The organism is uncultured Polaribacter sp. (assembly GCF_947500975.1).
In the GTDB taxonomy this organism is placed as follows: domain Bacteria; phylum Bacteroidota; class Bacteroidia; order Flavobacteriales; family Flavobacteriaceae; genus Polaribacter.
The window spans coordinates 57672-115342 of the sequence record NZ_CANMUE010000011.1 but is presented as its reverse complement, the minus strand read 5'-3'; the positions used below and the strand labels follow the sequence as shown (position 1 = coordinate 115342).

Here is a 57671-nt window from a genome sequence, read left to right as displayed (position 1 = left end):
TCTCAATTTTACTTAACAAAAATTCAGAGTTTACGCCTGTAATTGGTAACTCTCTTGCTGGGTAAATATCTAGCAATAAAACTTCATCAAATTTTGATAATGCATTTGCAAAATCATCTAAAAAATCTCTAGTTCTAGAAAATAAATGTGGCTGAAAAACAACCATCACTTTTTCATCTGGATACATTTCTCTAATAGAATTTTCTACAGCATTTATTTCTGTTGGGTGATGTGCATAATCATCAATCAAAACAAAATTTTCTGTTTTAATTTTATATGAAAATCTACGTTTAACACCTTTAAAAGTTGATAAACTTTTCTTTACATTCTCAAGAGAAACCCCATAAACATGAGCAATTGTCAATGCAGCTAAAGCATTCATTACATTGTGTTTTCCTGGTAGATGAAACTCAATATTTTTAATAATTTCTGATGGAGTTTGTACATCAAAAATATATTTTCCGCTTTCGATTTTTAAATTAAAAGCCTTATAATCTGCTTCTTCATCAACCGCATAGGTTAAACCATTTAAAGGCAAACCTTTTGCAACAATTAGGGTATTAGAAACTTTTTGCGAGAATGCTACAAACGATTCTTGTAAAGCTTCAGCCTCACCATAAATATCTAAATGATCTGCATCCATAGAAGTGATACAAGCAATATCTGGAGATAATTGCAAGAAAGATCTATCAAACTCATCTGCTTCAACAACGCTAATTTTATCTTCACCTAAAATTAAATTTGAATTGTAATTTTCTGCAATTCCACCCAAAAAAGCGGTTGCCAAACTTGGTTGCATAATATGCCCTAGTATTGATGAAGTGGTCGTTTTTCCGTGTGTGCCAGCAACAGCTAAACACAGTGTAGTTTCTGTGATTTTTCCTAAAATTTCTGCTCTTTTAAAAACTTTAAAATTATTATTTACAAAGTAATTTAATTCAACGTGATTTTTTGGAACAGCAGGCGTGTAAACAACCAAGGTTTTATCTTTATTTAAAAACGAAATAGGAATATTTTTTATTGCATCTTCAAAATGAATTTTAACACCTAAAGTTTCTAAATCATCAGTAATCTGAGAAGGTGTTTTATCATAACCAGCAACTTGTTTTCCGTTGAAAGCAAAATATCGTGCAATTGCACTCATACCTATACCACCAATTCCAACAAAATAAATGTTATGTATGTTGTTTAAATTCACTTTTTTAATAGCTTTTCAATTTCGTTTACAATATCTGATGTTGCACTTGGCAACGCTAATCCTTTAATATTTTCCGATAAACTTTCTTGCTTGCCTTTATCTTTTAACAACGTTTCAAAAACAATAGGAAAAGTAGCCAGTTCATTTTCTTTTAGCAAAATTGCAGCATGCTTTTCTACAATTGAATTTGCATTTTTTGTTTGATGATCTTCAGCTACATTTGGAGACGGTATAAAAATTACTGGCTTACCAACAATACATAATTCAGATACAGAACTTGCGCCTGCTCTAGAAATTATAACATCAGACGCAGCATACGCTAAATCCATTCTATTGATAAATTGATGCACTTGAATGTTATCAATTTCATTGTATTTCTTATATTCATCAAAATATAATTTACCGCATTGCCAAATAACTTGCACTTCTTGATTTTTAAAAAAATCAATATTACTTTCTATTAACTGATTTATTTTTCTAGCTCCTAAACTTCCACCTAAAACTAAAACTGTTTTCTTAGTTTTATCTAACGTAAAAAACTCTTTACCTTCATCTACTTTACTATGGATGCTTAATAAATCTTGACGAACAGGGTTTCCTGTTTTTATTATTTTATCCGCCGGAAAAAAACGCTCTAAATTATCATAAGCAACACAAACTTTATTTGCTTTCTTGCTTAATAATTTATTTGTAATTCCTGGAAAAGAATTCTGTTCTTGAATTAAAGTCGGAATCCCTTTTCTATTAGCCATTATCAACGTTGGCCCACTTGCAAAACCTCCTGTACCTATTGCAACATCGGGCTTAAATTGTCTAATAATCTTTCCCGCTTTATTTAAACTACTAATTAATTTAAACGGAAATGATAAATTATCAACAGTTAATCTTCTCTGAATTCCAGAAATCCACAAACCTTTTATTTCATATCCAGCTTGCGGAACTTTCTCCATTTCCATTTTATCTTTTGCGCCAACAAACAAAAAATTTGCATCTGGAAAACGCAACTTAATTTCGTTTGCGATTGCAATTGCAGGATAAATATGACCTCCTGTTCCACCTCCTGATATTAGAATATTATATGGTTTCATGCAGTATATCTAAAGGGTTATCATCTAAAATATCTTCTTCAGTTTCTTCTTTTGATGCGCTTACACTTAATATCATTCCAAGCGCAAAACAAGTCATCCAAATAGATGTACCACCACTACTAATTAATGGTAATGTTTGCCCCGTTACTGGAAATAAATTTGTGGCAACTGCCATATTTATTGATGCTTGAAATATAATTGGAAGTCCAACACCTAATACCAATAAGGTTCCGAAAATAGTGGTTGTTTTCCTTATCACAACAAAAATTCTAAACATTAACAAAAAGTAAATAGACACAATAACAAAACCACCAATTAATCCATATTCTTCTACAATTATTGCAAAAATAAAATCTGATGATGATTGCGGTAAAAAATTTTTCTGGACACTTTTACCTGGGCCAACTCCAACAGGACCACCTGTAGCAATAGCAATTTTTGCTTTTTCTACTTGATAATCTTCTTTACTATCAGGATTAGAATAGTTTTCGATTCTATTTTGCCAAGTCTGAACTCTATTTGGCATTGCTTCTGGAAAAGCTTTTGCTATTAAAACAAAAATTGATAACATTACAATTCCTGCTCCCAAAATAAACCCTATATACTTTATTGGATACCCCCCAATAAAAGCCAACATTAAAATCATTGCAAAAATAATTGCTGTTGTTGAAAAATTTGCTGGTAAAATCAACACTAAAACTGCTGCAACTGGCAACCAAAGCTGCCATAAACTTTCTTTAAAATTTATTTCCTTTTCTTTATTTCTAGCTAAATACCTTGCTACATAAACCATTAGAACCAAACCAGCTAAGGTTGATGTTTGAAAACCAATTCCTCCAATTCGAATCCATCTACTTGCATTTGCTCCTCCAATTGTTGTTCCTTGTGCTAATGTAAAAATCAACAAAACAATTACAACAGGCAACATTAAAACTGATCCGCCCGAAAAATATCTATAAGGCACTTTATGTACTCCATAAATAATAGCAAAACCCATAATTAGTAAAACAACATGTTTTACTAAATGACCTAAAGTAGAACCATTACCAACTACATACACCAAATTTGTACTTGCGCTATAAACTGGCATAAATGAGAATATTGCCAAAACAGCAACAATAGCCCAAATGGTTTTATCTCCTTTTATGTATTGTAATATATTCATTTACTTTTCTAATCCCTCTCTAACAAAAAGAAACCTCTTATTTTTGTCTTTTTTTTTACTTTTTTCTTAACAACTTTTAATCTTACAACCATTCTTTTTAGAGATTGGCATTAACCATTCTTATAAATTTCTTACAGCTCTTTTAAATTTACGTCCTCTATCTTCATAGTTTTCAAACAAATCAAAACTTGCACAAGCTGGAGATAATAAAACAGCATCTCCTTTTTCTGCCAATTTATGCGATACTTTTACAGCTTCTTCTGCGCCAGAAGTTTCAACAATAATATCTACCACATTATCAAAAGTTGCTTTTATCTTATTGTTATCTACACCTAAACAAACTATTGCTTTTACTTTTTCTCTTACCAATGGTAATAAATCATTATAATCATTTCCTTTATCAACACCACCAACTATCCAAACTGTAGTTTTATCCATGCATTCTAAAGCGTAAAAAGTTGCGTTAACATTTGTAGCTTTAGAGTCGTTTATATATTCAACCTCTCTAACTTTCGCAACATTTTCTAAGCGATGTTCTGCGCCTTCAAAATCTTCTAAACTTTCTTTAATTGTTTGCTTTCTTACTTTTAATAATTGGGCCGCCATAACTGCTGCCATGGCATTTTTTGTATTGTGTTTTCCTTTTAAAGATAAAGTTGATATTGACATCTTAATTGTATCGTTATTAATGTTGATTATTATAGTTTTTTCATCTAAAAAAGCACCATATTCTAATTTTTTATCAATTGAAAAAGGCACTAATTTTGCTTTAGTTTTATTATTTTTTAACCAATTATTGATTGCTTCATCATCAGCATCATAAATTAAATAATCGGTTTCTGTTTGATTTTTTGTAATTCTAAATTTTGAAGCTATATATTTATTAAAATCATACTCATATCTATCTAAATGATCTGGTGTAATATTTGTTAAAATAGCTATATGACTATTAAAACTCTCAATTCCGTCTAATTGAAAACTACTTAATTCTAACACATAGTTTTCATAAGATTGCTCTGCAACTTGTTGAGCAAAACTATCTCCAATATTACCCGCCATTCCAACATTTAAACCTGCTTTTTTTAAAATATGACTTGCTAATAATGTTGTTGTTGTTTTTCCGTTTGAACCTGTAATTCCTACAATTGTTGCATTTGTATACTTGGCAGCAAACTCAATTTCTGACATTACAGGAATTGCTTTTTCTTTCAACTTTTTTATCAACGCTACCTTATCAGGAATCCCAGGGCTTTTCATAACTACGTCAGCATCAAAAATTTTGCTTTCAGTATGGTTTTTCTCTTCAAAATCTATTTCGTTAAGTAAAAGAACTTCTTTATATTTTTTTGATATCTCGTTTTTATCAGATACAAAAACTTCATAACCTTTTTGTTTTCCTAAAATGGCTGTGCCTACTCCACTTTCTCCTCCACCAAGAATCACCAACCTTTTCATTTATCTTAATTTTAAGGTAACTATTGTAAAAACCGCTAATAGAATTCCAACAATCCAAAAACGAACAACAATTTTACTTTCATGATAACTTAATTTTTGATAATGGTGATGCAAAGGAGACATTCTAAATATTCTTCTTCCCTCACCAAACTTCTTTTTTGTGTATTTAAACCAAGAAACTTGCATGATTACTGATAAATTTTCAATCACAAAAATTCCTGCTAAGATTGGCAGCAATAATTCTTTACGAATCGAAATTGCTATGACTGCTATAATACCTCCAATGGTTAAACTTCCTGTATCGCCCATAAAAACTTGAGCAGGATAGGTATTATACCATAAAAACCCAATTAATGCTCCTGCAAAAGCCAGTATAAAAACGGTCATTTCCCCAGAATTTGGTATGTACATTACATCTAGATAATCCGCAAAAATAATATTACCAGAAACCCAAGCAAAAAGCGCAAGTGTTATTACAATTATAGCTGATGAACCTGCTGCTAAACCATCTATACCATCAGTTAAATTTGCTCCGTTAGAAATTCCTGTAACAATAAAAACCGTAATAAAAATAAAAACAACCCATCCATATTTTTCATAACCATCTCCTAAAAAGCTCAATGCTTTTGAATAATCCAATTCGTTATCTTTAAAGAAAGGAACTGTTGTTTTTGTTGACTTATGCGCTTCACCAAAAACCTTTTTTCTACCATTTTCTTGAATCACTTGCTGATCAACCGGCAATTGTTCTTTAATAGTAACACCATCATTAAAATAAAGCATTGAACCAACAATCAATCCTAAACCAACTTGACCTAAAACCTTAAACTTTCCGCTTAAACCAGCTTTGTCTTTTTTAAATACTTTTATATAATCATCTAAAAAACCAATAAACCCCATCCAAAGTGTGGTAATTATTAGAATTACGATATAAATATTATCTAGTTTCGCTAATAAAACTGCAGGAATTAAAGTTGCCAAAATGATGATAATTCCACCCATTGTTGGAGTACCCGATTTTTGTTTTTGGCCATCTAAACCTAAATCTCTAACAGTTTCTCCTACTTGTTGATTTCTTAAAAAATTAATAATTCTTTTACCATAAATTGCAGATATCAACAAAGACAAAATAAACGCTGCTGCCGCCCTAAATGTGATAAATTGAAACACACTTGCGCCAGGAAAACTAAATTGACTCTCTAAATATTCAAATAAATAATACAGCATTCTTAATTCTTTTTTAATTGATTAAAACAATTAGCAACCTCTTCTAAATCATCAAAATAAAAACGTTCGCCGTTTATTTCTTGATAATTTTCATGTCCTTTACCAGCAATTAAAATAATATCTCCAGTTTCTGAGAATCTACAAGCTGTCTTAATCGCTTGTCTTCTATCTAAAACCGATAAAGTTTTTTTGAAATTTTCAGGAGAAACACCCACTTCCATTTCATCAATAATGGCTTGTGCATTTTCTGTTCTAGGATTATCAGACGTAAAAATTGCTTGGTTACTTAATTGCGAAGCAATATGCGCCATTTTTGGTCTTTTTGTTGCATCTCTATCACCTCCACAACCTACAATTGAAATTACTTTTTCATTGCCAGTTCTAATATCATTAATAGTTTCTAACACATTTTTTAAAGCATCTGGCGTGTGTGCGTAGTCTACAATTGCTGTTATTCCATCATCAGAAATAATGTATTGAAAACGCCCACTTACACTTTTTAACTCACTTAAAATTGTTAAAATTTGTAATTTTTCTAAACCTAACAATTCTGCTGTTGCAGTAATTGCTAATAAATTATATGCGTTAAATTCTCCAATTAACTTCGTCCAAACTTCAGTTCCATTAATGTTTAATAAAGTACCAGAAAATTGTTTTTCTAAAATTTTTGCTTTGTAATTTGCAATCGTTTTTAAAGCGTATGTTTTCTTTGTTGCTTTTGTATTTTGCAACATAAAGCCTCCATTTTTATCATCGATATTTGTCAATGCAAAAGCCGATTTTGGTAAACCATCAAAAAACACTTTTTTAACATCTCTGTATTCTGCAAAAGTTTCATGATAATCTAAATGATCGTGAGAAAGGTTTGTGAAAATTCCGCCAGCAAAAATTAAACCTTCTGTTCTTTTTTGATGAATTCCATGAGAACTCACTTCCATAAAACAAAAATCAACTCCTTCCTCGAGCATTTTGTCCAAATAACCATTAATTGTTACTGAATCTGGCGTTGTATGTGTTGCTTTAAATTCTGTTTCATCAACTAAAATTTTAACAGTTGATAATAAACCTACTTTATAGCCCGCTTTTTTAAATAATTGATATAAAAGCGATGCTACAGTTGTTTTTCCATTAGTACCAGTAACTCCAACTAATTGTAATTTTGAAGAAGGATTATCATAAAAATTAGACGCCATAATTGCCAAAGCAACATTAGCATCTGCAACTTCTACATAGGTAATACCTTCTTTTTTATCTGTAGGAAAAACCTCACAAATAATTGTATTTGCACCTAATAAAATTGCTTTTTCTATATATAAATGACCATCAACAGTAAAACCTTTTTGAGCTACAAAAACATCATCCTTTTCAACTTTTCTAGAGTCGAAAACAAGGTTATTTACATCAATATTTGTGTTACCAAAAACTTGATTAATTGAAACCTGATATAATATGTCTTTTAATTTTTTCAGTTTATGAAAGTTTTAAAATAATTGTTGACCCTTTTACTAATTTTTCTCCTCTTTTTATAGATTGATAATTGACATTACCAATTCCAAAGAATTTTACTTTAAACCCTATATTTTCGAGTAAAGAAACTGCATCCATTCCTGGCATTCCTTTAACATTAGGCACTTTACTGTACTCTTTACTTATGAATTTATTGTGATTTGCATATTGCTTTTCTAAAGAAGTAAATTCAATTTCATCATCTACAGATTGAATATCTACAGGCGTTGTTGTATAAATTTTTTGAGCAATTGTTTTAAATACTGGCGCCGCAACAGTTGCACCATAATACCCTTTCTCTTTCTTCGGATCATGAATAACCACAATACAAGAATATTTAGGCTTATCCGCCGGAAAAAAACCTGCGAATGAAGCCACATAATGTTTATTTGAATAATGTCCTTTTACGATTTCCCCTTTATTATTTTTATGTCTTGAGATATATTTTTTTGCTGTTCCTGTTTTACCTGCCATAGAAAAATTGGAAGAATAAATATTGTCCGCAGTTCCTTTTATCACTACATTTTCCATCACCTTTCTAACCTTTTTTAAAGTTTCTTTAGATGCTATTTTCGGGTTTACAACTTCAATTTCAAAAACCTTTTCTGTTTTATCTTCTCTTCTTAATTCTTTAACAAAACGAGGTTTTACCATTACTCCATCATTTGCAACAGCATTGTAAAACATTAATGTTTGCATTGGAGTAACAGAAACTCCATAACCCCAAGCCATCCATTCTAAAGATATTTTATTCCAACTTTTATCAGAAGGTTTTGGTACTCTTGGTATTCCTTCGCCTTTAATTTGAAAACCAATCGGTTTTGTAAAACCATATTTTTCTATTTTATCGATAAACTTTTGAGGTTTATTATCATAATGTTCTTTAATTATTTTTACAATCCCTACATTTGATGAAACCTCAAAAACTCTTGATGCAGAAATTTTTCCATAACCACCTCTTCTAGAGTCTTCAACTTTAGATCCATGAATAAAAATCTTTCCTCTTTCTGTATCTACAACTGTAGATGTATCAATAACTTTATCTTCTAAAGCCGCCATTAAACTTGCTAGTTTAAAAGTAGAACCAGGCTCATGGCTTTCCCAAACTGCATAATTTCTTTTTTCGAAATACTTTCCTTCTGATGTTCTTCCTAAATTAGAAATTGCCTTAATCTCTCCTGTTGCTGTTTCCATAACCACAGCACAACCATGATCTGCTTCAAAATACTCTAACTGACGTAATAAAGCATGATGTGTAATATCTTGTACATTTACATCTATTGTTGTAATAACATCATGACCATCAATTGGCTCTTTCTCATTTACATCAGAAATTGGTTTCCACTGCCCTTTGGCAATTTTTCTTTTCCAACGTAAACCATTTTCACCAGCCATAAAATCTGCAAAAGCACCCTCAATACCAGCTTCTCCTCTAAAATCATCATAACCAATTGTACGTTCGGCAATTTTTCCAATTGGGTGCGCACGTACCGTTTTATGCTCAGCTATAAAACCACCTTTATAAACACCTAATCTAAAAATTGGAAATTGCTTTATTTTGATGTAATCATTATAACCCACATCTTTAGCAATAAATAAATATCGGTTATTTAACTTTTTAGCAGTTAATAATTTATTTCGATAATACCCTTTAGACTTACCAAACATCTTTGACAACTCTTTACAAAGAGCATCCAAATTACTGTCAAATATCTTTTTATCAACAGCAACCACATCCATTCTTATGGTAAATTTGGACATTGAAGTTGCCAACAAATTTCCATCTGCAGCATACACATTTCCTTTGTTTGCATGAATGGTAAATTCTTTTACATTTAATTCTGTAGAAAGTTTTCTGTATTTTTCTCCTTGAGCGTATTGAATATTTACAACTCTAACAATAATAGCCAACAAAAAAAGAGTCATAAAACCAGCTACAATGTAGAATTTGGTTAGTATGTTTTTTTTATGAGTTGCCAATTTTATTAATCTTTAATAGTTACTTTTATTTTTTGCGGAGGATTCTCTACTGGTTTTATCCCTCTTATTTTTACCTTTTTTTTAATACTAGATTCCATCTCCATCCTTTCTAAAATTGTTCCAGTATCATGATATTCTGCTCTCAATTCCCTTTTTCGTTTATTAAGGTCAGATATTTTTATTACTTTTTTTTCTGCACTATGACCGCTAGAAATCATTATTAACAAAAGCACAACTATAAAAATTATGATTCTCCAATTTTTAAAAGCTGAAGCATCCGTTAAAAAACTTCCTCTTAAGAAATCGTAAATCCCTTTTTTAACTTTAGACATTTTACTTTTTTAAGGTTGCGATTCTTAATTTTGCACTACGCGCTCTATTATTAATTTTTATCTCTTCTGCATCTGGCACAATTAACTTTCCAACTTTTTTAAGCGGTTCAAAAGATCTACCAAAAGCATCTTTTTCTGCTTCCCCCTTAAACAAACCTGTCTGTATAAATCTTTTTACCAATCGATCCTCTAAAGAATGATACGAAATTACACTCAACCTACCTTCCTCATTTAATAAATTTGGCATTTGCTGTAAAAACTCTTTTAAAACATCTAATTCTTCATTTACCTCAATCCTGATAGCTTGAAAAATCTGCGCTAAAATTTTATGTGCTTTTGCATTTGGCAAATGCTTTTGCAAAACTTGTTTTAATTCTAAACTTGTTTCAATCTCTTCATTTTCTCTAGCTTCAACAATTGTTTTTGCAAGATTTCTAGAATTTCTTAACTCACCATACAAAAACAAAATCTCTGCTAATTTCTCTTCTGAATAGTTATTAACAATTTCTCTAGCAGACACTTTAGATCTTTGATTCATTCTCATATCTAAAACACCTTCAAAACGTGTTGAAAACCCTCTTTCAGCCTCATCAAATTGATGTGAAGAAACACCTAGATCAGCTAAAACACCATCTACTTTTTTTACTCTATGAAATCTTAAAAACCTTGATATATATCTAAAATTTTCAGGAATTAACACAAAACGCTCATCATCAATAACATTTGCCAAAGCATCTGGATCTTGGTCAAAAGCAAATAACCTTCCATCTTTACCTAGCCTTTTTAAAATCTCTCTAGAATGACCACCACCTCCAAAAGTGACATCAACATAAACACCATTATCTTTGATTGCCAAACCATCTACACTTTCGTGCAATAAAACTGGATTATGATAATTCATCTGCATCTGTATTTCCCATTACTTCTTCAGCTAATTCTGCAAAATCTACAGCTGCATCATCAATGGCTTTTTCATAATTATCTTTATCCCAAATTTCAACGATATTAACCGCTGACGACAATACTACTTGCTTTTTAATATTAGCAAAATCACATAAATCTTTAGGTATTAAAATCCTACCAGTTGCATCAAATTCTACAATTTTTACACCTGCTGTAAATCTTCTAATAAAATCATTATTCTTTTTTTTAAACTTATTAAGTTTATTGATTTTTTCCATCATCAAATTCCATTCCTGCATCGGATACAACTCCAAACAAGGCTGAAAAACAGCTCTTTTAATAACAAATCCTTCTTGAGCAATAGAATGCATTTGCTTTTTTAATGCAACAGAAAAAGGCACTCTTCCCTTAGCATCAGCTTTACATTCATATGTTCCTATTAAGTTTGTCACTATTCGATTTTATTAATTATCAAAAATATACAAATTTTACCACTTTTTACCACTTTTTACCACATTGTTAATAAATAATATAATTTCATTTTATTTAGAAGCATATTAAGAACTGTTAAATGATCAAAATTTCAGTTTTTTTAACATCATTAATATATCATAAAAAAGAAGTACATTTGCGGTTAGTGAAATCAAATAAAAATCAATGACTGATAAGTTAATAACAGAAGGAAAATTCTCATATGTAGAAGCTGGAGAAGGCCCTGTAATAATTGTTTTACATGGCTTAATGGGTACTTTAAGTAATTTTGAAGACACTTTTAATCACTTTTCTAAAAACGGTTATAAGGTTTTAATACCAGAACTACCCTTATACTCTTTACCTCTAATTAAAACTAATGTTAAAAATTTAGCACTTTTTTTAAAGGACTTTATGGAACATAAAGGAATTGAAAAAGCAATTTTACTTGGAAATTCTCTAGGAGGCCATATTTCTTTATATTTCACAAAACATTATCCAGAAAAAGTGAGTACACTTGTATTAACAGGAAGTTCTGGATTATACGAAAAAGCAATGGGAGATAGTTTTCCTAAAAGAGGAAGCTATGAATATATAGAAGCTAAAACTAAAGGAGTTTTTTACGATCCAGCTATTGGTACTAAAGAAATGGTAGATGATATCTTTAAAATAGTTAATGATAGAAGTTCTGTTATAAGAACTTTATCAATTGCAAAAAGCGCTATAAGGCACAATATGGCTGCAGATTTACCAGAAATGAAACAACCAGCGTGTATTATTTGGGGTAAACAAGATACTGTTACTCCTCCAGAGGTTGCTGAAGATTTTCATAGATTACTTCCAGACTCTGATTTATTTTGGATTGACAAATGTGGGCATGCAGCAATGATGGAGAGACCCGAAGAATTTAATACAATTCTTTTAGATTGGTTTAGATCTAGAAACATCTAAAATTACTTTTGTGAAAATAAAATCCGCAGAATTTATTATGAGCAATAGTAATGTTACTAAAGCTCCTAAAGACAGAATTCCTGAATACGCTTTTATTGGCCGATCTAATGTGGGTAAATCTTCATTAATAAACATGTTAATGGAGCGAAAAGATCTTGCTAAAACATCAGGAAAACCTGGTAAAACACAGCTAATCAATCACTTTAAAATAAATGATCAATGGTTTTTGGTAGATTTACCTGGATATGGTTACGCACAAATATCTAAAAAGAAAAGAACCATATTTCAATATTTTATAGAAAATTATTTTAAAGAAAGAGAACAACTAGTTTGCACCTTCGTTTTGATAGATTCTAGACACGATCCTCAAAAAATTGATTTAGAATTTATGCAATTTCTAGGCACAAATCAAATACCTTTTTGCTTAGTTTTTACTAAAGCGGACAAATTAGGAAGCTCTAAAATAAACAAACAAATTACCTCTTACAAAAAGAAACTACTAGAACATTGGGAATCTTTACCAATGACTTTTTTAACCTCATCTTCAACAGGTTTAGGGCGTAAAGAGTTTTTAGATTTTATTGATGGCGTAAATGAAGATGTGTCAAAAGATTTTAAATAATCATTGATGCATTCTACAAAAGACAATTTACAAGTTCTATTTGAAGACAACCATATTATTATTGTTAACAAACGCTCTGGCGATATAACCCAAGGCGATAAAACTGGCGACAAACCTTTAAGTGATGTTATTAAAGAATATATTAAAATTAAATATAATAAAGAAGGTAATGTTTTTTTAGGTGTTGTTCATAGATTAGACAGACCCACCTCTGGAGTTATTATTTTTGCAAGAACTTCAAAAGCATTAGAACGTTTAAATAAAATGTTGCGCGATAAAAAAATAGACAAAACCTATTGGGCAGTTGTAAAAGACACTCCAAAAAAAGAAAAAGACACCTTAATTAATTACCTAAAAAAGAATCCGAAGAACAATAAATCTTCTGTTTTTAAGAAAGAAATTGAGGGTTCTAAAAAAGCAATACTACACTATCAAATTTTAAAAAAATTAGACAACTACTCCTTACTAGAAGTTGATTTAGAAACTGGTAGGCATCATCAAATCAGAGCACAATTATCTTCTATTGGCTTTCCCATTAAAGGCGATTTAAAATACGGCTTTAACAGAAGTAATAAAGGCGGCAGTATTCATTTACATGCCAGAAAAATTGCATTTATACACCCTGTTTCTAAAGAACATATTTCCGTTTTTGCACCTACTCCTAATGAGGTTATTTGGAATGCTTGTAAGTAATTACTATATTTAAAGAATAAACCCCCTAAATATTCTCAACCCATTTATGAGTCAAGAAAAAACAGTTTCAGAAGCAATAAATTTTAGACGTTCGGTAAGAGTTTATGACGCAGAAAAGGAAATCGATAAAACCATTGTAAAAAAATGTATTAATCAAGCTTCATTTGCACCCAACAGTAGCAATATGCAATTGTGGGAGTTTTACCATATCACATCCAAAGATATTATTGATAAAATTGCACCTCTTTGTTTTAATCAAAATGCAGCAAAAACAGCAAAACAATTGGTTGTTTTTGTAGTTAGAAAAGATTTATGGAGAAAAAGAGCGCAAGCTAATTTAAACTTTCTTGATAAAAACTTTGGCGCAAACAATTCAAAATCAGAACAAAGTAATCGAGAAAAAGTTGCCAGAAATTATTATGGGAAAATAATTCCTTTTGCATATGCAGATTTTCTTGGAATTTTAGGTTTCTTTAAATATTTAATGATTTTAGTTATCGGGCTTTTTAAACCCATATACAGAGAAGTAAGAAAAAGTGATATGAGAATTGTAGCTCATAAAACCTGTGGTTTAGCTGCACAAAATTTTATGATTTCTATGGCCGCAGAAGGTTATGACACTTGTCCTATGGAAGGCTCTGATAGTTGGCGAATTAAAAACTTACTAGGTTTACCTTTTGGAGCAGAAATAAACATGATTATCTCTTGCGGTATTAGAACAGAAAAAGGCGTTTATGGTGAGCGTTTTAGAATTCCTTTTGAAGAGGTTTATAAGGAGGTTTGATATATGTTTATAGTAGGAATATAGTTTTGTTCATTAATCCTTGATTTTGTCAAATTACACACAACAAATATTAATGCATTTTTTTAAAGTAAAAAATGACACCTCTTTTTTTAGAATGAGAAAACCTCTAAAAGGAAAAATACATTATCCTTATAGAATCTATAATTAAATATACTAAAAAAACGAATTATTTCTCAGGTATCAAAACCAATACATTCTCACTCTTTTCAATTTGAGATTGATTTAGTTGCATTTTTACAAATTCGCCATCTAAATATTTTTGAGCCTGATCTTTATAATGTTCGCTAAAAACCCTCCCAGATTGACCTGTAGGTAAAATAGCAATACTATTTTCTACATCAGAAAAATCTACAATTCTTCTTGTTGATGGACCTGCTAAAACTTTGTAAACACCACTAGAATCTATATTATAAATCTGATTATTAATCACCTGATCCCCTCCTTTTGTTACAAAAGGCCCTACGTTAAAATACTTTCTTAAAACAGCAACTTCTCCAACTGCATGTTTGTACTCAACAGAAATCACTCTATCCCAAGTCCAATTTTCTACATTTTCTCCTAATTGATTTTCTAAAAAAATAAACGCATTTGTAAATGATTTTGTTAAAATCTCTTGTTTTGTTTCTACTTTATCTAATGTAGAAATATCATCCCACCAAACAGAATTTTCTCTTTTTGCTTGAACTGGAACAACTTTTTCTATAAAAGGTGTATTTTCAAATTGTTTAAAAGCTTTGCCCATTTCATCAGCAAAAGTGTTTTTCTGAAATTCATACAACATTCTATTATAAATTACCGGGCCAACTTCATTTTTATCATAATTTCCTTTCCAACTATCTAATAAAGAAATGGCTATTTTCTGGCTTGGAGTTAAACTACTCTTATCAATCGATTTTACAAAGTCATCAATAATTAAAGGAGCGTTTGGAGAAGTTACATCATAAATCATTTTTGCAACATCTTCTTTTGTCCAATCATTTTTAGGTTCTAAAAGTTTTACAATTCTCTCTGCTCTATCTTCATTTAAATAATATCCAGGATACAACATTCCGGCAATAGAATCTGGTTGATTATTGGCAGAATACACATAATTCCAACTTGGATTTATAGATTGAGGGTTTTCTTCAAAATCTAAATACTCAACAATTTCATCTTTACCTGAAGCCCCATTTAAATAGGTTTTTGTATATAAAGAATCTCTATATTTATACAATTTCCCAGAAGCAAACCAAGCAATATTATTTTTAGCATCGCCATACATAATATTCAACCCTGGCGCATGTAATTTACGAATTCCAGCTTTAAATTCTGACAGGTTTTTTGCATGAGACATATCATAACCAACTTCCATAATTTGATTATTTAATTTTGTATAAATCCATTGCATTGCTATTGGTCTTTCATCATCTAAATGATCAATAATACCGTTCATTAAAGGACCATGTTTGCTTATTTTTATAGTATAAACTGAATCTTTTTGCCCTTTTATTTTAATCCTTTTTTCTAGTAATTTATAATCTTCAAAACCATTAGCAGTTTTATATTGCATTTTATTATCAGGATTATTTTCTTCTATATAAAAATCAATATCATCATTTTCAAACATAGTTAATCCATAAGCATAATCTTTATTATGACCCAACAAAGGAAAAGGTGATAACGCTAAATGAAAACCATACATTTCATAATTTGGTGTTTTAATATGTGCTTGATACCAAACTGAAGGTTGAGAAAATCCAATATGAGGATCGTTTGCAAAAATTACTTTTCCGTTTTTAGTTTTATCAGCCCCAATTACCCAAGAATTACTTCCTATAAAAGGAGAAATCGGTAATACTTCTAATAAATCATTCATTGCTTTAGAAAAACCAGCAGTCAACTCAGGGTTTGTTTCATTCTTAATAAAAGTTAAATTCTCAAATTCTGAATCTACCAATTCTTTAAAGTAATTTTCGCCTAATTTTTCTTTTATTTCTGTTAAAAGCGGATCAGTTTTATGAGCAACAGCAAAGCTAAAAGACATGTAACCATATACATTAAAGATATCTTTTATGGTAAATTGCTCTTTTTCAAAACCTATTAAAGTGTATTCAATTGGAGTTTTTCCTTCTCTAATATATTGATTAACACCATCTAAATACGCAATAGCTAATTTATATTGAGGAGAATTTTTATCTAAATTAATAATCGTTTTTTCTGCCGCTTCTTCAATTCCTAAACCAGAAAAAAGTTTATCTGTTCTTATCAGTTTTTCACCAAAAATTTCTGATAACCTTCCTGCCGCAATCCTCCTTATCAATTCCATTTGCCATAACCTATCTTGCGCATGCACATAACCTAAAGCCAAATAAGCATCTTCTTGATTTTTTGCATTAATATGAGGCACGCCAATATCATCAAAATGTACTGTTACTGTATTTGATAGGTTTTTTATTTCTAATTCGCCACTATAATTTGGTTTATACGTTTTTGAGTATAACCAAAGACAAACAATAATTAAGACAAGTAAGACTGCAATTATTTTTAGAAACTTTTTTACTATTTTCATTTGGAAAGTGTTTGATATCTTCAAAGATAATAGATTTAAGTTGTATTTTTGATTTATAAAACTTCTTACATTTATGAAAAAAATTCAAATGGTTGACCTACAAAGTCAATATGCTAAAATCAAAGAAACTGTAAACACTTCTATTCAAGAAGTTTTAAATACATCAGCCTATATCAATGGTCCTTTAGTTAAAGAATTTCAATCAGATTTAGAAAAATATTTAGATGTAAAGCATGTAATACCCTGTGCAAATGGAACCGATGCTCTACAAATTGCAATGATGGGTTTAGGCTTAGAACAAGGTGATGAAGTAATTACAGCTGATTTTACATTTGCTGCTACAGTAGAAGTTATTGCATTATTAAAATTAACTCCAGTTTTGGTTGATGTTGAACCAGATACTTTTAATATTGATATTAACGCTTTAAAAAAAGCAATTACACCTAAAACTAAAGCCATTGTACCTGTTCATTTGTTTGGTCAAGTTGCAAATATGGAAGCTGTTTTAGAAATTGCAGAAGAACATAATTTGTTTGTAATTGAAGATAATGCTCAAGCTATTGGAGCAGATTATACTTTTAAAAACGGAACTAAACAAAAAGCGGGTACTATTGGAAATGTAGGTACAACTTCTTTTTTCCCTTCTAAAAACTTAGGTTGTTATGGTGATGGAGGAGCAATTTTCACAAATGATGATGAACTTGCTCATACATTAAGAGGGATTGTAAATCATGGAATGTACACACGTTATTATCATGATGTTGTTGGTGTAAACTCAAGGTTAGATTCTATACAAGCAGGTGTTTTAAAAGCAAAACTTCCACTTTTAGATTCTTATTGCGAAGCTAGAAGAAATGCAGCGCGTTTTTACAATAATGCTTTTGCAAACAACCCAAATATTATTACACCTACTACAAGTTCTTGTAATGGAATTTGTGAAACTTGTAACTGTCATGTTTTTCATCAATATACATTACAAATTACAAATGGAAAACGTGATGAATTACACAAACATTTATTAGAAAACGATATTCCAAATGCAATTTATTACCCTATTGCTTTGCATTCACAAAAAGCATATAAAGATTCTAGATACAATGAAGACGACTTCCCGGTAACAAATAAATTGATAAAAACCGTAATTTCTTTACCTATGCACACTGAGCTCGATAATGAACAATTGTCTTTTATTACTAATATCATTAACAATTTTTTATAATGAAAAGAATATTAGTAACAGGTGGTTTAGGTTTTATAGGTTCACATACAGTTGTTGAATTACAAAACGAAGGTTTTGAAGTAGTTATAATTGATAATTTATCTAACACAACAATAAGTGTACTTGATAAAATTACTGAAATCACGGGTACAAAACCCGATTTTTATCAAATTGATTTAAAAGTAAAAAATGACGTAAAAGCTTTTTTTGATAAAAATAAAGTTGATGGAATAATACACTTTGCAGCATCTAAAGCGGTTGGAGAAAGTATGAGTAAACCATTAGAATATTATGAAAATAACTTAGGAACACTTGTGTATTTACTACAAGAAATGAAAAATCGTGATTTAGATAACTTTATATTTTCTTCTTCTTGTACCGTTTATGGTCAAGCAGATGAATTACCAATAACAGAAAATGCCCCAATAAAAGCGGCAGAATCTGTTTATGGAAATACAAAGCAAATTGGCGAAGAAATTATTAGAGACGCAAGTACAGCATTTAATCTTAATACAATTGCACTGAGATATTTTAACCCAATCGGAGCACATCCTTCAATAAAAATTGGGGAATTACCTATAGGAGTTCCTGCAAATTTAATTCCTTTTGTTACTCAAACTGCTGCAGGAATTAGAAAAGAACTATCTGTTTTTGGTAATGATTACCCTACCGAAGATGGCACAGCGGTAAGAGATTATATTCATGTTGTTGATTTAGCTAAAGCTCATATTGCAGCATTAAAAAGGTTAATCAACAAGAACAACAAAAAAGCTTTTGAATATTTTAATGTTGGAACTGGTAAAGGAACTTCTGTTTTAGAAATTATTAAAGCTTTTGAAAAAGTAAATAATTTAAAACTTAATTATAAAATTGTGGAAAGACGTGAAGGTGATATAACTGCTGCTTATGCAGATACTACAATTGCTAATAAAGAACTAAAATGGAAAACAGAGATAGGCATAGAAGAAGCCTTAGAATCTGCTTGGAAATGGCAACAAAGCCAATCTGTTTAATATTTTTTTAACACATAAAAAACCTCATAAGTAATTCAACTTCTGAGGTTTTATTTTGTTTATATCAAAAAATCTAATTCTATCCTTTTATATCAACAGAAACAATAGTATTTGCCCAACCAAAATACATAATTGCGTTATTACCTTCGCCTTCAAAAACGATTGAAAAAGCTTCAATAGGTTTATCAGAATTAGAAACTTCACCTTTAACTCTTACTACATCTTGGTCAACTTTATAAGTATAGTGACCCCAAACATTTTTAGCTGAGTTTAAAATAATAGTCCATTTATTTTTTCCAGGAATTGTAAATAAAGAATAAGTACCAGCTTTCACTTTTTCACCTCCAAAAACAACATCTTTATAAAAAATTATTTCTGCAGCTTCGTTAGCTCCTGTTCTCCAAACTTCATTTTGCGGTGCTAATTTATCTAAAGATCTTCCTTTTAATTGAGGTCTTCCATAAACTACTTTCACTAATTTATCTGACACTTTCCAATGACTTGGATAAGAGGAAGCATCTAACGGGCTAACATCTAATTTAGGGAATTTCTGAGCAAATGCTTCAGAAGAAGATAACATTGTAATTGCAATAACTGCAATCGTTAAAAAAGCTTTTTTCATTATTTAAATTTTAAAATTATATTCTTAATATGTCATAAAAATTAGAAAAGATTACATTTAAAATCTTAATATTTTGTTAAGACTTTAATGACAATTACAATCAGTATGACAGTTTTTATTCTTCTTTGGTGAAAAAAAATATTTTCTCACTAAAAAAACAACAGCTAATGCAACTAAAAAATAAACAATAACCTCTTGCATTAACTTAAAATTTGATAGGTTAAAAATGCTGAAACATAAGCCAATAAAGCCATTCCGAATAACTGAATTAATGGCCATTTCCAAGTTTTAGTTTCACGTTTTACAATTGCCAAAGTTGCCATACACTGCATGGCAAATGCGTAAAAAACCATTAAAGACATGCCTACGGGAAAGTTGAAACGTTTTTTTCCTGTATCAACATTTATTTCAGAAGCCATTTTTTCTTTAATTGTAGAAGTATCATCATCATCTGCTTCTACACTGTAAATGGTTGCTAAAGTTCCCACAAAAACTTCTCTTGCGGCAAAAGATGTAATTAAGGCAATACCTATTTTCCAGTCATAACCTAAAGGTTTTATAATGGGTTCTATTGATTTACCCATAATTCCTATATAAGAATTTTCTAATTTAACTGATGCTATTTTTTGTTGTAATTCATCATCATTTAAATTATAATTTTCTACATTTTCAACAACTAACTTTTCTGCATTATCAAAACTAGACCCACCATTTGAAGCAAGAAACCACAATACAATTGATAATGCTAAAATGATTTTTCCGGCACCAAAAATAAATGCTTTTGTTTTTTCAATCACTTCAAAAAACACATTTTTGAATGATGGTAATTTATAGTTTGGCATTTCTACAACAAAAAAAGATTTTGACTTTACTTTTAATGTTTTATGTAAAATATATGCTGCTAAAATAGCGGTTGCAAAACCTAAAGCATAAAGAGATAGCAAGACCAACCCTTGTAGGTTTAAAAAGCCAAATATTTTTTTATCAGGAATAATCAAAGCAATTAAAATAGCATACACAGGTAATCTTGCAGAACAAGTTGTAAAAGGCGTTACTAAAATTGTTATCAAACGCTCTTTCCAACTAGAAATGGTTCTTGTAGCCATAATTGCAGGAATTGCACAAGCTGTACCAGAAATTAACGGAATTACACTTTTTCCATTCATTCCAAAACGCCTCATAATTTTATCCATCAAAAAAACAACTCTACTCATATAGCCCGTTTCTTCTAAAATGGCAATAAATAAAAATAAGATGGCAATTTGTGGTATAAAAATTATGACACCTCCAATACCGGGTATTATTCCTTCGGCTAGCAAATCTGTTAGTACTCCAGTAGGCAAATTACTTTTTACAATGCTTGACAACTCAGCAAAAGCTACATCAATTAAATCCATTGGAAATGAAGCCCAATCAAAAACCGATTGAAAAATTACCAGTAAAATCAAGAAAAACAAAAAATAACCAAATATTTTATGGGTAAAAATTCTGTCTAATTTACCTCGTAAATCTGTTGCCTTGCTTTTATCAACAATATAAGTTTTGTTTAAAATTTTGTTGATTTCTTGATAGCGATAAATTGTTTCTTTATGCTGATATTTTTTTAGCTTAGAAATGTCTTGCTTAAATGCTAAAAGTTTTTCTTTTTCTTCTTTAGTAACAGAATCTGGAAAGTTATTTTGGGTTACCATCAACCATAATTCATATAAAGAATAATTTGGACTAATTTCTTTTAATTTGGCAAAATAATCTGGATCAATTTTATGATCAATTCCGCATAAAGGAGATGCCTTTGCTGCTACATGACATCTAATTATGGTTGCTTTTACGTCATTTATGCCTTCATTTTTTCTGGCGCTTATTAAAACCACCTCTGTATTTAGTTCTTTTTTTAATAATGATAAATCAATAGAAATACCTTTTCTATGCATTTGATCTACCATGTTTATAACTAAAACTGTAGGAATTTCTAAATCTTTTATTTGTGAAAAAAGAAGTAAATTTCTTTTTAAATTTTCCACATCTGCAACTACTAAAATAACATCTGGAGATTCCTTAATATCTTTTTTAAGTAAGCTTTTTAAAACAATTGTTTCGTCAATTGAGGTAGGATTTATACTATAAGTACCTGGTAAATCTGTAATAATTGCATTTTGCGTTGAAGACAATTTACTAACTCCTTGCTTTTTATCAACAGTAACTCCAGGATAATTTCCAACTTTTTGATTTAACCCTGTTAATTGATTAAATAGTGATGTTTTACCAGTATTTGGGTTTCCTATTAAAGCTACTTTTATATCTTTTTTAGACATTAAATTTCGCTTTTTAATATTTGTATTTGAGATGCAGTATCTTTTCTAATTGCTAAATGACTACCATTTACACAAATATAAAGCGGATCTGTTAATGGTGCAATTTGCACCAACTCTACTTCTGCGCCAGGTAAACAGCCCATTTCTAATAATTTTAGAGGGATAAAATCTAAAGATTCTTCAGATATATAACCCATTTCTCCAATTTTTAATGATGCAATTGTGCTCAAATATTATGTTTTTTGGTAGGCAAAGATAAAATTTAGAATGATTCTAAACAAGTTAATTTGTAGTATATTCTTCCTTTAACAAAGCAATGTCATTTTTTAATTTTTCCATTTCTTCTTTTTCTGTGCCGTCATAATAACCACGAATACGTCTTTCTTTATCAATTAAAACAAATTGCTCTGTATGAATAAAATCGTTTTCTCCACCGTCACCATCCTCAATAACAGCAAAATAACTTTTTCTTGCTAGCTCGTAAATAAGCTTTTTATGACCTGTTGTTACATTCCATTTACCATCTATAACACCTTTATTTATTGCATATTCTTTTAATACAGATACACTATCAATAGTTGGTGTTACTGAATGTGAAAGAAACATAATATCGTCATCATTTTTATAAAATTCTTGTAATTCGTGCATATTAAATGCCATCATAATGCAAATATTTTGGCAGCGTGTAAAAAAGAAATCTGCAACATAAATTTTATTTTTATAATTGTTATTGGTAATGAATTCTCCATTCTGATTAATCAATTCAAAATCTGCAACTGTATGATCTTTAGTTATGTGTTTTAAAGATTTATCAACCAATCTAGGATTTACATCTGCAGGGTTATAAATTTTCAATTTTTTATCAACCTTTAATAAATTATAAAAAACAGGAATAGAAATTGCAGAAAAAATTGCTAAAAAAATTAAGGTGGGTATTGATTTTTTAAAAAACTTTAACTCCATTTAAATAAGTTTATAATGCAAAATTACGACTTAAAATCACTCTAAAAAAGGAAGCAATAACATAAGTAAACAAAAATGTTTGTTAAAAAGAAAAATCAAGCAAGCTTTATACTTTTAGAACTCTATTGAAAAACGTACATTTGCTGCCATTTTAATTATGATTTTTACTGAATGGAAATATTAATAAAAGCATCACAATTTATTTTAAGTTTATCTTTATTAATTGTTTTGCACGAATTAGGGCACTTTATCCCTGCAAAGTTATTTAAAACAAGAGTAGAAAAATTCTATTTATTTTTCGATTATAAATTTTCACTTTTTAAGAAAAAAATAGGAGAAACTGTTTATGGTATCGGCTGGATTCCTTTAGGAGGTTATGTAAAAATATCTGGTATGATAGACGAAAGTATGGATACTGAACAAATGGCCTTACCTTCTAAACCATGGGAATTCCGTTCAAAACCAGCATGGCAACGTTTAATAATTATGTTAGGCGGAGTTTTTGTAAACTTTGTTTTAGGTATTTTCATATACATAATGTTAATGTGGGCTTATGGTGAACAATATCTACCAAATGAAAGTGTAAATGCTAAAGATGGAGTTTGGGTACAAGATTCTTTAGCTATGAATTTAGGTTTAAAAACTGGAGATAAAATTTTAACTGTTGATGGTGAAAAAGTGAAAAAATTCTCTAGTTTATCTTTAGAATTTATCAACGGAAATAATTATCAGGTAGATAGAAATGGCACAATTTTAGATAAGAAAATCCCGGAAGACTTTATCTCTCAGTTAATGGATAGAGGAAAAGATGCTGGTCCTATTTTACATACTAGATACCCTTTTACTATTGGTAAAATATCAGCTGATTCTCCAAACTTGAATTCAAATTTAAAAACAAAAGATATTATTATTGGAATCAATGGTGAAACATTAAAATATTTTGATGAAGCAGAACAAATTTTATTAAAATATAAAAATCAAGAAGTAAATGTGACTATAAAAAGAGGAAATGAAATAAAAAACATCAAACTTAATGTTACCGATAAAGGTAAATTTGGTGTTGCTTTTTCTCCGTTACCTTATAAAGATTTAGAAAAATTAGGCTATTATAATTTAGCAGATGTAGAGTATTCTTTTGCGGAAGCTATACCAGCAGGATTAAATAAATCTTGGAAAACACTAACAGATTACGTTAAACAATTAAAGAAAATTTTTAATCCTAGTACTGGTGCTTATAAAGGTTTAGGCGGCTTTATTTCAATTGGTAGTATCTTTCCTGATGAATGGAGTGCAGAATCTTTTTGGAACATTACAGCATTCTTATCAATTATGTTAGGGTTTATGAACCTGTTACCAATACCTGCTTTAGATGGAGGACATGTAGTTTTTACTCTATGGGAAATGATTACAGGGAAAAAACCAGGTGATAAATTTTTAGAATATGCGCAGGTAACTGGTTTTATACTTTTAATTGCTTTATTACTATTTGCAAACGGTAATGATATTTTTAGATTGTTTAAATAACATTAAAAAATAAGAGTTTAAAAAAAGCCTTACTTTTAGAAGTAAGGCTTTTTTTAAACTCTTAATGATAAATTAAATATGGGGATCCAAGTATATTGTAAATTGCATTTATCACATGCATATGCTTTAGTACCTGGTATTAATCTAACTAAGTTTTTCCTTTTCATTCTGTGTCTTGACACAGACTTACACTTGGGGCAGGCTTTCATCTGTTAGTTAATGGTTTAATTAGAATGCTAAAATACCCTCAAAACAATTGTTTTACAACAGGAAAAACACCCTATCTCCTTTCTTGTATATAACCATAGCAACTACAATTTACAATTAGGTGTTTTGAATTTTTAACAATTTAAAACAAAAAAGTTTCACTTTTTAAAGTGAAACTTTTTCAAACTCTTAATGATAAATTAAATATGGGGACCCAGGTATATTGAGAATTGCATTTATCGCATGCATAAGCTTTAGTACCTGGTATTAATCTAACTAAGTTTTTCCTTTTCATTCTGTGCCTTGACACAGACTTACATTTGGGACAAGCTTTCATCAGTTAGTTAACATTTGATTATGATGCTAAAATACTATATATCAATATTTAAAATGAAAATTAAAGGGCTATTTTTCTAACCCTTTCCTAATATCTACAGAATAAAGCAAAAAAAATCAAGACAAGTCTTGATTTTTTTTGCTTTATAAAATTTAATTTAAATCTTTGTTTTTACTTCAAAAGACATTTCTATTAAGTCATCAATAAATTTATCTTTTAACTCGTCTACAGAAAAGAAACTTTTAGATTTATATTTTATATTAAAATCTGCTCTGTTTACATTAAAAATTTCACTTTTAAAAGCAGTCACTCCAGCCTCAGTAGAAATAGTTGCAGGAATTGTAATACTTTTTGTGATTTCTTTAATTTGTAAATTACCTGTAACTGCTAATTTTCCTTCTACTTCTTCAACTTTAGTAATTACAAATTTTGAGGTTGGATACACCTCTACATTAAAGAAATCTTCATTTTTTAAGTGCTTTTCTATATTTTTAGCTCCATCAGAACCAGCCAAATCTAAATTTGTAATGGTTGTCATATCAATTATAAACTGACCTTGGGTTAACTTACCGTCTTCAATTAATAAACCTCCACTTTTTATAGCAACTGTACCATCATGAGCACCTGTAGGCTTAGTTCCTTTCCAAGTTAAAACCGATGTTACAGTATCAACATTATTTAATTCTGCTACATTCGTTTCGATTTTAACAGCATCTTTTACTTCAACTTTTTCTTTTTTCTCACTTTTACAAGCAGTTAAAACTGATGCTAATACTACTAATGATAAAATTATTTTTTTCATTTATTTTTATTTTTTAAAGTTATTTATCTCTAACAAATATACATTCAATTTATTTTCCCTGGAAAATATTTAATAGATTTTTCTTATTCCTTATTTTTAGAATCTATAATAATTGTTACAGGCCCATCATTTAATAACGCTACTTTCATATCCGCTCCAAAAATACCAGTTTGCACTTTTTTACCCATTTCTTTTTCTAAGGATCCAACAAAACTTTTATACAAAGGAATTGCTACTTCTGGTTTAGCTGCTTTAATATAACTAGGTCTGTTTCCTTTTTTGGTTGACGCTTGTAACGTAAACTGACTAACTACAATTACATCTCCATCAATATCTAAAAGAGATGTATTCATTACTCCTTTTTCGTCATTAAAAATTCTAAGATTTACAATTTTTCTTACCAAGAAATCTATATCTTGCTGAGTATCGTCAGCAACAATTCCTAAAAGAATTAACAACCCTTTATTGATATCTGCTACTTTTTTCTGATCAACAGTAACACTTGCTAAACTTACTCTTTGAATAACAATTTTCATAAACTATTCATTATCATCTTCATGCCAAATATCGGTTCTAAAATGCTCTGTTTCTTCTTCTCCCTCTAAAATTTGCAAATAACTTTTATAACGAGACCAAGAAATTTCTTCTGCCTCTAAAGCTTCTTTTACAGCACAATGTGGTTCTTTTGTATGAATACAATTATTAAATTTACAATCTTGTTTTAGTGCAAAAAACTCTGGGAAATAATCACCTAATTCGTATTTATCAATATCAACAACACCAAAACCTTTAATTCCTGGTGTATCAATAATTTTAGCATCAAAACTTAAATCAAACATTTCAGCAAACGTTGTTGTATGCTGACCTTGTTTATGTTGATCAGAAATTTTTTTCGTTTTTAAATCTAAATTAGGCTCAATTGCATTGACTAAAGTTGTTTTTCCAACCCCAGAATGACCAACAAACATTGATGTTTTACCCAACATCATTTCTTTTACTTTGTTAATATTAATGTTTTGGGTTGATGAGGCTTGTATACATCTATAACCAATAGCTTCATAAATATCTTTTAAATATAGAATCTCTGCTCTCTCTTCAATTTCATAAGAATCTATTTTATTAAAAACTAAAATAACATCAATTCTATATGCTCTTGCAGAAACTAAAAAACGATCTATAAATGTGGTAAATGTAGGTGGATTATTAATGGTAATTAATAAAAAAACTTGATCGATATTTGCAGCAATAATGTGCGTTTGTTTTGAAAGGTTTACAGATTTACGAACAATAAAATTATCTCTATCTAAAATAGTTTTTATCACTCCAATTTCTTCATCGCCTTTTTTTTCTAAGTCGAAAACTACTTTATCGCCAACAGCAATTGGATTGGTACTTTTAATACCTTTTATTCTAAATTTTCCTTTGATTCTACATTGATGTATATCACCATTTTCGGATTTTACCCAGTACCAACTTCCTGTAGATTTATAAACGATTCCTGTCATTACTACAAAGATGCAGAATTTTATATAAAAATGACAATGTCAGTTAAAGTGATTTTAAATTTTAAGTGAAATTATATTCAGAAGTAATTAAGATAGAAATAAAAAAACCCTTTAAGTTTTAAAACTTAAAGGGTCTGGAAATATTAATTTTGTTACTAAAACTCTATCCTTTTATAATTTTTTCTTGATGATTGATAGATTCTTGATGAATTGCTTTAAACATTTTTAAAACAAACTCTTCACTTAAACCTCTTCTTTCACCTTCTAAAATCATGTTGCCTAAAATTTCATTCCAACGTTTAGACTGTAAAACAGCTACGTTTTTCTCTTTCTTTAAGGCACCTATTTGATCAGAAACTTTCATTCTTTTTCCTAATAACTCAATTAACTGATCATCAGCTACATTAATTTGAGCACGTAAATTATCTAAAGAATTAGTATATTCTGCTTCAGTATTTGTTTCTTTTCTGATTTTTAAATCATCCATTATTTGCTTCAATTTTGTTGGTGTAACTTGCTGTGCAGCATCACTCCAAGCATTATCAGGGTCAAAATGAGTCTCTATCATTAATCCATCAAAGTTTAAATCTAGTGCAGTTTGTGAAACATCAAAAATCATTTCTCTGTTACCTGTAATATGAGATGGATCACAAATTAATGGTAAGTCTGGAAACTTGTTTTGAAACTCAATTGCCAATTGCCATTCTGGCGTATTTCTATATTTTGTTTTTTCGTATGTTGAAAAACCTCTATGAATTGCTCCAAGATTTTTAATTCCTGCAGTGTATAATCTTTCAATACCCCCTAACCATAAAGCTAAATCAGGATTTACTGGATTTTTTACCAATACAATTTTATCTGTTCCTTCTAAAGCATCTGCAATTTCTTGCATAATAAAAGGAGAAACTGTAGAACGTGCACCAATCCATAATAAATCTACATCATTTTCAATCGCCAATTTACAATGTGCAGCGTTTGCTACTTCTGTACAGGTTTTCATACCTGTTTCTTCTTTTACCTTCTTTAACCAACCTAAACCTAGTGCTCCAACACCTTCAAAATTTCCTGGTCTTGTTCTTGGTTTCCAAATTCCTGCTCTATAATAGTTTACATCAGAATCTTTTAATTCGTGTGCAATTTTTAAAACCTGTTCTTCGGTTTCTGCACTACAAGGCCCTGCTATTACTAGTGGATGCTCTAATTTCATGTCATCCAACCATGTTCTTAATTCTTTTGTATTCTTCATCTTTCTACTTGTTTTGGCTTTTATTTTATGCCGTTTAAAATTTGCTTTATATGATTTGTACTTTCCATTTCGTTAAAAATTTCTTCAAAATCATCTTGTACCATCAACTCTTTAAATTGCTGTAAATTACTGATGTATTCTTCTAACGTTTCAATTACGTTTTCTTTATTTTGTTTAAAAATTGGTGTCCACATTGCTGGGCTACTTTTTGCCAAACGCACTGTAGATGCAAATCCTGAACCAGCCATATCAAAAATATCGCGTTCATTTTTTTCTTTATTGATAACCGTTTTACCCAACATAAAAGCACTTATGTGAGATAAATGCGAAACATACGCAATATGCTTGTCATGAGAAACTGGATCCATGTAACGAATACGCATTCCAATCGCTCTAAAAAGCTCTAAAGCTTTTTCTTGAAGCTTAAAAGTTGTTTTTTCTACTTCGCAAATAATATTCGTTTTTCCAACGTATAAGCCAGAAATGGCTGCTGTTGGTCCAGAATTTTCTGTTCCTGCAATTGGATGACATGCTAAAAAATTTCTTCTTTTTGGATGATGTTCAACTGCTTTACAAATTGCTTCTTTTGTTGAACCTGCATCAATTACCAAACCTGTATCTGATATTTTATCTAAAATAGTTGGCAATAATTTTACTGTTGCATCAACAGGAATTGACACAATTACCAAATCTGCATTTACAATATCATCTAAGGTAGCTTTTTTATCAATTAAATTTAACTCTAAAGCCTTATTTAAGGTTTCATCTTTTCTACTAATTCCATGAATAATAACTTCTGGATAATGCTGCTTAATATCGATAGCAAAGCTACCACCAATTAAACCAATACCAATCATATATATATTCTTCATAACTTATAATCTTGCTATTGCTTCTTTAATAATTTCAGAGGTTACACATAATGAAAAACGAATATAACCTTCTCCTTGAGATCCAAAAACTGTTCCTGGTGTTATAAAAATATCATTATCATACAAAATTGCATCGGTAACTTCTTCAGATTTCTTTCCTTTTGGTATTTTTGCCCAAACAAATAAACCTGTTGCATTTTTGCTATAAGTAGCATCTAATTTATCAGCTAACTGCCAAATTAAATTTCTGCGCTCTTGGTATATTTTATTTTGATTGATAAACCAATCATCCGACAATTGTAAAGCTTCTATTGCTCCTTTTTGAATTCCGTAAAACATACCAGAATCCATATTAGATTTTACTTTTAAGACTTCATTAATGTAGGTTGCATTACCTAATAACATTCCCACTCTCCAGCCTGCCATATTAAAGGTTTTACTTAAAGAATTTAACTCTAAGGCAATGTCTTTTGCACCTTTAACTTGTAAAATACTAATAGGTTTATCATTTAAAATAAAACTATATGGATTATCATTTATAATTAAAATATTATGCTTTTTTCCAAAAGCAACCAACTTTTCAAATGTTTCTAATGTTGCATTGGTTCCTGTAGGCATGTGCGGATAATTAACCCACATTATTTTTACATCACTTAAATCTAATTTATCTAACTCCTCAAAATTAGGTTGCCAATTATTTGCATCACTCAAATTATAAAAAAGTGGCTCTGCACCTACTAATTTTGTTACTGATGTATATGTTGGATAACCAGGATTTGGAATCAGAACTTTATCGCCTTCATTTAAAAAAGCCATAGAAACATGCATAATTCCTTCCTTACTTCCCATTAGTGGTAAAACCTCACTTTCTGGATTTGTATCTACAGAAAATTTGTTTTTATAAAAACCAGATATTGCTTCTCTTAACTCAGGTAAACCTTGGTATGATTGATATTTATGGGCAGTTGCATCACCTAAACTATTAGAAATCGCTTCTAGAACTTGTGATGGTGGTTGCAAATCTGGAGAGCCAATTCCCATATTAATAATTGGCTTTCCTGCTGCAGTTAACTGTCTTACCTCTCTTAACTTTATAGAGAAATAATATTCTTTAACGGATTTTAATCTTTTTGCTGGCTTTATCATATTCTTCCGTTTTTATATATTCCTAATACTTTAAATTCTTCTGCCATAATTTCAATTAAAGAAATTGCTTTTTTATAAGTATTATAATCATCAAAAGTAACATCTACAAAAAAAGAATATTTCCAAGGAGTTTGAATTACTGGTAAAGATTGAATCTTTGTTAAATTCATTTTACAATCGCTCATGGCATTTAAAATGGCAGCTAAACTTCCTCTTTTATGACTTAATTGAAACTTAATTGTTGCTTTATTTACAGTTGTATCTTCTTTTGGTTGATGGGTTTGTACAATTACAAATCTTGTTGAGTTGTCTTTTATAGTCTGAATTTCATCTTCAACAACTTCCAAATTAAAAATTTCTGCAGCAATTTTTGGTGCTATTGCTGCAATACCAACTAAATTTTCTTTTGATATTCTTTTAGCTACTTCTGCCGTATCTACATCTTCCACTAGCTTGATATGAGGGTGTTTTTTAAAAAACTCCTTACATTGTAACAACGCCATCGGGTGCGACCAAACTTCTTTAATATCTTCAATTTTTTGACCTTTTAACGCCATTAGATGATGATGAATATTCAAGTAATGTTCGCTAACAATATGCAAATTATTATTATCAATTAATGCATAATTAGGTATAATTGAACCTGCAATTGTGTTCTCTAAAGCCATAACCCCGTAAGTTGCAGAACTTTCTAATAGGTTATCTACCAAAACATCAAAAGACATGCATTCTTTTAACTGAATTGACGTTCCATATAAGTCTTGTGCAACTTTATGATGGTTTGAGCCTTCTGCTCCTTGTATGGCAATAATTTTATTCATTTATATCAAAAAAAAAGCCTCGAAGTAAATTCGAGACTTTATATATTTTAAATGTTTCTTAACAACATAATACAAAGTCTCTTCTTTTACTAAAAAAGTAAAAGTAAAAATAGAAACGTGTAAAATTGTTATTTAACATTATAATTGTTTTGTCTTTAGTAGGCAAATCTAAAGATTAAATTGGATTTTACAAATATAATTGATGAAGTTTGTAAAAATTTACGAATTATATAAAATGTGTTATTTATATTGAATATTTCTTAATAAAAACCATAAATCAACCTGTAATTTATAATTAAAAAAAGATAAAACTATTATTTTTTTACAATAAAAGAGGTGTAAATCTAAAACCAAGTCTCTTAAGCGCTATCCTAACTAATAGCTTTTCTTTTCGCATATTTTATTTTAGAAAAGGATTTTGCTTTTACATGATTTAATACATAATATACATTTTTTAATTTTTTATTAAAAATCAATTCTTCTGAATAATAGATTAATTTCTTCTCTGTGAAACCTTCTTTTGTTATATATAAAGTAAGGTCTGCAATATCTGAAATTAAAAGAGTATCCGTAATTAAAGATGTTGAAGGGGTATCGGTAATTATATAATCATAATCTTTCTTTAATAGCTCTAAGAGAACTTCTAACTTTCCGTTTGACAATAATTCCGCAGGAGCATTTGGTATTGTTCCAGCACTTAAAACATCAATAAATGTTTCTTTAATATTAAAAGATTTAATTAAAGCACTATAATTTTCCTCTTCACCTTTAAGGTAATTAGACAAACCTTTATCTAAATTAATGTTTGTTTTTAATTGTTTTTTAATTGTTGGATTTCTAAAATTTGTTTCAATTAACAATACTTTTTTATTTAATGCTGCAAAAGAAATTGCCAAATTTATTGCGCAAAATGTTTTTCCTTCATTGCTTTTTGATGAAGTAACCATAATAATTTTTGCATGATCAATAGGGTTTTGTTTTTTAAACTCAAACCGAACATTTGTTCTTAAAACTCTAAAACCTTCAGACAAGAGAGAGTCGTCATTTAAACCGTTAAATATTTTTTTTCCGAATGAATATGGAATACTTCCAATAACTTGAGTATTTCTAGATCTTTTTAAAATATCTTCTTTGGAATAAAGTGCTGAATCAATAAAAAAGATTAAATAAAACACTATAAATGGAAAAACTAACCCTGCTATAATAGCTTTTAAATACAATAATTTCGGACTTTCAGATACTGGTATTAAATTAGTAATTGCATAATCAACTACTTTTAATGTGGGTGCAGTTATTACTAAGTTTATTGCAGCTTCTTCTCTTCTTTGCAACAAAAAAATAAATAGATTTTCTTTAATACTTTGATCCCTTTCTATTTCTCTTAATACTTTTTCCTTACTTGGCAATGCGTGAAAAAAACCTTTATTTTTATTATCAACAACTCTAATATTTCTTAGAGAGGATTCACATTTTTTTTGATAAGATACTACTGAAGAAAGAATACTGTTTTTTAAATTACTAATATCTCTATTAAAATTAATTACAATAGGGTTATTTGCTCCAGCACTAATTTTTAATTTTTTTAATTCTAATACATTACTATTGTATAAATTAATTTGATCATTTATACCTGAAATTCCGAGACCAATGTTAGCTGGCAATAATTTAGAATTACTTTGATTTGAAAGCGTTTTTCTTAAAATTTTTGCTACTTCTAATTGAGTTTCTAAATTAACTTTTTCTGCATTAGAATTTGATTTGTCTGATAAAGTAAACTCTGTGTCTAAATCTATATTGGATAAATCATTAACTTCTTTAAACTGTTTTTTTCTATTTTCAATAGAATCTAATTCTATACTCAAATATTCAAATCGTTCATCTACAAAATCGATTGTTCTTTGAAAAATTAATCGCCTATCATTTACACCATCTTGATTAAATTGCGTAATAATTTCATTTAAAATAGCTTCAGATTTTTTACTACTTTCACTTCTTAAAGATAATTTTAAAACCTCACTATTTTTACCTACCTGCTCAACTCTTATACCTGGTAACAATCTTAATGTAGCTTCCTTTATTGAAAAAAAACGAACTTTAATTTGTTTACCAATTAACCTTTTATATGGTTTACTTTTATCAAAATTTATTAAAAAAGGAAGGTTTTTAAAAGATGTATTTAAATTATGAGTAGGTATTTCCCATTCATTATTTTCTGCATCTTTAATTATATAACCACTTTCTAAAACATTTATAAAATATTCTCCAGAGGTTGGCAATAATTTTAGAGAATCAGTGGCGTAAACAGTTATAGGTAATCCCCAAACTTCAGTAGATTTTATTTTATTTACTATGTAATATCTAGCATTTAAATCTAATTTTTTGGAAACCTGTTCAAGAATTCTATAGGATTTTAAAATTTCGATTTCATTTTCTAAATTTACTTTAGAATCTTCAAAAAGTGAATTTAAATTTCCTGGCAGTTCAATTTCATTTATCTTTTGATTGATAATTTTTATTCTAGCATTTGTTTCATAAATAATTGGGCTATATCTTATTGAATAAAAAGCAGCAATTACAAAAAGAACAATACATAATAAAAACCATTTCCAATTTTTAAGATACCTAAAAAGTTCTTGCTTAAAGTTAAAGGTTTCTTTTCTCTTATGTTCAAAAAAAGGTTTTTCTTTCATCTTAAAACCTTATTTACTAATTACAATTAAAATAGCGGTTAATGCCAATGATATTGCAGACATAACAGTACTTGCACTACCAAAAAAACCTGAGCTTTTAATTTTGTTTGAATTAGGGTTTACAACTATTACATCGTTTTGTTTGATGTAATAAAACTCACTATTAAACCAATCTGTAGTCGTTAAATCTATCCTTTTTGTACGCTGAACCCCATCAATTTCTCTAATAATTAGAAGGTCTTTTCTAGACGCATTTATTGTTAAATCGCCTGCATACCCAAGTGCCTGAAGAAGTGTTACTTTGTTTTCTGTGCTTGAGTAGGTGCCAGGTTTTTGCACATCTCCTAAAACTGTAAATTTAGAGTTTAATAGCCTTACACTTACAGCAGGATCAATTACGTGTTGCCCATCAATCAATAACTTTTTTATTTTATCTTCTAACTCAGTTGTTGTTTGACCTACAACTTTTATTTTACCTAATACTGGAAAAACAATATCTCCGTTTTTGGTAACAAGGTAGCCTTGTAGTTTTAAAATATCAATAAAACTTGAGCTTGGAGTAACTTTATTTTCAATATTATACGGAACAACAGATTCAGGATTTAAAGCAGAAACTTTAATATTTATAATATCATTGGATTGTATTTTTGGGTCTTTAAACTCAATTTTTCTGTCTTGAATATTTGAGGAATCTTGAAAATACAATACTCCTTTTTTTGATGCACAAGAGAACATGCAAAACAAAACAATTAACAATAAAATAAATTTAATCTTCGATTTTTTTAATATGGACATTTAACACCTAATTGAAATAGTTTCTTAAGCCAAATCTCTTAAATTAACAATTCCAGAGACTACATCTAGCTTAACTTTTTTAGTTTTTGACTTTTTCTTAGATTTTTTTCTCAAGGTATTAATTAATTTTAAATTGTTCACTATAATTATTGAAGTAATCCATAAAACAAAAAGAAAAACTGCTTGTTTTAAATTACTTACATCATTAAAAATAAATACTGTAAACACCATTGATACTGTAAAAACTGATGCTAAGGCAGATATTTTCCAGTGTTCTAAACCAAAATCTAAAAACACATGATGAATATGATTTTTATCTGCAGAAAATGGGCTCTTCTTTTTTAATAATCTTACTGAAAAAACTCTCATTACATCTAAAAGCGGAAAACTAAATAATGCTAATATATATATAGGAGATTTTACACTTTGGATTACAAAACTTGGATTAAAGCTTACATTTAAAAAATTTAATGCTTGGTAGGCTAATAAAAAGCCTAATACCATTGACCCTGTATCTCCCATAAATATTTTTTCTTTTTTAGAAAAATTAAATATTAGAAAAGAAATTAATGCACCAATAATACTAATACTTAAAAAGAACAATGAGTTATTGTCATTTGCAAAGAAGAAAATTGCAAAAAACAAACTAATTGTTACGGCAAAACTACCTGCTAATCCATCCACACCATCTATTAAATTATATGCATTTATAATTAAAACAAAAACAAAAAGTGTAAAACCTACAGATATTAGGTAAGGCAACTCATGTAATCCTAAAAATCCATAAAAATTTTCGACACGTAAATTTGTAATTAAAATTACAGCTAATGAGGCTACTACTTGGCCTAAAATTTTTTGTAAAGGTTTTAAACCTATTAAATCATCAATTAAACCAATAAAAAACAAAATAGTTACGGCTCCCAAAAGTGTTAATAAGTTCTCATCACCTAAATAATTACCTAAAAAAGTAATAATTAAGTTTAATGAAATAAAAATACCTACACCTCCTAAATTAGGAATTCGCTCTGTATGAACACTTCTCCAATTTGGTTTTTCTGCCAATTTTTTCATCTTAGAGACTCTAATAATGGCTGGATAAGAAATGTAAGAAATAAAAAAAGCTAAAAAGAAAGTAATAAATGGCCAAAAAAAGCCAAAATCTAAACTTAGATTAATTGCATTGGGGATTGCATACATAATAACGGGGGGATTATTAGTTAGTAATTTTACGATAAAATATCTATTTCAATAATAAATACAAACCAAATATAGTTTTTTAATCTTAAAAAAACTATATTTTTTATATTAATTTAATATTAACTTTGATTAATTTTAAATTTTGCTTTAAATAAAAACCACAAAAACAATGGTGTAGAAACAAAATTTCTACGCCATAAGCGTTTTGGTTCTTTAATTAATCTAGGTAGCCATTCTAAACCTATTTTAATCCAAAAAGGACTTGATCTCTCAACTGTTCCAGCATAAAAATCAAAAACAGCACCAATAGAAACAGTTATTGTTGCCTTTAATTTATCTTTATTTGACGCTACCCATTTTTCTTGTTTTGGAGCTGTCATACCTACAAATAAAATATCTGGTTCAAAATCATTTACTTTAGAAATCATTTTAGATGTATCCTCTTCTGAAAAAACTGACTTATATGGTGGGGAGTAACTTTCAACTTTTATATTTAAATATTCTTTTGAAATCCTTTCTTTAATTAATTTCAAAGTAGATTCAGCGGCACCTAAATAAAATACTTTTTTATTATTCTTATCAGCATATTCTAATAAATGCTTATGAATATCAGCACCTGCTATCTTGTTAATTGTTTTGCCTCTTAAAATCTTAGTTGCAAGTACAATTCCTGACCCATCGGGTAATAAAATATCACTATTTAACAAAGCCTGTGAAAAAGCATCATCTGTTTTTGAAACACAATATGAATGGGGATTAACAGTGTTAATCACCTTTTTCTCTTCTAGGTTAATTGTAGACAAGTCTTCTGTAAAAATATGATCATCTATAATTTTTCTTAAATTCATTCAGATTATTTTTGGGGGTTAATCACTTTATTATAAACATTTAAAACCATATTGTAATAACTTACTTTATCATACTTATTAGAAACTCTCTCAAAACCATTTCTACCTAAATTAATAATTTTTTCTTTGTTATAAAATAATGATTCTATTTTGTTTGCTAAATCATTACTATCTCCTTGCTTATATAAAAGCCCAGTTATTTCTTCTTTTACAGCTTCAGGAAAAAAAGAAAAATTTGGTGCAATTATGGGTAACTTTTTGGACATCGCCTCTGGAAAAACCATTGCAAAACCTTCATAACATTTACTTGTATGAACATAAAATTTTGCTTTCTTATAAAAAACTTCCATTTCATCACTATTTAACATACCTCTAAAAGTAACATTTGGCGGTACATTTAAAAATTTTTCATATCCAGCTCTCATCAAACCTGCTATTTGAAAAGGTATGTTAGGTAATTTTCTTGCTGCATCTAACAAAACAGGGATTCCTTTCTCTGGACTTATTCTACCTGCAAATGCAACATAACTTTTAGTACTAAAATCAACATCTTCGTCTTCAATATCTTTTGTATAAAAATTTGGAATAACATCACATTTATTTGCATCAAACCCATTTTTGACTAATTTGTTTTTTTGAAATTGAGTTAAACACATAAAAGAATCCACATTATTTATATATTGTTTATTAGTTCTAGCCCAAAAATTTCTTAATGCATAGCCGACACTTTTAAACATTGATCCTTCACAATTATTTGTAATACAATTAATTTCTTTTAAGGCTCCTGTACACTTTTCACAAATACTATCATTTGTAAAAAAAAGACCATTTGGACATAATAATCTATAATTATGAATTGTCATTACAATTGGAATATTTCTCTTTTTAATGACGGGTAAAATGGCTGGAGAAATTAAAGGATACAAGTTATGAATATGAACTATATCTGGTTTTTCTGTTTCTAAAATCTTAGTAACATCATTAATAACTTGATTGTTTTTTAAAGCTAAAAAGAATGCTTTTGCTTTGCCATAATTCATGGTTTCAATCTCTTCACTACTTCTAAAATATGTAATAACTTGATGACCATTTTCTTCTAAAACCTTTAATTGCGCTTCAGCAACAGCTTCTTCTCCACTAAACTTCCCATATTTATTATGTATTAATAATATTTTCACTAAATGAGTTTTTTATAAATATTGTTCAACTGATTTATTTTTGAATCCCAAGAAAAGTCTTTTGCTCTTTTGATAGCTCCATTTGCTAGATTAAATCTTTCAGGTTCATTTTCAAATAAATATTTTATAGAATTCTTAAAATCATTATAAATTTGCTCAGGATTAGAAATATCTATTTTAATTCCGCAACTTTCATTTACAACAAAAGAAAAACCACAATGGTTTAAACAAATAATTGGCAATCCTAATGACAACCCCTCTAAAGTAACCGTAGATGTTAGATCTTTTAAACTAGTAATGCATAAAACATGAGCATTTTTCATCACATTAATTGCTTCAGTTCTTTCTAACCAACCGTGCCAATTACAATTTTGATTTACATTTAATTTGGTTGCTATATTTTTCCAATTTTTAGTTTCTTTTCCAACACCTAAAACATCAATTTTATAATTAATATTAACATTTAAAAGAGATACACTATTCAACAAAATTGGCAGAGCCTTACCTGAAGTGTGTTGACCAGACCAAACAATTTTTAAGGGTTCATTTTCTTTTCTTTGATTAGGATTTATTTTACCAATTAATAAAGTTCCTACTTCTGGTATAATCTGTGAATTTACTTTCCAAAGAGTAGAAATTGTGTTTTTAATTTCTGACGTTGCCGCAATAATCGTTGCATTTTTTCTTTGAGCAGCCATTTTTGGTCTAGATGCTAAAGATCTTTCTAAACTATTTAAAATATTTCTAAATCCATAAAACACTTTCCCATATAAATTAAAGAATGGAAACAATTTCCATGAAACATTTTCTGTTCCTCCAATTGGTCCCCAAACAAAAGGTTTATTAATTTTCCATAAATATCCTGGCTCTCTGTAACCCACCATATTTAATTGATGAATAATATCAAAATTTTCTTTTAGTTCTAAATCTGAAGCTAATTGAAATGCTTTTTTTTGCCAACTTTTATAAAACCAATAATAAGAAGGAGGCCATATTTTACGGAGCAATTTCATTCTCTTTTTTCTGATATAATAAAAATGTAGATTCTCATTTTTATACTCTTCTAAATATTTTTTTATGGGTTTTTCCCACTTTTTTTGCTCAGTAATTACATGCACTTCATAAAATTTACTAAGCCCATTTACAAAACTCCAGCCCATACCAGGTTCAGACCCTCTGTAAGGGCTACAAGCATAGCAAGAAATTAATATTTTTAGTTTTTTACTCATTTATAATTTGAAGTGTTTTTTCTTCGAAAGCATAATCTTCTGAATGCATTTTACGTAAAACAATCTCTTTTAATAAAAAGATACTTACTAATAATTTTATTTCTACAATTTGGATTTTAGATAAGAGGTATTTAATCAAATCTTCAGGACCATTTTTTTCTAACAACTTACCAACTTGATAATGAAATTTTATTAAATCTAAATATTCTAAGCCATTTTCTACAAAAAATTCAAAATCAAAAGTTTGATATTTTTCTTCGGATTTTAAAATATTCCAAGGTGTATAATCTCCATGTTCAAAGGCTTCAAAATATAACTCATTAGAACTTTTTGTGATTTTATTTAATAGATTTACATATTTATTAAAACCTAATTCCGTTAATTCTTGTAAAATAGATTGAACTCTTTTATGTTTTATAAGCAGAAACTTTTTTTCTTTTTTATAAGGTTCAATTATTTTTTCAGCAGTTAAATCATCAACAAAACCTACTTTTCCTTTAATCTCTGGCAACACAATAAATGTTGTTTTGTTAAAAATAAAACTATCTACAGTTGTGTCTATTACTTTATGATGAGATAAAATTTCTATACCTTTTCTTTCATTTTCGACAAACATTTTCCCCCTTTCATTTAAGGGATATTTTACATAACCAAAAATTTTATTTTCACTTTGTAACTGTACAATAACCTTATCACCAGCAGTAGAGTTATATATGGATGAAATAAATTCAGTTTGATATTTTTCTTCTAAAAAAGAAACAATCTTATCTTTATCTATTGCTTTTTTAGAGAAAATTATTTTAGCAATTGAATTAAAATTTACACTTAAAAAAAATAAAACTCTTTTTAATAATTTTGCTTTTACAGAAAACGGATTGTATAACTGAAAAGAATTTTTAGCCTGTAAAGCTGAGCCAATTGCTAAAATTACTTTTGGGTTTTTCCTACTTGGAATACACAAATAATCATTGTATGTTATAAATCTATAGCCTTTCATGCATCTTGTTCATTAAGGTGTTTACAACTTCTTTTACTATTTTATCTGGGGAATTATCTACATTAATATGTACATAATTTTTATTTTTTGTGAGTGCTCTATAACCGTTAATTTGCCTTTTTAATTCTTCAAAAGTTACTTCTTGTTTTCGTTTAAAAATAATTTCTGGCTCCGCAGTTAACACAAAATAAAGTGATGGTTTTTTAATAAACCTTCTAAAAAATGAAGCTATTGTTACTCCTCCTCCGTATCGATATCTTTTGTTATCAACTATTAAATCATCAAAATATCTATCAAAAATTATTAATGTTGATGAAATTTTTAAAGGCAAAATATTTTTAAGCCAACCAAAATTGTACTGCACAAAAAAATACAATAGCTTAACATAAGATTTTAATGCTCCATAAGGTTTAAACTTATGTGGATCAGAAGTTACTCCAGAATTTTCACTTTTTGTGTAAATTGGTTTTAAATGAAAATACTGAGTTTTTCTAAAAGGTAAAACTGCCGCAGTAACTCTATCAATAATTGTAGTTTTTCCTGATCCGTCTGAACCTAAAAACGCAATAGAAATTCCAGTTGGTTTTAGAATTCTTTTTACAATCCTAATTTTGTCTTTAATTTTGTAATTTAAAGTAGCAGACTGACGCTTTATATCTTTAAAAACATAGTCTATAATTTGATTAAATGCATCATAATCATCTTCTTCAAAAGATTTAATAATTTTATTACTTGTGTTTATTAGATGCTCTGCTAGTATTTTCTTACAGTTTTCTTTATCAGAAACGTAAAGTTTCCTTAGAGTGTTAAAGGTCTTTTTTGATACTTCTCTTTTACATACTTTTTTTAATAAGTAATGAAAAAATTCTTGATTATTTGCTATCTTAAAAACATCTTTATATTGTATTCTTTTATTAAAAATGGTAGTTTCATCAAAATAAACCACATTAAAAGCATGTAAAACACCATAGATATCTAAGTTTAAAATTTCTCCTGAAGCAGAATTATAAATAAATATATTTTTTGCAAATACTTCTTGATGATAAATTTGAACAATTTTAAAGTTTTCTTTTTTACAGAAATCACCTAAAATACTCTCTATAATTTTAAAATCATTTTTCTTAAAAAGGATATCAACATCATCTAATTCTTTACTTTTAGAAAACAAATTTTTTACACCATTTATAATGGCATAATCAATTTTGTTGGTATGTAAAAAATTTAAAAACTTATGTATCATTTTAATTTATAAACTTTGATAAACCTTATTATAATTATTTGAAAATACTTTTAATGAAAACTGGGTTGTTGCTTTTTCATGTGCTTTTATGGCCAATTGAGAAGCAAACTCTTTATCTTCTTGTAATTTTAAAATTGCGGTTGCCCAATCTTCCGCTTTGAATGGGTCTACTAATAAACCTGTTTTTTGATTTGTAATTAACTCTGGCAACGCTCCTGAATTAGAAGCAACTATTGGTCTTTTAGCAACCATTGCCTCCGCTACTGCAAGTCCAAAGCCCTCAATATAGCATGGATGTAAAAAAACATCTGTTTTTTCTAATAAGCTTTCAACATTTTTTTGATGCCCTAAAAAAGTAATATATTTTGATAAATTATATTGCTTTACTTTTTCTTGTAAATTATGTTTTTCTAATCCTTCTCCAGTAATTGAAAGATGGATATTATTATGTTTTTGTTGAATTAAAATATGAACTGCTTCAATTAAAACATCTATATTTTTTATTTTTATCAAACTTGAAACTGATAAAAGATGAAAAGTTTTATCTACTTTATCAGCTAATTTAATTTGTGATGAAAAGTTGTAAATTCCATTATAAATAACAATTCCTTCTTTCTTATTTAAAATTGGAAAATCTTTTATTTTTTCTGTTTTAACATATTTAGAAATGTAAACAAACAAATCAATTTTTTGATATAAGATACGTAAGAAAAACCTTCTAATTTTTGGTGGCGAAAGCGATCCTTCAAATACAAAAACAACTTTAACTTTAGGTCTAAAATACTTAATTAAACCTGCAATAATTTCGCCAAAAAACAAATGAGATTGAACAATTTTTATATTATTGTTATCAATAATTTTAATTAAATGTCTTACATGCTTAAAAAGGTTATTACCATATTCTCCTTCAAAAACACCATTACAAATATCTTTGAAACTTTGCTTAAATTCATCTTTATAAGCAGAAGTCCAAACGTATAAATAATTGTTTTGTTCAACTTCCTTTATTAAATCGTACGTTTTTTTCGGTGTTCCACCAAATCTATTATAGGAAGACAATAAGTATAAAATATTAGTTTTCATCTTCTATAATTATTTCATCATTAAAAACCTCATCTTTATATACTATTATTATATAAAATGCAATTGAACTTGGAATAATACCATGTGCAAAAGAAAAAACAGACCATGTATAGTTTATAAACAAATACTGACTCATGTAAAGAGACATTGCTAACGTAACTGCATTTCTATATTTTTTAACAAAGCCTAAAAAATAAAATCTATATAAAACTAATAAGGAAACTGTTGTACCAACATAACCATACTTTATCAACAAGTCTACATAGCCAGAATCTATAACCGTAAAACGCTCCATAAACGCACTTGTGCCACTTAATTTAACTTGATTCATAAGTGCAGAGGATTGGTGAATAAATCCATAACCTATGTATTTACTTTTTTCAATAGCATCCCATCTAAATTTATTATAAATATCACGTGTACTTAATGCTAAATCTTCGCTATAAATAATTCCGTTAATTGTGTCTACTAAAGATTGATATAGCCCATTTACAAAAAACAGTACTAGCGAAAAACCAACTAAACTTGTAATTACAAGTTTTGTAATGGTTTCTTTTTTAAAATCTAAATTTTTATCAAAAGCAAAAAAGTATAACAAACAAGCAAAGAAGGTCATTAGTGTTAAACTAAAATGTGTTGCTAAAATTAAACCTAATGCAAGCAACAATATGATAATTATGCTAGACACCTGAACTGTTTCTGATTGCTTAATTTTTACAGCTTGAAAAAATAATCCAAGGCTAATATATGTTGGAAAAAAAGTACGCAAATGAGCACCTTGATTATAAACTGGTGGTGTAATTTGTGGCAAAACCAAATGAACACAATATAAAATACTAAAATAAATACCAATGTAAATAACAGTATTTACAATTTTTGTAGATTTAATTTCATCAAAATAAACCATTAGGTAAAATAAAATTGCAAAAAACCAAATATCTTTACTAGCCAATAAAGCTTGAAATGCCGTAGAGTGCGTAGATAAAATTGGTTTTAAAATCCCATACAATAACGTTATTACTGCTAAAAAGAGCATTATTTGGCTTTTTTGAGGTACTTCATACCATTTTCTTTTAAAAAAAAGTGTAAATATTGCAATTAAATTTATTCCGAAATAACCAATTTCAAATCTTCCAAATAAAAATAAAGCTGGATCTAAAAAACCTAAAAATTTGGTAGATGCCAAAATATAAAACAGCACAAATTGATTGGGTCTAGTAGCGGCTAAAAATAGCGCATATCCATAAAATCCTAAAATAAAAACAATCATACCTTTAATTGTTTTAGTTTTTGATTTCCTACTAAAAATGTAATTAAAATAATTATAGAGCAAATAATCAAACTCAATCCATAGGCATAAATAAACCTATAAATAAGTTCCATTTTTGTAAAAAACAGAAAGAAGATTACACTGGTTATTGGCACATTTAATTTTACAAAAAATGCTTTTTTAAGTTGATTATTACCTAAAAAATATCTATAAAAAACTTCAACTGTGGCTACACTTCCTAAAGAAATAATTAAGATAAATGTAATATTATATAGTAACTCTAAATTATCAGTTTCTAAATTTAAGAACGAAAGAATGAAAGCTCCAAAAAAGTAAAATCCAATAAGAATTCCGATATAAATTAATACGGAAACCCAAAAAACATTAAAGGTAACTTTTATCATTTTTAAATTTTTCTTTTCTTTAGAGAAAACTGCAAACATTGGTGTAGAAATTGACACAATAAAACTATTAGCCAACATTGCTACCTTAAAAGATAAGTCTAAAATAGCATACAAACTAACATTAGCAACCATTAACACAAATACATACCTTAAAACTGGTGTTACAATACTGTTAAGTATTCCTAAATTTAAAAATTTGAAAGAACAATTTAAAACGTATTTTATATGATTCTTATTTATTTTGGTTAATTTAATTGTTGTCTTTTTTTTAATATAGAAAATATAAAAAACGAATAAAACAAATGTAAGTATTAGCGGTGTAACAATATAAATTGCTGTATTCTTAGTAAAAAAACTAAGAGCATAAATAATTAAATACAATGCTGGTGTATATAAAGCTAAACTAATATTAACTACATGAATTAAATAGTTTGCTTCTAAAATAGATTTACAAAAGTTATTTAATAACATAAAAATCAATATTAAAAAACCTGTAATTAATAATATTGTTTTTTCTAAATCAGTAATGTTAATTTCTTTTCCAAGTAAATTTACGTCTAACAACATAAGTACAATAAAGACTACAGAAAGTAATAGTATAATAGATAAGTTAATGTACAAAGCTGAAGTAATAACCTGATTATTACTAATTTTTTCATCTCCGTTTAATAACACAATAGCTTGTGAAAGCCCTAAATCTATTAAAGAAGTAACGCCGCTAAACAATAAAGTAAGACTTATAATCCCATATAAATCTAGTCCAATTTGTTTTATAATAAGTGGTAAAAGTAAAATAGTTACAGATGAAACTGTAATAATTTTACCTACAGAAGCAAAAACATTCTTTTTTAAATAGTTTTTAATATTCATAAATTCCACCTTCAATCGAATCACAAATACTAAAAGTAGTTGATATTTTCTTATTAAAATTTAAAAATACCCAAACAAAAAATAATATCGATTTATATTCAAAAAATGTATTCTGATAAAATACTGAAGGAGAAATATTTTTTTTGACTTTAAAAAATGCAGTCTTTTTCTTAAAAAAATTAAGTTTCATATTGGGGGTAGTAAGTAACTTGAATACAATTATAAAGTTTTTTTTTGTTTTTTAAAAGTTTTAAAGCTTAAAATACACATTAAAAAACTATAAGAAAAAAAAACACTCTCTTAAAAAAGAGAGTGTTTACTAAATTTTAGCGGTCTGGACGGGACTCGAACCCGCGACCCCCTGCGTGACAGGCAGGTATTCTAACCAGCTGAACTACCAGACCGTTGCTATTAGCGGTGGCAAATATATAATAGATTTTAATATCTGCAAACAAAAAAATGCTTTTTTTATTTAAATTTTCTTCTACTTACCAAATAACTTGTCAAAACTGAATTAAACCCTGAATGAATATCTACAGGGACATAATCAATTTTATACATTAAACATTTATCTTTCAATTCTTTAAAATAATCTTCTACAAGCTTTTTATAATTTTCTAATACATTTTCTGAATAAACATTAATTGCTTCACCAGTTTCAACATCTACAAATTTCTTTGGTTTATTGTCAAAATTAAAGTTGAATTCCTTTTTCCCATCAAAAGTATGGAACAAAACCACCTCATGTTTGTTGTATTTTAAATGACGTAAAGCTTCAAATAACTCATTTTTATCTTTTGTAGTCTGAAACATATCCGTAAAAAGAAATATTAACGACCTTCTGTGTATTTTCTCAGCTATTTCATGTAGATATTGATAAGTATTTGTTGTCCTTTTTGATTCAGAAACTAATAAGTTTTCTAATTGATTTAACAACATGTTTCTATGACGATCACTACCCTTTTCTGGGGAATAAAATTCATAAGAATCGGAATATACACTTAAACCTACAGCATCTCTTTGGCGCTTTAAAACTTCCATTAATGATGCCGCAGCAACTGCTGAAAAGCCTATTTTATTTAAATTATTAATCGATTGCCTCTTTACTATCGGATAATGCATTGAAGCAGAATTATCTATAATAATATGACAACGTAAATTAGTTTCTTCTTCATATTTTTTAGTATATAATTTTTCTGTTTTTGCAAATAACTTCCAATCTATATGGCGTGTACTTTCTCCTTTATTGTATAATTTATGCTCAGAAAACTCAACAGAAAACCCATGAAAAGGGCTTTTATGCATACCCGTTATAAAGCCTTCAACAACTTGTTTTGCTAACAAACTAAGGTTTTTAATTTCAGAAGATTTTATTTGTGATAGATCTATCATAGATTACCGAAAATAAAAAAAGGTTTAGCCTTAGCCAAACCTTTTTTATAATATATTATGTTAAACTTTATTATAAAGCCGCATCAATTTTACCTGTATACACATTTTTAGGTGCAACACCTACTTGTTTATCTACAACTTCACCGTTTTTAAAAATTAAAACAGTTGGTATATTTCTAACACCATATTTAGCTGCAAATTCTTGATTAGCATCAACATCTACTTTACCAACAATGGCTTTACCATCATACTCAGCATGAATTTCATCAACAATAGGCCCAACCATTCTACAAGGTCCGCACCAAGCTGCCCAGAAATCTACTAATACTGGTTTGTCTGATTTTAATACTAATTCGTCAAAATTAGCGTCTGTTATTTCTAATGCCATTTTATTTTTATTTTTTTAATTGTTATTATAATTCTGATAAACAAAAGTAATCAAATAATTGACCATTTTATTTCTTGAAAATTAGTTTTTCTTATCTATCTATCAATCCTTTCTATCCTTACAAGCAAAGAATCCATCAAAAAATAAAATATTATTTACTGATGGATTCTATATAAGAGCTTTCAATTTTAAAAAATTGACAATCTTTTTCTTATTAAAATATAGTAGAAGCAATTTGATGAATATTATCACTTTTTCCCATAGAATAATAATGTAAAACAGGTACTCCTGCAGCTAATAACTCTTTAGATTGTTGAATTGCCCACTCTATACCAACTTGACGAACATCTTTATTTGTTTTGCATCTTTCTACTTCAGAAATTAAATTTTCTGGCAAATCAATTCTAAAAACTTGTGGCAATAGTTGCAAATGACGTTTTACAGCAATAGGCTTAATTCCTGGAATTATTGGCACATTAATTCCCGCTTTTTTTGCAGCATCTACAAATTCGAAATATTTTTTATTGTCAAAAAACATTTGCGTAACCACATAATCTGCACCAGCATCAACTTTTTCTTTTAAACGTTTTAAGTCGGTTTGTAAAGATGGTGCTTCTAAATGTTTCTCAGGATAACCAGCTACACCAATACAAAAATCGGCTTTATTGGTAGACTCTATAACATTGTGTAAATATTTACCACTATTCAAATCATTAATTTGTTTTACCAAATCTGTTGCATAATGGTTACCGTCTTTATTAGGCTCAAAATATTTTTGATGACTCATGGCATCACCTCTCAATGCCATTACATTATCAATTCCTAAATAATGGCAATCTACCAAAACATACTCCGTTTCTTCCTTTGTAAAACCACCACATAATACGTGCGGCACAGTATCTACATTGTATTTATGCTTAATAGCTGCACAAATACCAACAGTTCCAGGGCGCATTCTGGTAATTTTTCTATCTAACAAGCCATTTCCTTTATTAATATAGACATACTCTTCTCTAGATGTGGTAACGTCTATAAATGGCGGATTAAACTCCATTAAAGGATCTATATTATTGTATAAATCTTGTATGTTATTTCCTTTTTTTGGTGGAATGATTTCAAAAGAAAATAATGTTTTTCCGTTGGCTTTTTCAATATGTTCTGTAATCTTCATTTATGCTGAATTTAGTTCAGTATCTATTTATTTGGACGTTACCACAAGGGTCGCGCTTTTCACTATATCTTTTTATGCTAAATTTAATTCAACATATACTATTTCTATTAAAAATATTTTAACAATCCTAATAAACTGAGACGATTTCAATATAAAAAGGATGCCGTTGCAATCGCTAACGCTACTTGTTTAGCAGCTTTTTTACTTCACTAAAATCTTCTTGATATTCCCAATAAATCCATCTTCCATCAGCATAATCTGTTAAAATATATTTTTCACTCAAAGATTTAATTCGCGAAACAGCTATTAGTTTTTTACTAAATTTATCTGCAGGTATATGTATAATTATCTCATTGTTATTTTTATCATAACCATGAGAAATAATATAACTACCTAAATGCAATTCAATAAAATTCATACTTTATTCTTGTGCAAGTATTGGGTGTAACCATTTTCTTGCCTTCTGTTTTGTAATTCCTTTTCTTTCTGAATAATCTGTTACTTGATCGTCTGTAATTTTACCCAAACCAAAATATTTAGCCTCTTTATTAGCAAAATAATATCCAGATACTGCAGCTGCAGGCCACATTGCCAAGCTTTCAGTTAATGTAACCCCTATATTTTCTTCTACTTTTAATAAATCCCAAATCGTTTCTTTTTCTAAATGATCTGGACAAGCAGGATATCCTGGCGCTGGTCTAATTCCTTTATAATTTTCTTTTATCAAATCATCATTAGTTAAACCTTCATCAGATGAATACCCCCAGTATTTTGTTCTAATTTGTTTGTGTAAATATTCTGCAAACGCCTCAGCAAATCTATCTGCAATGGCTTGTGCCATAATTGCATTATAATCATCTTCCTTTTCTTTGTAACTATCTGCTAATTCTTGTGCGCCAAAAATTGCCACACAAAAAGCTCCCATATAATCTGTTTTATTTGTTTCTTTTGGAGCAATAAAATCTGATAACGCTAAATTAGGAATTCCTTCTCGCTTTTTTAACTGCTGACGCAAAGTTCTAAAAACAACTACTTCATTTCCTTTTTTCTGAATAGAGATATCATCTTCATTTATTGAATTTGCCTCAAACAAACCAAAAATTGCTTTCGGTTTTAACAATTGCTTTGCAATAATCTCTTTAATCATTGCCTGTGCTTCATCATACATAATTGTTGCTTGTTCACCAACAACCTCATCCGTTAAAATATCTGGAAATTTACCATGCAAATCCCAACTTCTAAAAAACGGACTCCAATCTATAAAAGGCAATAATTCTTTTAAACTTAATTGTTCTAAAATTTGAGTACCTAACTGATTTGGCTTTACAATTTCTGAAGTTTCCCAATCAATTTTATACTTTCTTTTACGAGCTTCTTTTAAAGAAACGTATGATTTTTCTTTCCCACGTTTTAAAAACTTAGTCCTAAACTCATCATAATCCTTTTTCATTTTAGCAACATACTCATGAGATGTTTTCTTGTTCAACAAATCACCCACAACCGTTACAGCTCTAGAAGCGTCGTTTACGTGAACAACTGCATTTTTATACTGTGTATCAATCTTTACAGCTGTATGTGCTTTTGATGTTGTTGCACCACCAATTAACAATGGAACTTTAAAGTTTTGACGTTGCATTTCTTTTGCCAAATACACCATTTCATCAAGAGAAGGTGTAATTAAACCTGATAAACCAATGGCATCTACACGTTCATTAATAGCTGCTTCGATGATTTTTTCTGGCGGAACCATCACTCCTAAATCTACAATTTCATAATTATTGCAAGCTAATACAACACTTACAATATTTTTACCAATATCATGAACATCTCCTTTTACGGTTGCCATTAATATTTTACCAACAGGTTCTTGTTTATCTCCTTTTTCTGCTTCAATAAACGGATTTAAATAAGCAACTGCTTTTTTCATCACACGTGCAGATTTTACAACTTGAGGTAAAAACATTTTTCCCGCACCAAATAAATCTCCAACTACATTCATTCCAATCATTAAATTACCTTCAATAACTTCAATTGGTTTTTCTGCTTGTTGTCTTGCAGTTTCTACATCTTCTATAATAAAAGCGTCAATTCCTTTTACTAATGCGTGAGTAATTCTGTCTTGTAGTGGATTTTCTCTCCAAGATAAATCAACCGTTTTACCAACTTTAGATCCTTTTACTGTTTCTGCAAAATCTAATAATCGTTCTGTTGCATCTTCTCTTCTATCTAAAATAACATCTTCTACATGTTCTAATAAATCTTTTGGAATATCATCATAAACTTCTAGCATTGCTGGGTTTACAATACCAATATTCATACCTGCTTGAATTGCATGATATAAAAAAACTGAATGCATGGCTTCTCTAACTCCGTTATTCCCTCTAAAAGAAAAGGAAACGTTACTTACACCTCCACTTACAGAAACATTATGTAAATTTTGTCTTACCCATCTTGTTGCTTCTATAAAATCGATGGCATTTCTTCTATGTTCTTCCATTCCTGTTGCTACAGGAAATATGTTTAAATCAAAAATAATATCTTCAGACGGAAAACCAACTTTGTTTACTAAAACATCATAAGAGCGTTGCGCTATTTCTAATCTTCTTTCGTAGTTATCTGCTTGTCCAACTTCATCAAAAGCCATAACGATTACAGCAGCTCCATAACGTTTTATTTGTTTGGCTTCCCAAATAAATTTCTCTTCTCCTTCTTTTAAAGAAATAGAATTAACAACACATTTTCCTTGGACAACTTGTAAGCCAGCTTCAATGATTTCCCATTTAGAACTGTCAATCATAATTGGAACTCTGCAAATATCTGGTTCGGCAGCAATTAAATTTAAGAAACGAACCATCGCTTCTTTTCCATCAATTAAACCATCATCAAAATTAATATCAATAATTTGTGCTCCTCCATCCACCTGATGTCTTGCAACATCCAATGCTTCATCAAACTTTTCTTCTTTTATTAAACGTAAGAATTTTTTAGATCCTGCTACATTTGTACGCTCACCAACATTTATAAAATTGCTGTTTTCATTCAAGACTAGTGGTTCTAATCCTGATAAATGCATATATTTTGTTTGTTTCACTTTCATTACTTATAATGTTCTACTATTGGAAAAGGTTCATAAAAATTGTGTAACAAGGCTTTCCATTCTTGATATTTGTTAGATTTTCTAAATCCAATTTCATGGTCTTCAATTGTTTTCCAGTTTACTAATAAAATATATTTGTTTTCTTCTTCAATACATTTTTTAAGTTGATGAGAAATATACCCTTTCATAGAAACAATAATCTCTTCAGCTTTTTTAAAATTAGTTTCAAAATCTTCTAAAAAACCTTTCTTAATATTTAATATGGCTACTTCTAATATCACAAAAAACTTAATGAGAAGCAGAAATAAGTTCTACTTGACGTGGCTTATATTTTGCTGCAATATTTGCAATTTCTCTAATATGATCTGGACTTGTACCACAACAACCACCAATAATATTTATTAAATCTTTCTTTAAATACTCCTCTATTTGCTCTCCCATTTCTTCTGGAGTCTCATCATATTCACCAAACGCATTTGGCAATCCTGCATTAGGATGCGCAGAGATAGCAAAATCTGTTTTGTTGGCAATTGCCTCTAAATGTGGCTGCAATAAATTGGCCCCTAAAGCACAATTAAAACCAATAGACAACAAAGGAATATGGGAAACAGAAATTAAAAAAGCTTCTGCTGTTTGCCCAGACAATGTTCTACCTGATGCATCTGTAATTGTACCACTTAGCATTATAGGCATCTCAATATTTCTTTCTTCTTTTACTTGCTCAATAGCAAATAAAGCTGCTTTTGCATTCAAGGTATCAAATACAGTTTCTACTAAAAGTAAATCAACTCCACCATCAATCAAAGCTTCAACTTGTTGCTTATAAGCAATTCTTAATTCATCAAAAGTTACCGCTCTATAACCAGGATCATTAACATCTGGAGACATACTTGCAGTTCTATTAGTTGGTCCAATAGAACCTGCTACAAAACGAGGTTTATGAGGTTCTTTTGCTGTAAACTCATTAGCAACTTCTTTGGCAATTTTTGCCGATTGATAATTTAATTCATACACCAAATCTTCCATTTGGTAATCTGCCATTGCAATGGTGGTACCAGAAAAAGTATTAGTTTCTACAATATCTGCACCCACTTCAAAATATTTACCGTGAATGGTTTTTATAGCTTCTGGTTGGGTAATTGACAACAAATCGTTGTTTCCTTGCAAAGGTGTTGGATAGTCTTTAAAGCGTTCTCCTCTAAAATCTTCTTCAGTAAATTTATAGGCTTGTAACATAGTACCCATGGCACCATCTAAAACCAAAATTCGTTCTTGTAAAGCTTTTTTTATGTTTGACATTTTTTGATGTTTTTATCAATATGTGTCATCAGGAAAGGTAGTTTTCGCTGTTATCTGTCTTCAATACATCAATAAAAAAATCAGTATCAAAAAGTAGAATGTAGCACCTTCTATTTCAAAAAGAAAAGGGTTGCTAAGGCTTCAATGGGTCTAATCCCTCAGCCTTTCGTGATAACGTATCAATAAGTTTATGAACTAGATTGCAAATATACTTAAATTCATAAGTTCGTAGAATTATTATTTAGTCTTTTTCAAATAAAGTTGATGATAAATAGCGATCTCCTCTATCACAAACAATAGCAACAACTATTCCTTTGTCTATTTTTTTAGCTACTTTTAAAGCACTTGCAACTGCACCTCCACTACTCATCCCTGCAAAAACACCCTCTTCAGCTGCTAATCTCTGAGTCATTGCCTTTGCTTCTGCAGTACTAACCTCTATAACTTCATCTACTTTTTTACGATTAAAGATAGCCGGAATATAATCTCCTTCCCATTTTCTAATTCCAGGAATTTTAGATTCTCCATTTGGTTGAACCCCTACAATTGTAATATTTTTATTTTTTTCTTTTAAATAAGTTGAAACCCCCATTATTGTACCGGTTGTTCCCATTGCCGACACAAAATGTGTTATTTCTCCGTCTGTATCATTCCAGATTTCAGGACCAGTAGTTTTATAATGTGCTTTATAGTTATCAGGGTTATCGAACTGATTTAACCTGTAATACCCCTCTTCTTTTTCTAGTTTTAAGGCTAAGTCTCTAGAGGCTTCTATACCACCAGATTGAGGTGTTAAAATTACTTTTGCACCATAAGAGTTCATCGTTTTCACTCTCTCTATAGTTGAGTTTTCTGGCAGAATAAGCACCATATTTACACCTAGAACTTTTGCTATTAGAGCAAGCGCTATTCCGGTATTTCCACTAGTAGCTTCAACTAAAGTATCACCTTTTTTAATGTTACCTTTTCTAATTGCTTCAGAAATCATATTATATGCTGCTCTGTCTTTTACGCTACCTCCAGGATTATTCCCTTCTAATTTTAACAGTAATTTTACCCCCTCTTTTTGAAGTATACTTTGCACTTCAACTAAAGGTGTATTTCCAACAAAATCTATGATAGTTTTAGTTTTCATTTTATTTTCTTTTGGTAATAAAATTGTTAGATTTTACAGTAACTATTGAGTTTTTTTCTATGGATTCGGTAACACAAACATTAGCACCAATAACAGAGTTTTCTCCAATAACTACATCACCTCCTAAAATAGTTGCATTTGCGTAAATAACAACGTTTTTCTCTATAGTAGGGTGTCTTTTGGTTGATGCTAAACTCTTTTTTACTTGAATACCTCCTAATGTTACTCCTTGAAAAATTTGTACATTTTCTTTGATAATGGTTGTTTCCCCAATAACAATTCCTGTTGCATGATCTATAAAAAAAGAATTTCCTATCTCTGCACCTGGATGAATATCTGTACCTGTTACACCATGCGCAAATTCACTCATCATTCTTGGTAAAATAGGAACATTCAGCTTTAACAATTGATGACTTAATCTATATACGGCAGTTGCATAAAAACCAGGATAAGCTAAATAAACTTCGTTTAGATTTTTTGCAGCTGGATCAAATTTTTCAGCAGCTATTGCATCTAAATCTAATTTTTTTCTTATTTCAATAAAATGATTTTCAAATTCATTCCAAATTTTCTCTCCATCTTTAATTGATAATCTTTCTAAAATTTTTAGAAACTTTTCCCTAGTTGCTGGGCCACTTTCTGCTAAATGGTTTACATCAAACAGATTATTAATTAATTGTTTTGTAAAAACAGCAACAGCATCTCTTAGACAGACACTGTAGTTTTTAAAAGCTACTATTTTTGTTACGTCTTTCATGAAGTAAAAATTATGCTTCTGGTGCTAATTCTACTTCTAAACCATCTAATTCTGATGTCATTTGTATTTGACATCCTAATCTACTATTATCTTCTACATAAAATGCCTCTGCCAACATTGCATCTTCATCATCAGTCATTTCTGGCAATTCATGATCAGATTTTACATAACACTGACATGAAGCACACATAGCCATTCCGCCACAAACACCAATGGTTCCTTCTTCTGCTAGTTCATAAGAACGAACAACTTCCATAAGATTCATTGCCATATCTGTTGGCGCAACTACATCATGTGTTACACCGTTTCTGTCTGTTATTTTTAAATTGATGTCTTGCATCTTTTTTCTTTTATTGTGAGTTTGGTCTGCAAAGTTAAGCAAACCTAACAACAATGTATTATTGTATTGCTTTTACTACGGCTTTTGGGGCTTCTTTTTTTGTTCCATCAAATCCTTCTACACCTCCAACAGTTGTATATTTCATTACATATTTCTTGTCTGGAAAGATTCTTTTATAGGCACTTTGACACATTAAAGTGGCTTCGTGGAAACCACAAAGAATTAACTTTAATTTACCTGGATAGGTATTTACATCTCCAATTGCATAAATTCCAGGAATATTAGTTTGATAATCTAAAGCGTTGTTTACTTTAATTGCATTTTTCTCAATTTCTAATCCCCAATTGGCAATTGGCCCTAATTTTGGAGACAACCCAAACAAAGGAATAAAATGATCTGTATCTACTATAAAAGCATCTTCGCCTTTTTTCTCAACAGAAACACCTGTTACTTTGTCTGTACCAATAATTCCTTTTACTTCTGCAGGAGTAATCATTCTTATTTTTCCAGCATTCTTTAATTCTTGTACTTTTTCAACTGAATCTAAAGCACCTCTAAATTCATTTCTTCTATGAATTAAAGTTACCTCAGAAGCTACATCAGATAAGAAAATAGCCCAATCTAAAGCAGAATCTCCACCTCCAGAAATCACTACTTTTTTATCTCTATATAATTCTGGTTCTTTAATAATATACTCAACACCTTTATCTTCAAAATCTGCAATATTAGGTATTAATGGTTTTCTTGGTTCAAAAGAACCTAAACCACCAGCTATTGCAACTATTTTAGCATGATGTTGTGTACCTTTATTTGTGGTAACAATAAACGTACCATCATCTTGTTTGTCTATAGTTTCTGCTCTTTCTCCTAAAGTAAAACCTGGCTCAAACTGTTTTGTTTGCTCAATTAATTTATCTGTTAAATCTCCTGCTAAAATTTCTGGATAAGCAGGTATATCATAAATTGGTTTCTTTGGATAAATTTCTGAACACTGCCCACCTGGCTGTGGTAAAGCATCAATTAAATGACATTTTAATTTTAATAAACCTGCTTCAAAAATTGTAAATAACCCTGTTGGTCCTGCACCTATTATTAGTATATCTGTTGTAATCATATTCTCTTTTTTTGTCAAAACAATTAAAACTTAAAAGTAATCTGCTTTTTAATTTAGAGATTGCTTTACTTTGTTTGCAATGACATTATTTTTTCTCAATTAATCCTTTAGTGAATTCGTTTAACACTTCTACTTTTTGTTCGAAATCTCCTTTTATTGTTTTTCTATATTCGTTTAAATTTTTTACCAAATCATCAATATTTTCTGGAATTACTTCTTCAAAAAATTGACGTAATCTTTTGGCAGTTGTTGGCGATTTTCCGTTGGTAGAAATAGCTACTTTTACATTTCCTTTGGTAACAATTCCGCCCATATAAAAATCACAATACGGAGGGTTATCAGCAACGTTTACCAACTTAGCTTGCGCTCTGCAATCTTTCCAAACCTGAACATTTACTTCTGGTACATCAGTAGTTGCCACAACCATATGTTTCCCTTGTAAATAAATATCTTTATAAATGTCTTCAATTAAAGTTACACAACCTTTTTTGGCAAGTGTAATTGTACCCTCTCTAAACATTGGCGACACTATAGTCACATGAGCATCTGGACTTGATTTTAAAAGAAAAGTTAACTTTTCTTCCGCTACATTTCCACCACCTACAATAAGCACGTTTAAGCTCTTCGTTTTTAAGAAAATAGGATACAAATTATTTCTTTCCATAAAAACTATGCTTTTACTTGGTTTTTATATTGTTCTTTAATTTCTAAAATTGTTTGACGGTGTTTTACAACTTCGCCTAGAACAATAATTGCAGGATTTCTTAATTCCTTCTCAGCAACAATATTCTCAATGGTATCTACAGTACCAATTCCAATTTTTTCTTTAGACGTTGTACCTTCTTGAATAATAGCAACTGGCAAATCATTTTTACCTTCTGCTTGAAATAATTCAACTATTTGAGGCAATTTACTCATCCCCATTAAAACAACAACTGTTGCATTAGATTTAGCTGCTAATTCAATATCAGAAGATATTTTATGTTCTTTTGTTGTGCCTGTAATTACCCAAAAACTCTCAGAACTACCCCGCTTTGTAAGTGGTATATTTTGATAGGCTGGCACCGCTAAAGATGATGAAATACCAGGCACAACTGCAGTTTCTAAACCAAAATTTGCTGCGTATTCCATTTCTTCTGCTCCTCTACCAAAAATAAAAGAATCTCCTCCTTTTAAACGAACTACATGTCCGCTTGCTTTTGCACAAGAAACAATCAATTCATTAATTTGTTCTTGTTGATAACGATAACAACCTCTTCTTTTTCCAACGAAAATCAATTCAGCTGATGGATTAATATACTCTAACAACTCTTCATTTACCAATGCATCATATAAGACTACATCTGCAGTTTTTAAAACTTTTATGGCTTTTACAGTTATTAAATCTATATCTCCAGGGCCTGCACCTACAACCGTTAATTTTGGTTTCTTAACACTCATTATTTTTCGTTTAAATAGCTTTCTCTGCGGTAGCAGTTTCAGCTTCTCTAAAAGCTCTTACTTTTTGTAAGAATCCGTTTGCATTATCAATATACTTTTCTGCAAATTCTTTTGTTGGCGCAAATTTATTAATTTGATAGATCAATTCAGAAAAAGAAGTACCTAAATCTATTTTTCCTGATAAAATAAATAATTCATCAAATT

Annotated in this window: 54 protein-coding genes, 1 tRNA gene and 1 riboswitch (2 of these 56 cut by a window edge); of the genes, 7 read left to right on the top strand and 48 right to left on the bottom strand. The window is 29.2% G+C overall.

The window, feature by feature from the left end; genetic code table 11:
• The 10 genes from murC to mraZ all read right to left on the bottom strand — a co-directional run.
• Window positions 1–1198, bottom strand: the 5' portion of a protein-coding gene (murC, locus tag Q0733_RS12400) for a UDP-N-acetylmuramate--L-alanine ligase (RefSeq protein ID WP_298782569.1). It extends 146 nt beyond the left edge of the window; only the first 1198 of its 1344 coding nucleotides appear in the window; its start codon is at window positions 1196–1198; its stop codon lies beyond the left edge, outside the window.
• Window positions 1195–2286 carry an undecaprenyldiphospho-muramoylpentapeptide beta-N-acetylglucosaminyltransferase gene (gene murG, locus Q0733_RS12395; protein WP_298782567.1) on the bottom strand — a complete coding sequence of 364 codons (1092 nt, stop codon included), beginning with the start codon at window positions 2284–2286 and terminating at the stop codon, window positions 1195–1197. The genes murC and murG overlap by 4 nt, the downstream gene beginning before the upstream one ends.
• Window positions 2273–3451, bottom strand: coding sequence for an FtsW/RodA/SpoVE family cell cycle protein (locus Q0733_RS12390; RefSeq protein ID WP_298782565.1), 1179 nt, complete (start codon window positions 3449–3451; stop codon window positions 2273–2275). Before Q0733_RS12390 ends, murG begins: the two co-directional genes overlap by 14 nt.
• A gap of 120 nt (window positions 3452–3571) precedes the next feature.
• Window positions 3572–4906: a UDP-N-acetylmuramoyl-L-alanine--D-glutamate ligase gene (gene murD / locus Q0733_RS12385; protein ID WP_298782563.1), complete on the bottom strand. Its 1335-nt coding sequence runs from the start codon at window positions 4904–4906 to the stop codon at window positions 3572–3574.
• Window positions 4907–6133: a phospho-N-acetylmuramoyl-pentapeptide-transferase gene (gene mraY / locus Q0733_RS12380; RefSeq protein WP_298782562.1), complete on the bottom strand. Its 1227-nt coding sequence runs from the start codon at window positions 6131–6133 to the stop codon at window positions 4907–4909. It abuts the gene before it with no gap.
• 2 nt (window positions 6134–6135) lie between these two features.
• Entirely contained in the window at window positions 6136–7602 is a 1467-nt protein-coding gene (locus Q0733_RS12375; RefSeq protein ID WP_298782594.1) for a UDP-N-acetylmuramoyl-L-alanyl-D-glutamate--2,6-diaminopimelate ligase, read from the bottom strand.
• A gap of 1 nt (window position 7603) precedes the next feature.
• The gene (locus Q0733_RS12370; RefSeq protein WP_298782592.1) at window positions 7604–9565 is read right to left on the bottom strand and encodes a penicillin-binding protein; all 1962 of its coding nucleotides are present in this window, start codon (window positions 9563–9565) and stop codon (window positions 7604–7606) included.
• Between the two features lie 59 nt (window positions 9566–9624).
• On the bottom strand, window positions 9625–9951 hold the full coding sequence (locus tag Q0733_RS12365) for an FtsL-like putative cell division protein (protein ID WP_298782561.1): 327 nt from the start codon (window positions 9949–9951) through the stop codon (window positions 9625–9627).
• A 1-nt stretch (window position 9952) separates the two neighbouring features.
• Entirely contained in the window at window positions 9953–10852 is a 900-nt protein-coding gene (gene rsmH / locus Q0733_RS12360) for a 16S rRNA (cytosine(1402)-N(4))-methyltransferase RsmH (protein WP_298782560.1), read from the bottom strand.
• Window positions 10839–11306: a division/cell wall cluster transcriptional repressor MraZ gene (gene mraZ, locus Q0733_RS12355; protein WP_298782559.1), complete on the bottom strand. Its 468-nt coding sequence runs from the start codon at window positions 11304–11306 to the stop codon at window positions 10839–10841. The genes rsmH and mraZ overlap by 14 nt, the downstream gene beginning before the upstream one ends.
• Window positions 11307–11511: 205 nt before the next feature.
• Between mraZ and Q0733_RS12350 the strand changes: the two genes are divergently transcribed.
• From Q0733_RS12350 to Q0733_RS12335, 4 genes are read left to right on the top strand one after another with little or no spacing between them, the layout of a single operon-like run.
• Complete coding sequence (locus tag Q0733_RS12350) at window positions 11512–12276, top strand: alpha/beta hydrolase (protein ID WP_298782558.1); 765 nt, start codon at window positions 11512–11514, stop codon at window positions 12274–12276.
• Between the two features lie 10 nt (window positions 12277–12286).
• Window positions 12287–12898, top strand: coding sequence for a ribosome biogenesis GTP-binding protein YihA/YsxC (gene yihA / locus Q0733_RS12345; RefSeq protein WP_298782557.1), 612 nt, complete (start codon window positions 12287–12289; stop codon window positions 12896–12898).
• A 6-nt stretch (window positions 12899–12904) separates the two neighbouring features.
• Window positions 12905–13591, top strand: coding sequence for an RluA family pseudouridine synthase (locus Q0733_RS12340; protein WP_298782556.1), 687 nt, complete (start codon window positions 12905–12907; stop codon window positions 13589–13591).
• A 46-nt stretch (window positions 13592–13637) separates the two neighbouring features.
• Entirely contained in the window at window positions 13638–14375 is a 738-nt protein-coding gene (locus tag Q0733_RS12335) for a nitroreductase family protein (RefSeq protein WP_298782555.1), read from the top strand.
• A gap of 187 nt (window positions 14376–14562) precedes the next feature.
• On the opposite strand, the gene Q0733_RS12330 is transcribed toward Q0733_RS12335, so the two are convergent.
• Window positions 14563–16944: a penicillin acylase family protein gene (locus tag Q0733_RS12330; RefSeq protein ID WP_298782554.1), complete on the bottom strand. Its 2382-nt coding sequence runs from the start codon at window positions 16942–16944 to the stop codon at window positions 14563–14565.
• Between the two features lie 73 nt (window positions 16945–17017).
• On the opposite strand from Q0733_RS12330, the gene Q0733_RS12325 reads away from it, so the two are divergent.
• Window positions 17018–18163 (top strand): DegT/DnrJ/EryC1/StrS aminotransferase family protein, encoded by a 1146-nt coding sequence (locus Q0733_RS12325; RefSeq protein WP_298782553.1) that lies wholly within the window; start codon window positions 17018–17020, stop codon window positions 18161–18163.
• Entirely contained in the window at window positions 18163–19176 is a 1014-nt protein-coding gene (galE, locus tag Q0733_RS12320) for a UDP-glucose 4-epimerase GalE (protein ID WP_298782552.1), read from the top strand. Before Q0733_RS12325 ends, galE begins: the two co-directional genes overlap by 1 nt.
• A gap of 79 nt (window positions 19177–19255) precedes the next feature.
• On the opposite strand, the gene Q0733_RS12315 is transcribed toward galE, so the two are convergent.
• From Q0733_RS12315 to Q0733_RS12295, 4 genes are all read right to left on the bottom strand, one after another.
• Complete coding sequence (locus Q0733_RS12315) at window positions 19256–19798, bottom strand: DUF2911 domain-containing protein (RefSeq protein WP_298782551.1); 543 nt, start codon at window positions 19796–19798, stop codon at window positions 19256–19258.
• A 200-nt stretch (window positions 19799–19998) separates the two neighbouring features.
• Entirely contained in the window at window positions 19999–22110 is a 2112-nt protein-coding gene (gene feoB / locus Q0733_RS12305) for a ferrous iron transport protein B (protein WP_298782549.1), read from the bottom strand.
• Window positions 22110–22340 (bottom strand): FeoA family protein, encoded by a 231-nt coding sequence (locus tag Q0733_RS12300; protein WP_298782548.1) that lies wholly within the window; start codon window positions 22338–22340, stop codon window positions 22110–22112. The genes feoB and Q0733_RS12300 overlap by 1 nt, the downstream gene beginning before the upstream one ends.
• Before the next feature lie 52 nt (window positions 22341–22392).
• Entirely contained in the window at window positions 22393–23073 is a 681-nt protein-coding gene (locus Q0733_RS12295; RefSeq protein WP_298782547.1) for an SCO family protein, read from the bottom strand.
• Between the two features lie 171 nt (window positions 23074–23244).
• Here Q0733_RS12295 and rseP point away from each other — a divergent pair, with 171 nt between their 5' ends.
• Window positions 23245–24597 (top strand): RIP metalloprotease RseP, encoded by a 1353-nt coding sequence (gene rseP / locus Q0733_RS12290; RefSeq protein WP_298782546.1) that lies wholly within the window; start codon window positions 23245–23247, stop codon window positions 24595–24597.
• 701 nt (window positions 24598–25298) lie between these two features.
• On the opposite strand, the gene Q0733_RS12285 is transcribed toward rseP, so the two are convergent.
• The 33 genes from Q0733_RS12285 to Q0733_RS12125 all read right to left on the bottom strand — a co-directional run.
• Window positions 25299–25943 (bottom strand): YceI family protein, encoded by a 645-nt coding sequence (locus Q0733_RS12285; protein WP_298782545.1) that lies wholly within the window; start codon window positions 25941–25943, stop codon window positions 25299–25301.
• 83 nt (window positions 25944–26026) lie between these two features.
• Window positions 26027–26479 (bottom strand): D-aminoacyl-tRNA deacylase, encoded by a 453-nt coding sequence (dtd, locus tag Q0733_RS12280; protein ID WP_298782544.1) that lies wholly within the window; start codon window positions 26477–26479, stop codon window positions 26027–26029.
• Window positions 26480–26482: 3 nt separating this feature from the next.
• A complete protein-coding gene (rsgA, locus tag Q0733_RS12275; protein ID WP_298782543.1) occupies window positions 26483–27448 on the bottom strand; it encodes a ribosome small subunit-dependent GTPase A in 966 nt (321 codons plus the stop codon).
• Between the two features lie 163 nt (window positions 27449–27611).
• Entirely contained in the window at window positions 27612–28694 is a 1083-nt protein-coding gene (locus Q0733_RS12270; protein ID WP_298782542.1) for a bifunctional 3-deoxy-7-phosphoheptulonate synthase/chorismate mutase type II, read from the bottom strand.
• 20 nt (window positions 28695–28714) lie between these two features.
• A complete protein-coding gene (locus Q0733_RS12265) occupies window positions 28715–29566 on the bottom strand; it encodes a prephenate dehydrogenase (RefSeq protein ID WP_298782541.1) in 852 nt (283 codons plus the stop codon).
• Between the two features lie 3 nt (window positions 29567–29569).
• On the bottom strand, window positions 29570–30712 hold the full coding sequence (locus Q0733_RS12260; protein ID WP_298782540.1) for an aminotransferase class I/II-fold pyridoxal phosphate-dependent enzyme: 1143 nt from the start codon (window positions 30710–30712) through the stop codon (window positions 29570–29572).
• Window positions 30709–31533 (bottom strand): prephenate dehydratase, encoded by an 825-nt coding sequence (locus Q0733_RS12255; protein WP_298782539.1) that lies wholly within the window; start codon window positions 31531–31533, stop codon window positions 30709–30711. The genes Q0733_RS12260 and Q0733_RS12255 overlap by 4 nt, the downstream gene beginning before the upstream one ends.
• A gap of 371 nt (window positions 31534–31904) precedes the next feature.
• On the bottom strand, window positions 31905–34223 hold the full coding sequence (locus Q0733_RS12250; RefSeq protein WP_298782538.1) for a tyrosine-protein kinase domain-containing protein: 2319 nt from the start codon (window positions 34221–34223) through the stop codon (window positions 31905–31907).
• Window positions 34224–34232: 9 nt separating this feature from the next.
• The gene (locus Q0733_RS12245) at window positions 34233–35018 is read right to left on the bottom strand and encodes a polysaccharide biosynthesis/export family protein (RefSeq protein WP_298782537.1); all 786 of its coding nucleotides are present in this window, start codon (window positions 35016–35018) and stop codon (window positions 34233–34235) included.
• Between the two features lie 24 nt (window positions 35019–35042).
• Complete coding sequence (locus Q0733_RS12240) at window positions 35043–36215, bottom strand: glycosyltransferase family 4 protein (RefSeq protein WP_298782536.1); 1173 nt, start codon at window positions 36213–36215, stop codon at window positions 35043–35045.
• A 119-nt stretch (window positions 36216–36334) separates the two neighbouring features.
• Window positions 36335–37063 carry a WecB/TagA/CpsF family glycosyltransferase gene (locus tag Q0733_RS12235; RefSeq protein WP_298782535.1) on the bottom strand — a complete coding sequence of 243 codons (729 nt, stop codon included), beginning with the start codon at window positions 37061–37063 and terminating at the stop codon, window positions 36335–36337.
• A 5-nt stretch (window positions 37064–37068) separates the two neighbouring features.
• Window positions 37069–38241, bottom strand: a complete 1173-nt coding sequence (locus Q0733_RS12230; protein ID WP_298782534.1) for a glycosyltransferase family 4 protein — start codon at window positions 38239–38241, stop codon at window positions 37069–37071.
• Window positions 38241–39470 (bottom strand): glycosyltransferase family 4 protein, encoded by a 1230-nt coding sequence (locus Q0733_RS12225; protein WP_298782533.1) that lies wholly within the window; start codon window positions 39468–39470, stop codon window positions 38241–38243. Before Q0733_RS12225 ends, Q0733_RS12230 begins: the two co-directional genes overlap by 1 nt.
• A complete protein-coding gene (locus Q0733_RS12220; protein WP_298782532.1) occupies window positions 39463–40467 on the bottom strand; it encodes a hypothetical protein in 1005 nt (334 codons plus the stop codon). Before Q0733_RS12220 ends, Q0733_RS12225 begins: the two co-directional genes overlap by 8 nt.
• Entirely contained in the window at window positions 40454–41707 is a 1254-nt protein-coding gene (locus tag Q0733_RS12215) for a hypothetical protein (RefSeq protein WP_298782531.1), read from the bottom strand. The genes Q0733_RS12220 and Q0733_RS12215 overlap by 14 nt, the downstream gene beginning before the upstream one ends.
• Window positions 41708–41713: 6 nt before the next feature.
• Window positions 41714–42790, bottom strand: coding sequence for a glycosyltransferase family 4 protein (locus tag Q0733_RS12210; protein WP_298782530.1), 1077 nt, complete (start codon window positions 42788–42790; stop codon window positions 41714–41716).
• The gene (locus Q0733_RS12205; protein WP_298782529.1) at window positions 42780–44060 is read right to left on the bottom strand and encodes a hypothetical protein; all 1281 of its coding nucleotides are present in this window, start codon (window positions 44058–44060) and stop codon (window positions 42780–42782) included. The genes Q0733_RS12210 and Q0733_RS12205 overlap by 11 nt, the downstream gene beginning before the upstream one ends.
• Complete coding sequence (locus tag Q0733_RS12200; protein WP_298782528.1) at window positions 44057–45334, bottom strand: hypothetical protein; 1278 nt, start codon at window positions 45332–45334, stop codon at window positions 44057–44059. The genes Q0733_RS12205 and Q0733_RS12200 overlap by 4 nt, the downstream gene beginning before the upstream one ends.
• A gap of 330 nt (window positions 45335–45664) precedes the next feature.
• Window positions 45665–45738 (bottom strand) — tRNA-Asp (locus Q0733_RS12195).
• 64 nt (window positions 45739–45802) lie between these two features.
• On the bottom strand, window positions 45803–46726 hold the full coding sequence (locus tag Q0733_RS12190; protein WP_298782527.1) for a DUF58 domain-containing protein: 924 nt from the start codon (window positions 46724–46726) through the stop codon (window positions 45803–45805).
• Between the two features lie 70 nt (window positions 46727–46796).
• On the bottom strand, window positions 46797–47114 hold the full coding sequence (gene trxA, locus Q0733_RS12185) for a thioredoxin (protein WP_091890777.1): 318 nt from the start codon (window positions 47112–47114) through the stop codon (window positions 46797–46799).
• A gap of 214 nt (window positions 47115–47328) precedes the next feature.
• Window positions 47329–48285, bottom strand: coding sequence for a methylenetetrahydrofolate reductase [NAD(P)H] (metF, locus tag Q0733_RS12180; protein WP_298782526.1), 957 nt, complete (start codon window positions 48283–48285; stop codon window positions 47329–47331).
• Window positions 48286–48466: 181 nt separating this feature from the next.
• Window positions 48467–48703, bottom strand: coding sequence for a hypothetical protein (locus Q0733_RS12175; protein WP_298782525.1), 237 nt, complete (start codon window positions 48701–48703; stop codon window positions 48467–48469).
• A 3-nt stretch (window positions 48704–48706) separates the two neighbouring features.
• A complete protein-coding gene (metH, locus tag Q0733_RS12170; protein ID WP_298782524.1) occupies window positions 48707–51382 on the bottom strand; it encodes a methionine synthase in 2676 nt (891 codons plus the stop codon).
• Window positions 51382–51663, bottom strand: a complete 282-nt coding sequence (locus Q0733_RS12165; protein WP_298782523.1) for an antibiotic biosynthesis monooxygenase — start codon at window positions 51661–51663, stop codon at window positions 51382–51384. The genes metH and Q0733_RS12165 overlap by 1 nt, the downstream gene beginning before the upstream one ends.
• 7 nt (window positions 51664–51670) lie before the next feature.
• A complete protein-coding gene (locus Q0733_RS12160) occupies window positions 51671–52681 on the bottom strand; it encodes a homocysteine S-methyltransferase family protein (protein ID WP_298782522.1) in 1011 nt (336 codons plus the stop codon).
• A gap of 47 nt (window positions 52682–52728) precedes the next feature.
• Window positions 52729–52859, bottom strand: a riboswitch (SAM riboswitch).
• A 63-nt stretch (window positions 52860–52922) separates the two neighbouring features.
• Window positions 52923–53816 carry a cysteine synthase CysM gene (gene cysM, locus Q0733_RS12155; RefSeq protein ID WP_298782521.1) on the bottom strand — a complete coding sequence of 298 codons (894 nt, stop codon included), beginning with the start codon at window positions 53814–53816 and terminating at the stop codon, window positions 52923–52925.
• A gap of 1 nt (window position 53817) precedes the next feature.
• Window positions 53818–54573, bottom strand: a complete 756-nt coding sequence (epsC, locus tag Q0733_RS12150) for a serine O-acetyltransferase EpsC (RefSeq protein ID WP_298782520.1) — start codon at window positions 54571–54573, stop codon at window positions 53818–53820.
• Between the two features lie 10 nt (window positions 54574–54583).
• Window positions 54584–54913: a 2Fe-2S iron-sulfur cluster-binding protein gene (locus Q0733_RS12145; RefSeq protein WP_298782519.1), complete on the bottom strand. Its 330-nt coding sequence runs from the start codon at window positions 54911–54913 to the stop codon at window positions 54584–54586.
• Between the two features lie 58 nt (window positions 54914–54971).
• Window positions 54972–56027 (bottom strand): NAD(P)/FAD-dependent oxidoreductase, encoded by a 1056-nt coding sequence (locus Q0733_RS12140; protein ID WP_298782518.1) that lies wholly within the window; start codon window positions 56025–56027, stop codon window positions 54972–54974.
• Between the two features lie 85 nt (window positions 56028–56112).
• Window positions 56113–56691: a bifunctional precorrin-2 dehydrogenase/sirohydrochlorin ferrochelatase gene (locus tag Q0733_RS12135; protein WP_298782517.1), complete on the bottom strand. Its 579-nt coding sequence runs from the start codon at window positions 56689–56691 to the stop codon at window positions 56113–56115.
• A gap of 5 nt (window positions 56692–56696) precedes the next feature.
• Complete coding sequence (gene cobA, locus Q0733_RS12130; RefSeq protein ID WP_298782516.1) at window positions 56697–57467, bottom strand: uroporphyrinogen-III C-methyltransferase; 771 nt, start codon at window positions 57465–57467, stop codon at window positions 56697–56699.
• Window positions 57468–57477: 10 nt separating this feature from the next.
• Window positions 57478–57671, bottom strand: the end of a protein-coding gene (locus Q0733_RS12125; RefSeq protein ID WP_298782515.1) for a HEPN domain-containing protein. It continues 1912 nt past the right edge of the window; 194 of the gene's 2106 nt are visible here — the last part of the coding sequence; the start codon falls outside the window, past its right edge; it ends in the stop codon at window positions 57478–57480.

Bases quoted from the DNA above. Each gene is read 5' to 3' on its own strand.
- murG (WP_298782567.1), bottom strand. From the start codon at position 2,286: ATGAAACCATATAATATTCTAATATCAGGAGGTGGAACAGGAGGTCAT.
- Q0733_RS12390 (WP_298782565.1), bottom strand. From the start codon at position 3,451: ATGAATATATTACAATACATAAAAGGAGATAAAACCATTTGGGCTATT.
- murD (WP_298782563.1), bottom strand. From the start codon at position 4,906: ATGAAAAGGTTGGTGATTCTTGGTGGAGGAGAAAGTGGAGTAGGCACA.
- mraY (WP_298782562.1), bottom strand. From the start codon at position 6,133: ATGCTGTATTATTTATTTGAATATTTAGAGAGTCAATTTAGTTTTCCT.
- Q0733_RS12370 (WP_298782592.1), bottom strand. From the start codon at position 9,565: ATGACTCTTTTTTTGTTGGCTATTATTGTTAGAGTTGTAAATATTCAA.
- Q0733_RS12365 (WP_298782561.1), bottom strand. From the start codon at position 9,951: ATGTCTAAAGTTAAAAAAGGGATTTACGATTTCTTAAGAGGAAGTTTT.
- rsmH (WP_298782560.1), bottom strand. From the start codon at position 10,852: ATGAATTATCATAATCCAGTTTTATTGCACGAAAGTGTAGATGGTTTG.
- Q0733_RS12350 (WP_298782558.1), top strand. From the start codon at position 11,512: ATGACTGATAAGTTAATAACAGAAGGAAAATTCTCATATGTAGAAGCT.
- Q0733_RS12340 (WP_298782556.1), top strand. From the start codon at position 12,905: ATGCATTCTACAAAAGACAATTTACAAGTTCTATTTGAAGACAACCAT.
- Q0733_RS12335 (WP_298782555.1), top strand. From the start codon at position 13,638: ATGAGTCAAGAAAAAACAGTTTCAGAAGCAATAAATTTTAGACGTTCG.
- Q0733_RS12330 (WP_298782554.1), bottom strand. From the start codon at position 16,944: ATGAAAATAGTAAAAAAGTTTCTAAAAATAATTGCAGTCTTACTTGTC.
- Q0733_RS12325 (WP_298782553.1), top strand. From the start codon at position 17,018: ATGAAAAAAATTCAAATGGTTGACCTACAAAGTCAATATGCTAAAATC.
- galE (WP_298782552.1), top strand. From the start codon at position 18,163: ATGAAAAGAATATTAGTAACAGGTGGTTTAGGTTTTATAGGTTCACAT.
- Q0733_RS12315 (WP_298782551.1), bottom strand. From the start codon at position 19,798: ATGAAAAAAGCTTTTTTAACGATTGCAGTTATTGCAATTACAATGTTA.
- feoB (WP_298782549.1), bottom strand. From the start codon at position 22,110: ATGTCTAAAAAAGATATAAAAGTAGCTTTAATAGGAAACCCAAATACT.
- Q0733_RS12295 (WP_298782547.1), bottom strand. From the start codon at position 23,073: ATGGAGTTAAAGTTTTTTAAAAAATCAATACCCACCTTAATTTTTTTA.
- rseP (WP_298782546.1), top strand. From the start codon at position 23,245: ATGGAAATATTAATAAAAGCATCACAATTTATTTTAAGTTTATCTTTA.
- Q0733_RS12285 (WP_298782545.1), bottom strand. From the start codon at position 25,943: ATGAAAAAAATAATTTTATCATTAGTAGTATTAGCATCAGTTTTAACT.
- dtd (WP_298782544.1), bottom strand. From the start codon at position 26,479: ATGAAAATTGTTATTCAAAGAGTAAGTTTAGCAAGTGTTACTGTTGAT.
- rsgA (WP_298782543.1), bottom strand. From the start codon at position 27,448: ATGACAGGAATCGTTTATAAATCTACAGGAAGTTGGTACTGGGTAAAA.
- Q0733_RS12270 (WP_298782542.1), bottom strand. From the start codon at position 28,694: ATGAAGAATACAAAAGAATTAAGAACATGGTTGGATGACATGAAATTA.
- Q0733_RS12265 (WP_298782541.1), bottom strand. From the start codon at position 29,566: ATGAAGAATATATATATGATTGGTATTGGTTTAATTGGTGGTAGCTTT.
- Q0733_RS12260 (WP_298782540.1), bottom strand. From the start codon at position 30,712: ATGATAAAGCCAGCAAAAAGATTAAAATCCGTTAAAGAATATTATTTC.
- Q0733_RS12255 (WP_298782539.1), bottom strand. From the start codon at position 31,533: ATGAATAAAATTATTGCCATACAAGGAGCAGAAGGCTCAAACCATCAT.
- Q0733_RS12250 (WP_298782538.1), bottom strand. From the start codon at position 34,223: ATGAAAGAAAAACCTTTTTTTGAACATAAGAGAAAAGAAACCTTTAAC.
- Q0733_RS12245 (WP_298782537.1), bottom strand. From the start codon at position 35,018: ATGTCCATATTAAAAAAATCGAAGATTAAATTTATTTTATTGTTAATT.
- Q0733_RS12240 (WP_298782536.1), bottom strand. From the start codon at position 36,215: ATGTATGCAATCCCCAATGCAATTAATCTAAGTTTAGATTTTGGCTTT.
- Q0733_RS12235 (WP_298782535.1), bottom strand. From the start codon at position 37,063: ATGAATTTAAGAAAAATTATAGATGATCATATTTTTACAGAAGACTTG.
- Q0733_RS12225 (WP_298782533.1), bottom strand. From the start codon at position 39,470: ATGAGTAAAAAACTAAAAATATTAATTTCTTGCTATGCTTGTAGCCCT.
- Q0733_RS12220 (WP_298782532.1), bottom strand. From the start codon at position 40,467: ATGAAAGGCTATAGATTTATAACATACAATGATTATTTGTGTATTCCA.
- Q0733_RS12215 (WP_298782531.1), bottom strand. From the start codon at position 41,707: ATGATACATAAGTTTTTAAATTTTTTACATACCAACAAAATTGATTAT.
- Q0733_RS12210 (WP_298782530.1), bottom strand. From the start codon at position 42,790: ATGAAAACTAATATTTTATACTTATTGTCTTCCTATAATAGATTTGGT.
- Q0733_RS12205 (WP_298782529.1), bottom strand. From the start codon at position 44,060: ATGATTGTTTTTATTTTAGGATTTTATGGATATGCGCTATTTTTAGCC.
- Q0733_RS12200 (WP_298782528.1), bottom strand. From the start codon at position 45,334: ATGAATATTAAAAACTATTTAAAAAAGAATGTTTTTGCTTCTGTAGGT.
- Q0733_RS12190 (WP_298782527.1), bottom strand. From the start codon at position 46,726: ATGATAGATCTATCACAAATAAAATCTTCTGAAATTAAAAACCTTAGT.
- trxA (WP_091890777.1), bottom strand. From the start codon at position 47,114: ATGGCATTAGAAATAACAGACGCTAATTTTGACGAATTAGTATTAAAA.
- metF (WP_298782526.1), bottom strand. From the start codon at position 48,285: ATGAAGATTACAGAACATATTGAAAAAGCCAACGGAAAAACATTATTT.
- Q0733_RS12175 (WP_298782525.1), bottom strand. From the start codon at position 48,703: ATGAATTTTATTGAATTGCATTTAGGTAGTTATATTATTTCTCATGGT.
- metH (WP_298782524.1), bottom strand. From the start codon at position 51,382: ATGAAAGTGAAACAAACAAAATATATGCATTTATCAGGATTAGAACCA.
- Q0733_RS12160 (WP_298782522.1), bottom strand. From the start codon at position 52,681: ATGTCAAACATAAAAAAAGCTTTACAAGAACGAATTTTGGTTTTAGAT.
- cysM (WP_298782521.1), bottom strand. From the start codon at position 53,816: ATGAAAACTAAAACTATCATAGATTTTGTTGGAAATACACCTTTAGTT.
- epsC (WP_298782520.1), bottom strand. From the start codon at position 54,573: ATGAAAGACGTAACAAAAATAGTAGCTTTTAAAAACTACAGTGTCTGT.
- Q0733_RS12145 (WP_298782519.1), bottom strand. From the start codon at position 54,913: ATGCAAGACATCAATTTAAAAATAACAGACAGAAACGGTGTAACACAT.
- Q0733_RS12140 (WP_298782518.1), bottom strand. From the start codon at position 56,027: ATGATTACAACAGATATACTAATAATAGGTGCAGGACCAACAGGGTTA.
- Q0733_RS12135 (WP_298782517.1), bottom strand. From the start codon at position 56,691: ATGGAAAGAAATAATTTGTATCCTATTTTCTTAAAAACGAAGAGCTTA.
- cobA (WP_298782516.1), bottom strand. From the start codon at position 57,467: ATGAGTGTTAAGAAACCAAAATTAACGGTTGTAGGTGCAGGCCCTGGA.